Below are 51,556 nucleotides of genomic sequence, written 5' to 3' on the forward strand. Positions count from 1 at the left end.
GTTGACACTGTACGCTCCTGGAGTCATTGTTGACGCTGCACACATCGCTGCACACATTGTGCGCCGCTTCCGCGGTGCCGTCCGGCGTCCGGGGCGTCATTCCTGCCCCGGTCCGATGATCCCCCCTGTCCGCCGACGGCCCGCGCCTGCCCGCGCATCGCTGTGCCGCCCCGTCCCGGCGGCCGTTCGCACGGCTTCCGGAAGTCCGCCCCCGTGCTCCGCACGCCGACACCGAAGGGCTTTCCGCCTCATGCACAGCTACCGCGGCACCACCACGTTGGTCACCGGAGCCTCCAAGGGGATCGGCCGGGCCTACGCCCGAGAACTCGCCCGGCGCGGCTCCGACCTGGTCCTCGTCGCCCGTTCACGCCCGGCGCTGGACCAACTCGCCGCCGAGATCCGCGCGGAGCACGGCGTCGGGGCCCGGGTGATCGCGGCGGACCTCGCGGACCCGTCGGGCCCCGCCGGCGTCGTCGACGAGCTGAACGGGCAGCGGATCACCGTCGACCTCCTGCTCAACAACGCGGGCATGGGGTCCGTCGGCCCCTTCTTCGACCGCCCCTTCGAGCAGAGTCTGCAATCGGTCGAGGTCAACATCACCGGCCTGATGCGGATGACCCGGCTGATCGGGGCGGGCATGGTCGAACGCGGCTCGGGCGGCATCATCAACGTCGGTTCGACCGCCGCCTTCCAGCCCATGCCCTACCAGGCGAGCTACGCCGCGACGAAGGCGTTCGTCCTCTACTTCACGGAGGCGCTCGCGGAAGAGCTGCGGGGCACCGGGGTGCGGGTCATGGGCGCCCACCCCGGCGCGACCGACACCGGATTCTTCGACAACACCACCGCCGTCATGGACGCAAGGGTGACCGACACGCCCGAGGCGGTCGCCGCGAAGACCCTGGACGATTTCGCGCGCGGCAGGGCGGCCTCGTATCCCGGCCGGCGGCTCCAGCGGGTGGGTTCCTGGGCGCCGCGGTTCCTTCCCCGTACGGCCGTCACGCGCCTCGTCGCCGTCATCAACCGCTCGTTGGGCTACCACGAGGTCCAGGACACCGGCGCCCCGGCGAGGTGACCCCCGCCGCACGGGATCTTTCCGTGCCCCGAGCCCGTCCGGACACCGCCGGCTACGGCTCCGAGGCGGTGACGGGCCTGCCGCCCGCCCGCAGCGCCGCGACCGCGGACACCGGGTCGTCCGCGTAGAAGCGGAAGGCGCGGGCCTCGGCTGGTCTGCCGAGGACGCGTACGTACCGGACCGGCTCGGTGAGTTCGACGGTGACCGTCGTCAGTCCGGCCACCGCCACGTCGGCCACGCCACTCGCATCCGCCGCGGCCAGCCTGCCGTCCGGGAACTTCCGGTCCACACGGACGGAGGCCATGCGGTCGGCCGGGATGCGGATGTCCAGCAGCGCGCCGTAGCGCAGCCGCAGCGAGCCATCGGCCCCGATCACATGCGGGCGCACCACGCAGGAGGCGTGCAGAGCGAGGAGGAACCAGCAGCCCCACAGGTCGAGGACGAGCGCGACGGCGTGCACCACCGGCCAGGGGATCACAAAGGCGAGGGCGACGGTCTCGACGACGCAGACGAACAGCAGGCCGTACATCGTCGCCGTCTGCGCCGGCGCGTACGCGACGGGACGGTCACCGCCGCGCACTCCGTGCGGCCCGCGGCGGGTCACCCAGCGCACGAGGCTGGTGGCGAGGGCGATCTCGTGGCCGACCAGCCTGCGCACGGACGCCGGGACGCCGTCGGCGAGCGCGGCCAGGAACGCGGGGCGACGGCGCAGACCCGTGTGGCGGTGCCGCCGGTAGTCGAAGAGGAGCAGTGCGGTCGCCGTCGCCATGAGGGCGAGCACCGCCGCCTCCGCCACCGGCCAGGCCGCCGAGGGCACCCGCACCCCGCCGACCGCACACAGCACGAACACGGCCTCGCAGGGCGCGAGCGTGGCGAAGCCCCAGCGCACGGCCCTTCGCAGCGCCTTCACCCGGCACGCTCCCTGAGCAGGTCGATGGCGCGGCGCACGGCCGCAGCCTGGGCAGGGGCGAACTCGGCGAAGAGGGCAGCCGCGAAACCGTCCTCCTCCCCCGATCCCTCCTTGCCGTCCACGGCCATCAGCGCGCGGGCCACCTCGTCCGGGACGCTCTCGGCGATGGCCCGTGCGGTCTCGTCCACCCGTGGGTCGTCCTCGGCCGCCTCGGCCAGCGCATCCATCCGGGCGTATGCCGCGTAGGTGCGCCCTACGGCATCCGCGTCGGCACTCAGACTCCGCCCCATGGCGTGGAGCCAGCCGCGGTCGCCGCCCGGCGAGCCGGTCTCCAGCAGGGCCAGCAGCTCCCGCTCCCTGGCCGCCATCGCCGGTTCCGGTCCGGGCAGCCGCGCCGCCGCGCCGGCCATGGTGTCGAAGAGGGCGGCGAGTTCGGGCGAGACCGGGGCCTCGGCGGGCAACCGCCCCGTCCGCTCGGCCTGCTTGAGGAGGTGGGCCAGGCGGACGCGCCGCTCTCGGATGGCCTCCTCCTGGCGGGCCAGGTCGGCGTCCAACTCGGCGAGGATTTCTACGAAGTCCTTGCCCGCGTCGTCCGCCAGCACGTCCTTCACCTCGTCCAGGCTCAGGCCCAGCTCGGTCAGCCGGCGGACGCGGGCCAGTTCGACGGCGTCGCGCAGCGTGTACTCGCGGTATCCGTTGGGCTGCCGCGGCGGCTCGGGCAGCAGCCCGATGCGGTGGTAGTGCCGCACGGCGCGGGTGGTGACGCCGACGACGCCGGCGAGTTCTCCGATGCGCATGGCACCAGTAGAAACGTTGTCGCTACGACAAGGTCAAGCGGTGCCGTGCACGGCGGACGACGCGGAAGAGGCGGACGGCCTTCGCTGTACGAGGCGAGGTAGAGGGACGGATCGCCTGGTGGCCGGGGCGGGGAGGAGAGGGCGGCTCGCCAGGTGGCCGTACGAGACGGCGTCAGGCGTCCGCCGGTGTTACGGGCGTGGGGCGGGTGCGGCCCCAGGCCGCCAGGGGTTGCAGGGCCTCGTTGAGGCGGGTGCCGTCGTCGGTCAGTGAGTACTCGACGCGGGGCGGGACCTCGTCGTAGGAGACGCGGCGCACGATGCCGTCCGTTTCCAGCTCGCGCAGGTGCGAGGCCAGCACCTTCTCGCTGACCCCGGGAAGCAGCCGGCGCAGTTCGCCGAAGCGGCGGCGGGGGTGCTCGTGGAGCGCCCAGAGGATCAGCACCTTCCACTTGCCGCCGATCACCTCCATCGCGGCGTCGATCCCGCAGACATGTCCGTCCGGTGCGCCCGGCCGGTTCAGCGTGGTCATGCCCCACCCTTCCGACGTGCTCGCTCACCCCAGGGTAACCACCCACTCCGAAGTGCGTACTTGATCGGCTGCGGGCCTGTGACCAGCCTGTTCGCCATGACTCCGAACACTGTTGAGAAGACCCCCGTCACGCTGCTCGGCCTCGGCGCGATGGGCACCGCGCTGGCCCGTGCCTGGCTCGCCGCCGGGCACCCGCTCACCGTCTGGAACCGCACCCCGGCCCGCGCGGCGGCGCTCGCCGCCGAGGGCGCGACGGTCGCGGACAGCGCCGCAGCGGCGGTCGCGGCGAACAACCTGGTCGTGCTCTGTCTGCTGGACGACGCCTCGGTCGGCGAGGCGCTGGCCGGCACGGACCTGACCGGCCGGGACCTGGTCAACCTCACCACCGGCACCCCGGCGCAGGCCCGCGCCCGCGCCGCGTGGGCCGACGAGCGCGGCGCCCGTTACCTGGACGGCGGGATCATGGCCGTCCCTCCGATGGTCGGTGTCCCGCAGGCCGGCGGCTACGTCTTCTACAGCGGCTCCCGGGAACTGTTCGAGCGGCACCGGCAGACGCTGGGCGTCCCCGTCGGCACCACGTACGTCGGTCAGGACGCGGGCTACGCGGCGCTGCACGACGTCGCCCTGCTCAGTGCCATGTACGGGATGTTCGCCGGGGCCGCGCACGCCTTCGCCCTGATCCGCAAGGAGGACATCGACCCCACGTCGCTCGCGCAGCTGCTCGCCGACTGGCTCGTCGCGATGGCGCCGGCCGTGCACCGGACCGCGGAGCAGCTGCGCAGCGGTGACTACACCGAGGGCGTCGTCTCCCGTCTCGCCATGCAGGTGGCCGGCACGCCCACCTTTCTGAGCACCGCGGAGCAGCAGGGTGTCAGCCCGGAACTGCTCAGTCCCTACTTCGCGTTGATGCGCCGGCGCCTGGCCGAGGGCGGCGGCGACGAGGATCTGTCGGGCGTGGTCGACCTGCTGGTCCGCTGACCGGTCTGCTGGGTCCCGGCCCTTGTCGTCCCCGCGCGGGCCGGGTCAGTCGGGCAGGCCCAGGTCCTCGCGCATGATGCGGCGCATGGCGGTGAGCCGGGGTTCCGCCTCCTTCAGGTCCAGGAGCGCCTGTTCGGCGCTTTCCCCGGCACGCGTCAGGCCGCGGTCGATGCGCTTGGCGGTGGCGTCGGCCGCGGCCAGGACGACGTTCACCTCGCGGGACGCCCTGAGCACCGTCTCGGGGACGATCATCTGGGCCTCGGCGTAGCGGTCGCGGTAGTCGCGGCGGGCCTCCTCGACCTGGACGCGGTCGTCGTCGGTGTAGACCCCGTCCCGCAGCCGGTGCAGGGCGTCCTTCAGCATGGTGTGGAAGTGGCGGGAGGCCCGGTTCATCGCCGTGTAGGCGGAGCGGCGCTCCTCGAAGCGCCGTCTGTTCTCCTCGGTCTGGCGCTCCTCGGCCCGTTGGCGCTTGGCCGCCCAGGTCGTGACCAGAGGCGCGAAGAGCGTACCGAGGACCCCGACGACGGCAGTGACCATGGCGGCTATGGCGGCACCCATGCGGCGACCCTAGCCGCACCCCACCGCGCACCGTCCGGTGGTGTGCGGCGGCGGGGTGTGTGGGGCGGGTTTGGCGTACTCGGGCGTGTGGTGGTGTGGGGGAGTGGGGTTCGTGGGCGGGCGTGGTGGGTGCGATCGGCTGGTGGCGTGTGGGAGTGGGGTGTGTGGGGCGGGTTTGGCGGAGCCGGGCGTGGTGGTGTGTGGGAGCGGGGTCGTGGGGCGGCCCTCGGTGGACCCCACCGGCCGGTGGTGCGCGGCGGCGGGGTGCGTGGGGTCGGCTTGGTGGACCCTGGCGGCCGTGCGGTGTGCGGCAGTTGAGACTGTGGCGCATGGAATTCTTCTGCTACCACCGTGACCGCCCGGGCTCCCTGGCGCTGCGCACGGAACTCGGAGAGCAGCACTGGTCCTACATGGACCGGTACGCCGACCGACTGATCGCCCGCGGTCCGACCTTCGCGGCCGACGGCGACACCCCCACCGGCAGTGTGCACATCGTCGACCTGCCCGGCCCCGCCGCCGCCCGGGCGTTCGCCTTCGACGAGCCCAACTACCAGGCCGGCGTCTACCGGGACGTCCTGCTGCGCCGGTGGCGCAATCTGCTGGGGCGCACGATGTGGGAGTTCCCCGGTGGCCGCGACGGAGGCAACCGGTATCTGGTGCTCGGCCTCGGCTCGGGCCCGGGCGTCGACCTCTCCGTGCCGAGCGCCACCGACGGCACCGACGGGCTGATCGCGTACGGGCCGCTGCTCTCCGACGACGGTGGCACCTGGCTGGGTACGGCGGCGCTGGTGCGGGCGCAGGACCGGGACACGGCCCGCGCCGTGCTGACCCCGGACGGGTACGCCGGAATCGAGGTCCACGACTGGGAGTTCGGCGGACGCCGGTAGGCAACCGGGACGCTCCCCGGCCGAGGCAGAGGTCAGCCGGCGGGTCGATGAGGGGAAGGGCGTTGTCAGTGGGTGGGTCTAGTGTCGGGGGTGATGGCACAGGCGTGGAAGTGCGCGGGGCTGCGGTGGGCCGTGGACGGCCCCGTGCTGGCGTGGGACGGGGGGCGTAGGAGCGCGCTGCCCCGGGGGAAACGGGTGGCCTTCGGGGTCCTGGAGGGAGGCGTACGGACATGTGTGGGAGCGCGCGGGCATCCCTGCCCGGTGCGGGCGGCCGTGCCGGGGCGGAGCACGGGGGCGCGGTGCGAGGAGTGCGCGCGGCTGGAGCGGGCGCACTCCGTGGCCGCCGACACCGTCGCGGACGACCCCCGGCCGTACCACGTGTATCTGGCGTGGTTCGGCCCGGGCCTGGTCAAGGTCGGGATCACCGCCGAAGAACGGGGCTCGGCGCGCCTCCTCGAACAGGGCGCCGTCTGCTTCAGCTGGCTGGCCCGCGGCCCGCTGATGGCCGCGCGGCGCTCTGAAGAGCTGCTGCGGGCCGCCCTGCGGGTGCCCGACCGGATTCCGTACGGCGTCAAACGGGCGGTGCGCTCGTCGCTGCCCGACACGCCGGCCGAGCGTGCGGCCGAGATCGAGGCGCTGCACGCGCGCGCCGTGGCGCTCGACGCCTGGCCCGAGGCGCTGGACAGGGAGCCGTTCCGGCCCGTCGACCATGCCGGGGTGTTCGGGCTGACGGCCGGCCTCGCGACGGCGTACGGGGAGGTCAGGGAGCTGGTCGCGGGCGGGGGCGTGAGCGGTGCGCTGGTCGCCGTGGCCGGACCCGATCTGCACCTCGCCACCGAGCGCGGGACGGTCGTCCTGGACACCCGGCTGATGACCGGATGGGAACTGGTCCCGGCCCTGCCCGGGGCCGCAAAGGACGGCGGGATCGGTGGGGTGACGGTGCCCGTACGGAGGTTCAGGGAGGAGACGGGAGTTCAGGACGAGCTTTTCTGAGCGGTTCCCACGGCGGGCGTGGACAGCCCGGGTGCCGTCGGCGATCGTGGGGGACATGAACGATCACCGCTGGGGAGCGCGCGCGTGACGGGTACGGAGGCGGCGCCCGCCGTCGAGGCCGCCGAGGTCAGACGGTTCTGGGGGCGGCTCGGGCTGCCGGGCCTCGTGGACGTGCACACGCACTTCATGCCCGAGCGGGTGCTGCACAAGGTCTGGGCGTACTTCGACGGGCTCGGCCCGCTCACCGGCGGCCTCACATGGCCGATCACCTACCGCACCGAGGAGCACGAACGGACCGCGCTGCTACGGGAGTTCGGCGTACGGGCCTTCACGGCGATGCTGTATCCGCACAAGCCCGGCATGGCCCGCTGGCTCAACGGTTGGGCCGCCGACTTCGCCGGCCGCACACCGGACTGCCTGCACACCGCGACCCTCTTCCCCGAGGAGGACGCCCCGGACTACGTCCGCCGGGCGCTCGACGAGGGCGCCCGGGTCTTCAAGGCGCATGTGCAGGTGGGGGCGTACGACCCGGCCGACCGACTCCTCGATCCCGTCTGGGGGTTGCTCGCCGAGGCCGGGGTCCCGGTGGTGATCCACTGCGTTTCGGGGCCCGCGCCCGGCAAGCACACCGGGCCCGAGCCGATCGCGCGGGTGCTGGCCCGGCATCCGCGGCTGCCGCTGGTCGTCGCGCACCTCGGCATGCCCGAGTACGAGGACTTCCTCGCGCTGGCCGAGCGGTACCCGCGGGTGCGGCTCGACACGACGATGGCGTTCACGGACTTCAGCGAGGGGCACTCGCCCTTCCCGCGGCGCGCCCTGCCCCGCCTGGCCGACCTCGGCGACCGCGTCCTGCTCGGCTCCGACTTCCCCAACATCCCCTACCCGTACGTCCATCAGCTGCGCGCCCTGGAACGGCTCGGCCTCGGCGACGCGTGGCTGCGGGCGGTGTGCCACGACAACGGGGCGCGGCTGTTCCGGCTGTGAGCCGGACCGCCGGCACCGGGGCAGGGCGGGCCGTTCCCAGGAGTTCCCTGAGCGGCGCCTGTGGGTTTCTCAGGGAAATCACAGACATCTGAAAGCGCGCTCTCAGAGCGCCTGGCGAGGGTGTCCACCATGACCACGACCTCGCCCCAGGGGCGCACCGAACTGCTGAGGCCGGACGGGAGCCCCGTCCGCGTGCTTGTGGTGGACGACGAGCTGTCGATCACCGAACTGCTGAGCATGGCTCTGCGGTACGAGGGCTGGCAGATCCGCAGCGCGGGTGACGGGCAGGGCGCCGTGCAGAGCGCCCGTGAGTTCCGGCCCGACGCCGTCGTCCTGGACATGATGCTGCCCGACATGGACGGGCTGACCGTGCTGGGCCGGCTGCGCCGCGAGCTGCCGGACGTACCGGTCCTGTTCCTGACCGCGAAGGACGCGGTGGAGGACCGGATCGCCGGACTCACCGCGGGCGGCGACGACTATGTCACCAAGCCGTTCAGCCTGGAGGAGGTCGTCGCCCGGCTGCGCGGACTGATCCGGCGGTCCGGCGCCGCCGACCGGCGCTCCGACTCCGTACTGGTCGTCGGTGACCTCACCCTCGACGAGGACAGCCACGAGGTCGCGCGGGCCGGTGAGAACATCCACCTCACCGCGACCGAGTTCGAGCTGCTGCGCTTCCTCATGCGCAATCCGCGCCGCGTGCTGAGCAAGGCGCAGATACTCGACCGCGTGTGGTCCTACGACTTCGGCGGCCAGGCCAACGTGGTCGAGCTGTACATCTCCTATCTGCGCCGGAAGATCGACGCCGGGCGCGAGCCGATGATCCACACCCGGCGCGGCGCCGGTTATCTGATCAAGCCCGCCGTGTCGTGAGCGGGCGCCGACGGCCGCGTACGCAGCGACGTGGGGGTCCGCCCGCTCAAGCGAAGCGGAGAGTGGGGAAGGGGCAGCCGCGCACCCTGCGGACGCGGCTCGTCGTCGCGTCCGTCGTGCTGATCGCCGTGGTCTGCTCGGTGATCGGCACCGTGACCACCCTGGCGCTGCGCTCGCACCTGTACCAGCAGCTCGACGGCCAGCTCGCCGAGGTCGGGGCGCGCGCCTCCGGCCTGTTCGCCCCGCCCGTGCAGGGCAAGGACATCCCCGTCCCGGACGACGACCAGCAGGGCACGCCGCTCAACCTGTCCGACTTCGTCACCCGGGGCCCGCAGCCGCAGTACACGGTCGCGGCCCAGGTCGAGGACGGCGTCGTCACCAAGGGCAAGGTCGGCCACAAGTCCGACACGCTGGACCTGAGCCCCAAGGCGCTGACCGAGGCCCAGCTCGCGGCCCTCGGCACCGTCACCCGGGACGGCGGCATGCACACCGTGGGCATCCCCGGCCTCGGCAGCTACCGCGCCCAGTACGTCACCGGACCCAAGGGCAGCTACTACGTCGCCGTACCGACCAAGGACACCGACGACAACATCAACACGCTGATCCTCGTCGAGGTCAGCGTCACCGCCGCCGGTCTGGTCGCCGCCGGGATCGCCGGCCATGTCCTGGTCGGTGTCGCCACCCGCCCGCTGCGCAAGGTCGCCGCCACCGCCACCCGGGTGTCCGAACTGCCCCTGCACACCGGCGAGGTGAACCTCAGCGAGCGGGTCCCGGAGTCCGAGTGCGATCCGCACTCCGAGGTCGGCCGGGTCGGCGTCGCGCTCAACCGGATGCTCGACCATGTGCACGGCGCCCTGCACGCACGCCAGCAGAGCGAGACGCGGGTGCGGCAGTTCGTCGCGGACGCCAGCCACGAACTGCGCACACCGCTGGCCTCCATCCGCGGCTACGCCGAACTGACCCGGCGCGGGCGGGAACAGGTCGGCCCCGACACCCGGCACGCGCTTGGCCGCATCGAGTCCGAGGCGGGCCGGATGACGCTGCTCGTGGAGGATCTGCTGCTGCTCGCCCGGCTTGACGCGGGCCGGCCCCTGCAGTTCGAACAGACCGACCTCGTTCCGCTCGTCGTGGACACCGTCAGCGATGCCCGCGCGGCCGGCCGGGACCACACCTGGCGGCTCGATCTGCCCGACGAACCGGCCCTCGTGACGGCGGACGCGGCCCGGCTGCAACAGGTCCTGGTCAATCTGCTGGGCAACGCCCGCACCCACACCCCGCCCGGCACCACGGTCACCGCCCGTGTGCAGCGGCGCGGACCGTGGCTGTGCGTGGACGTCGAGGACGACGGCCAGGGCATCCCGGCGCAGGTGCTGCCGCACGTGTTCGAACGGTTCGCGCGGGGCGACTCCGCGCGGTCGAGAGCCACCGGTTCGACCGGTCTGGGCCTGGCCATCGTGCAGGCCGTCGCGACCGCGCACGGCGGTGCCGTCACCGTGGACAGCGTTCCCGGGCGCACGGTGTTCACCGTCCACCTGCCCGCGCCGCACCCCGCGCCGTCCCGGCCGGCCGCCGAAACGCGGCGGTCATCGCACTCACAGGCGCAGCACAGTGCCGGCACATGGGCGGAACAGGGCGCCTGACGACAGTCGGGGACATGCGAACCGACTCTTCTCCCGGCACCCTGCCGGCGCGGGAGCACCTCCCGGCCGGCGACGCCGGTACGCCTGTCCTGGACGTAGTGATCCCCGTCTACAACGAGGAGAAGGACCTCGGGCCCTGTGTACGCAGACTGCACGAGCACCTGACGCGCACCTTCCCGTACGCGTTCCGCATCACGATCGCGGACAACGCGTCCACCGACACCACCCCCGAGGTCGCGGCCCGCCTCGCGGCCCGGATCCCCGAGGTCGTCGACGTCCGGCTTGAGCAGAAGGGACGCGGGCGTGCCCTGCGGGCCGTGTGGTCCGCCTCTAACGCCCCGGTCCTCGCCTACATGGACGTCGACCTGTCCACCGACCTCAACGCGCTGCTGCCGCTGGTGGCCCCGCTGATCTCGGGCCACTCCGACCTCGCGATCGGCTCCCGGCTCAGCCGCTCGTCGCGGGTGGTCAGGGGCGCCAAACGGGAGTTCATCAGCCGCTCCTACAACCTGATCCTGCGGGGCTCGTTGCAGGCCCGCTTCTCCGACGCGCAGTGCGGCTTCAAGGCGATCCGGCGTGAGGTCGCCCAGGTGCTGCTGCCGCTGGTGGAGGACACCGGCTGGTTCTTCGACACCGAGATGCTGGTGCTCGCCGAGCGAGCCGGGCTGCGCATCCACGAGGTGCCGGTCGACTGGGTCGACGACCCGGACTCGACGGTGCACATCGTGCGGACGGCGACCGACGACCTCAAGGGCGTGTGGCGGGTGGGCAAGGCCCTGGCCACCGGTTCGCTGCCGCTGGACCGGCTCACCCGGCCGTTCGGGGACGACCCGCGCGACCGCGAGATCGGGGACGTACCGAAGGGGCTGGCCCGGCAGCTCGTCGGGTTCTGCGTGGTAGGCGGCCTGTCGACGCTCTTCTACCTGCTCCTCTACAGCGGCTTCCGGCAGTTCGCCGGCTCCCAGGTGGCCAACGCGCTGGCCCTGCTGGTCTCGGCCGTCGCCAACACGGCGGCCAACCGGCGGCTGACCTTCGGGGTGCGCGGTCGCGGCGGCGCGGTGCGGCACCAGGCGCAGGGTCTGGTGGTCTTCGGCATCGGCCTCGCCCTGACCAGCGGTTCGCTCGCCGCCCTCGACGCGGCCACCAGTGCCCCCGGGCACTCGACCGAACTGGCGGTGCTGATCGCCGCCAACCTGGCGGCGACGGTACTGCGCTTCCTCCTGTTCCGCGCCTGGGTATTCCCCGACCACCCCACCCCCGGCACCGCGTTCCCCGCCGACCCCACCGCCGAGCGCTCCGCCGACGCCGCCCACCTTCCCCCGGGGCCCCGCCAGCCCCGGCCGAGCGCACCGCTGCCGCGCCGCCCGGCGCCGCGCCCGCAACAAGCACAGCAACCGCAGCAGCCCCAGCACTCGCCGCAGGCACCAGCCGAGGGCCACCAGCAGGCCCAGCAGGCCCAGCAGGCCCAGCAGGCCCAGCAGGCCCAGCAGGCCCAGCAGGCCCAGCAGGCCCAGCAGGCCCCGCACCACAGCACCCAGTTCCGCGCCGGCGACGGCGTGGGCGGCAACTGGAGGGACGTCACCGTGCGACTGCGCCCGGTGGGCCCTCATGACACCGACCCGGGGGATGCCCGATGACCACCCACTACGACCAGTCGACCGGCCGGACCGGACCGGGTTCATGGGGCCCGCCCCCCACCGCTCCACCGCCGCAGGGCCCGGCCCGGGCCCCCGGCGCGGGCGAGCCGCGGCAGCCCCTCGCCCGCAGACTGTGGCGCGGACGTCCGGGTGACCCGCGCTGGGCGCGCCCGGCCTTCCTCGGCCTGCTGCTCGCCACCGCGCTGCTGTACCTGTACAACCTGAGCGCGTCCGGTTACGCCAACTCCTTCTACTCGGCGGCCGTCCAGGCGGGCAGCACGTCCTGGAAGGCGTTCTTCTTCGGCTCGCTGGACGCGGGCAACGCCATCACCGTCGACAAGCCCTCGGCGTTCCTGTGGCCGATGGAGCTGTCGGTGCGGGTCTTCGGCCTGAACTCGTGGGTGATCCTCACCCCGCAGGTGCTGATGGGCGTCGGCACCGTCGCCGTCGTGCACGCCGCGGTGCGGCGCCGGTCCGGCCCGGTGCCCGGTCTGATCGCGGGCGCCGTGCTCGCGCTCACCCCGGTCGCGGCGCTGATGTTCCGGTTCAACAACCCGGACGCGATGCTGGCCCTGCTGATGGCGCTGGCCTGCTACTTCGTGACGCGTGCCGTGGAGGACGGGCGCACCAGGTGGCTGGTGTGGGCGGGCGTCGCGGTCGGCTTCGCCTTCCTCGCCAAGACCTTGCAGGCATTTGTGATCCTGCCGCCGCTGGCGGTCGTGTACGCGGTCTGCGCCCCGGTGCGGCTGCGCCGGCGGTTCGGCCAACTGGCCCTCGCCACGGCGGCGATGGTTGTCGCGGGCGGCTGGTGGGTGGCGGTCGTGGAGTGGTGGCCCGCCTCGTCCCGCCCGTACATCGGCGGCTCGCAGAACAACTCCTTCCTTGAGCTGACCTTCGGCTACAACGGTCTGGGGCGGCTGAACGGCGAGGAGACGGGCAGCGTCGGCGGCGGTGCAGGACCGGGCGGCACCGGTCAATGGGGCGAGACCGGCTGGGACCGGATGTTCAACGCGGAGATCGGCGGCCAGGTCTCGTGGCTGATCCCGGCCGCGCTGATCCTGCTGGTGGCCGGCCTGTGGGCGACCCGGCGGGCCCGGCGTGCCTCGGTGACCCGGGCCGGATTCCTGGTCTGGGGCGGCTCGCTGCTGATGACCATGGTCGTCTTCAGTTACATGGCGGGCATCTTCCACCAGTACTACACGGTCGCCCTCGCCCCCTACCTCGCGGCCGTGATCGGCATGGGCGCCGGTCTGCTGTGGGAGCGGCGGGCCGAGACCTGGGCGTCGATCGCCCTCGCGGCCTCCGTGGTGGCGTCCGCCGCCTGGGGTTACGTCCTGCTCAACCGCACCCCGGACTATCTGCCCTGGCTGCGCTGGCTGGTCCTGGTCGGCGGCCTGGCCGCCGCGCTCGGCCTGGTCTTCGCGGGCCGGATGCCGCGCCGGACGGCCCTCGGGGCGGCGGCCGTGGGTCTCGTCGCCGCGCTGGCCGGGCCGACCGCGTACACCCTGAGCACGGTCGGCTCGGCGCACACCGGCTCCATTCCGACGGCCGGTCCGGCGGGTGCGAGCGCGATGGGCTTCGGCGGCGGCCGTCCCGGCGGCGGCATGCGGGGCGGCTTCGGCGGCGGCATGCCGGGCCAGAACCAGCAGAACGGCGACGGGGGCACGCAGAACGGCAACGGCTTCCCCGGTGGCGCCGGCGGCTTCCCGGGCGGCGGCCTGCCCGGTCAGAACCAGCAGAACGGCAACGGTGGCACGCAGAACGGCAACGGTCTCCCGGGCGCCGGCGAGGGCGGCGGGCCGGGCGGCGGAACGGGCGGCGGTGGCCTGCTCGACGGTGCCACGGTCGGCGCCGAGGCCAGGAAGCTGCTGGAGGCGGACGCCGGGACGTACACCTGGGTCGCCGCGTCCATCGGCTCCCAGAACGCCGCGAGCTACCAACTGGCCACCGGTGAGCCGGTGATGGCGATCGGCGGCTTCAACGGCACCGACCCGTCCCCGACGCCGGCGCAGTTCAAGCAGTACGTGGCGGACGGAAAGATCCACTACTTCATCGCCGGCGGCATGGGTGGCGGCATGGGCGGCAGTGGCAGCGGCACCGCCTCGCAGATCACCTCGTGGGTCGAGAGCAACTTCAAGAAGGTGACGGTCGGTTCGGCCACCTTCTACGACCTCACGCAGCGGTCGAGCGACGGCTGAGGACCGGCTGGAGAGAGCGGGGCGGTGGCCGCAAGCGCGGCTGCCGCCCCGCCCCTTTTCCGTTGTACGCCGTATAGGAACTGCTTTACGGTGTACGGCATGTCGATCTCAGCGGCCCACCCCCAGCGCTGGCTGATCCTCGGCGTCATCTGTCTCGCCCAGCTCACCGTGCTGCTGGACAACACCGTCCTGAACGTGGCCATCCCCTCGCTCACCCGTGAACTGGGGGCGACCACCTCCGACATCCAGTGGATGATCAACGCGTACTCGCTGGTGCAGTCCGGACTGCTGCTCACCGCGGGCAGCGCCGCCGACCGCTACGGCCGCAAGAAGATGCTGCTCGCGGGGGTGGCCCTGTTCGGCGTGGGCTCGCTGCTGGCCGGACTCGCCGGTACCACCGGTCAGTTGATCGCCGCGCGGGCGGGCATGGGCGTGGGCGGCGCGCTGCTGCTGACCACCACCCTGGCCGTGGCGATGCAGATCTTCCCGCCCGAGGAACAGGCCAAGGCGATCGGCATCTGGAGCGCGGTCAACGCGCTCGGCTTCGCCGGCGGGCCGCTGATCGGCGGGTTCATGCTCAACCACTTCTGGTGGGGCGCGATCTTCCTGATCAACCTGCCGGTCGTGGCGCTGGCGCTGGTGGCGGTCGTGGCGCTGGTACCGGAGTCGAAGAACCCCCAGGGCGACCGGCCCGATCTGCTCGGCGCCGTGCTCTCCACCATCGGCATGGCCGGGCTGGTCTTCGCGATCATCTCCGGCCCGGCGCACGGCTGGTCGTCGGCCCGGGTGCTGGTGAGCGGCCTCGTCGCGGTGGTCGTCCTCGCGTGCTTCGCCCGCTGGGAGAGCCGCGTCCCGTATCCCATGCTCGACCCGCACTTCTTCAGGGACCGCCGGTTCACGGGCGCGGTGGCCGGGGCGGTGCTGATCACCTTCGGCATGGGCGGGGCGCTGTTCCTGCTCACCCAGCATCTGCAGTTCGTCCTCGGCTACGGCCCCCTGGAGGCCGGTCTGCGCACGGCGCCGCTCGCCCTCACCGTCGTGGCGCTGAACTTCTCGGGGCTGTCCGCGAGGTGGTCGGCCAGACTCGGCACGCCCGTCTCGATCGTGCTGGGCATGGTGCTGATGTCGGCGGGGCTGGTGTCCATCGCGCTGCTGGCCACCGGCGGTTACGCCGGAACCCTGCTCGGGCTGCTGCTGATCGGCGCCGGCTGCGCGATCGCCAACCCGGCCATGGCGCACGCCATCATGAGTTCGATCCCGCCGGCCAAGGCGGGCGTCGGGGCCGGGATCAACGGGACGCTCGCGGAGTTCGGCAACGGGCTCGGGGTCGCGGTGCTCGGCGCGGTGCTCAGCTCCCGGGCCGCGGCCGGCGGGCTGGCCTCGGGCCTGGAGGCGGGGCAACTCGTGGGTGCGGTCGCCGTGTTGGCCGGCGGACTGGTGGCCGGTGGGCTGCTGCGGCGGGCACAGAACGCGCTCGCCTGACGGTCAGGACCGCGCCCCAGGACGCGGGCGCGGGATGATCGCGGGGGGTCACCGGGGCCGTCGCGGGCCTAGCATCGTGATGAAGTGGTCGGAGATCCAGGAAGGTGCGTCGATGGCGGAGGCGGCCGGGCGGGCGGCGCGTACCAGTGTCTGGCTGGAGGGGAAGACCCGCCGTGGCGGGCGCGGCGGCGGGCAGCCGTCCGGCCTGGACCGGGAGCGGATCACCGAGGCGACCGTGCGGCTGCTGGACGCGGAGGGGCTTGCCCGGTTCTCCATGCGGCGGCTGGCCGCCGAACTGAGCGTCACCGCCATGTCCGTGTACTGGTACGTCGACACCAAGGACGACCTGCTCGAACTCGCCCTGGACGCGGCCTTCGGCGAGCTGCGGCTGCCCGGGCCCGAGGAGGCGGGCGAGGACTGGCGGGGCCAACTGCGTGCGCTGGCCGGGGAGTACCGCGCGCTGCTGGTGCGGCACCCGTGGCTGTCCCCGCTGGCCGGACGCTACCTCAACATCGGCCCGAACGCGCTCGGCTTCTCGGGCCGGGTGCAGCAGATCATGCGCCGCTCCGGGCTGCCCGCGCACGGCATCACGGGCGCCATCGCGGCCGTCTTCCAGTTCGTGTACGGCTTCGGCACGATCGAGGGTCACTTCGCGGCCCGGGTCGCCGCGACCGGTATGACCCCGGACGAGTACCACCGCACCGCCATGACCGCGGTGACCGCGGCCCCGCAGGCCGCCGAGGTCATGAAGGAGTCCCGGGACATCATGCAGGCCCGCGGCGGCGACACGGTCGAGGAGATGCTGGAACGGGACTTCACCTTCGCCCTGGACCTCCTGATCGCGGGCATCGAGCAGATGACCCGGAGAACCACCCCCGACGGCGGGGTCAGTCCTGGTTGACCAGGCGGGACGGGAAGCCGCCGGTGGCCACCGGGCCCCAGCGGGTGGGGGTGACGCGGATGATCGACTTGCCCTGCTTCAGCATCGCCGCGCGGTACTCGTCCCAGTCCGGGTGCTCACCGGCGATGTTGCGGTAGTACTCGACCAGCGGCTCCACGGAGTCAGGGCTGTCGATGACCTCCGCCGTCCCGTCGACCTGGACCCACGGCCCGTTCCAGTCGTCGCTGAGCACGATCAGGCTGACCCGCTCGTCCCGCTTGGCGTTGCGGGTCTTGGCGCGCTCCGGGTAGGTGGAGACCACGATCCGGCCGGAGTCGTCGACCCCGCAGGTCAGCGGCGATGCCTGGGGGCCGCCGTCGGTCCGCCGGGTGAGCAGGACGGCCCGGTGCCGGGGCCGTACGAAGTCCAGCAGTTCATCGAGGGAGACGGTGGTGTTCGTCGCGATGTTCGGTGCCATGCGGGCAGCCTAGGGCCAGCGGCCCCCGTTCTGGCTGACCCTGCCGTTCCTACGCCTGTGGCAGCGTTTCGCCCTGCACCGCCTGGACGTCCAGCTCGACCTTCAGGGTCGTGCCGATGGCCGCGATGCCCGCCTGGACGACCTGGTTGTAGTTCATGGCGAAGTCCTCGCGGCGCAGTTCCGTCGTCGCGCGGAAGGCGGCCCGGGTGCCGCCCCACGGGTCGGCGCCGGTGCCGAGGTAGGCCAGGTCCAGATCCACCGGGCGTACGACACCGCGCATGGCCAGCTCGCCGTGGACCGTCCAGCGGTCCTGGCCGGCCTCCGACAGCCCCGTCGAACGGTAGGTGATCTCGGGGTACCGCTCGACGTTCAGGAAGTCCGCGGACCGCAGATGGGTGTCGCGCATGCCGTTGCCGGTGTCGATGGAGGACGCCCGGATCACCGCCTGTACACGGGACTTGCCGACGTCGTCGGGCGCGATCTCGATCGCGCCGGCGAAGTCGGTGAACCGGCCGCGCACGCTGGAGATGCCCAGGTGCTGGGCGACGGCGGCCACCGTCGAGTGCGCCGGGTCGATGGTCCACGGACCCGGCGGTGGCAGCTCGGTGCCGCCCTGCCGGGCCAGCGTCACCGTGCCGACCTCGGCCCGTCCGCTCGCGGTGACGATCGCGCTGGCCGCGGCGGGCGCGTACCCGACGGCCGTGACGATCACCGTGTACGCCCCGGGCGCGAGCGCGGTCGCATCCCGCACGGCGCCCTCGGCGTCGGCCTCGGCGCGCAGCACCTGCGTGCCCGTCATGTCGGTCACCGTGACGACCGCGTGCGACACGGCCCATCCGTCCCGGGTGTGGATCCTCGCGGTCAGTCCCATCCCGTTTTTCTCCCTGCGAAGCCATGGACCGAACATCCATGGCGGCCTCGAAAAGCCGTACAAATTGGTCGTAAAGCGTCCGGCCCGTGGCCGGGCGCGCCGCCGCTCGCAGCGCGCCCGCCACGGGCCGGGTGCCGGGCTACTCGCCGGGGTGGGCGAGTTCGATGTCGTGCCCGTCGGCCCCGGCGCCCTGCACCGTCAGGGCCGTCGCCACCGGCGGGTAGCCGGTCGCGATGACGGTGTAGTCGCCGGTGTTCAGATCGGTGAAGGCGTACGCACCGTCCGATCCGGTGGTGGACGTGCCGACCACGTTGCCCGCCGCGTCCACGAGGGTCACCCGGGCGTCGGCCAGCGGGCCGTGCGGGGACCTGACGACGCCCTGGAGCCGGGCGCCCGCCTCCAGATCCACCTCGATCCGGGTGACCCCGGTGGCGCCGATCTCGACGGGCAGCGCCCGCGGCCGGAACCCGGCGGCGTTCACCGCCACCGTCACCGCGCCGGGCACCAGCTCACCGAAAATGAACTGGCCCTGTTCCCCGGTGGTCCCGGTGGCCAGCAGATCGCCGCGCACATCGGTGACGATCACCATCGCGTCCTTGACCGGCAGGGCGCTGCCGGCCGCCCGGACCACACCGCTCAGCCCGCTGGTGCCGCTGAGCAGGACGTCGTAGGACACCGGGTCCTCGTGCACCACGATCGTGGACGCCTGCGGCTGGAAGCCGTCGGCGGCGGCGATCAGCACATACGAGCCGGTGCCGGGCGCGTCCAGTGTGTAGGAGCCGTCGGCCTGGGTGACCGAGCGGCCCAACTGGCGGCCGGACAGGGAGATCAGAGTGACCGCGGCCTGCGGGACCGGGGCGCTCTCGGCGCCGCGGACGAAGCCGTGGACCGGGGTGCCGCCGGAGGAGGGCTGCTCCGGGGCGGGCACGGTGGCGACGGCCGTCAGCTGCCGTGTCGCGGCCGGTTCCGTGCCGTCCGTGCTCTCGTCGGGGCCCGCCACGACCGGGGAGGCCCAGCTGGGCACCTTCTCCGCGGCCGGCACGGCGGTGGCCGCGATCGCGGCCGGGGTCTCGGCCGGTGCTTCGCTCTCGGCGGCGGCCTGCGCCAGCGCGCCCTTGGTCCGCAGCGGGACCTCCTTGATGAACAGCGTGATGAGGAAGGCGACCGCCGCCAGGCAGCCGGCGATCAGGAACACGTCGGCGATGCCGTGCCCGTAGGCGCTCTCCATGACCGTGCGCAGCGGCGCCGGCAGGGCGTTCATGTCCGGGATGGAGTCCGTGGAGCCCGAACCGGACAGCCCCTTGGCGTACTTCGGGTTCAGGTCGGCGAGGCCGTCCTTGACGTAGTCGGTGATCCGGTGGGACATCACCGCGCCGAGCGCGGAGACGCCGATCGCACCGCCGAGGGAACGGAAGAAGGTGACCGTGGAGCTGGCCGAGCCGAGGTCGCTCGGCTCCACCTGGTTCTGCGTGCACAGCACCAGGTTCTGCATCATCATGCCGATGCCGAGGCCCAGCATGGCCATGAAGACGGCCATCTTCCAGTAGTCGGTGTCGTACCGGATGGTGCCCAGCAGACCGAGCCCGGCCGTCACCAGCACGCCGCCGCTGACCAGCCAGCCCTTCCAGCGGCCGGTGCGGGTGATGAACTGGCCGGAGACCGTGGAGGAGACGAACAGGCCGCCGATCATCGGGATGGTCAGGACACCCGACATCGTCGGGGACTTGTCGCGGGCCAGCTGGAAGTACTGGCTGAAGAAGACCGTGCCGCTGAACATCGCGATGCCGACGAACAGCGAGGCGAGCGACGCAAGGGTGATGGTGCGGTTGCGGAACAGCCGCAGCGGGATGATCGGCTCGCTCGCCCTGGCCTCGATGAACACGAACAGCGCGCCGAGCACGAGGGAGCCGCCGACCATCGCGTACGTCTGCCACGACAGCCAGTCGTACTTGTCACCGGCGAAGGTCACCCAGACCAGCAGCAGCGAGACCGCGGCGGAGATGAAGAACGCGCCGCCCCAGTCGACCTTCACCTCCCGCTTCACCACGGGCAGGTGCAGGGTCCGCTGGAGCACGATCAGCGCGATGACCGCGAAGGGCACGCCGACGTAGAAGCACCAGCGCCAGCCCAGCCACGAGGTGTCGGTGATGACACCGCCGAGCAGCGGGCCGCCGACGGTGGCGACGGCGAAGGTGGCACCGAGGTAACCGGAGTAACGGCCGCGCTCGCGCGGGGAGATCATCGCCGCCATGACGATCTGCGCCAGGGCGGACAGACCGCCGACGCCGACGCCCTGCACGACGCGGCAGGCGATCAGCATGCCGGGGTTCTGCGAGAGACCGGCGACGACCGAGCCCAGGACATAGATGACCAGGGCTATCTGGACGAGTGCCTTCTTGCTGTACAGGTCTGCGAGCTTGCCCCACAGGGGAGTGGTCGCGGTCATCGACAGCAGGGCGGCCGTGACCACCCAGGTGTAGGCGGACTGGCCGCCGCCGAGGTCGCCGATGATGCGCGGCAGGGCGTTGGAGACGATCGTGGACGACAGGATCGCCACGAACATGCCGAGCAGCAGCCCGGAGAGCGCTTCCATGATCTGCCGGTGCGTCATGGGAGCCTGGTCGGAGCCTCCCCCGTGCTTGGCGTGAGCCCGCACACCGGCTGGTGTGGTCGTTGCCATGGGCTTCCTTTTCTCTACGTGCTTCTACGTGCTTATCCGGGTGTACGGGTGGTCGTCGCTTCGAGTACCGGCGCGGGCTCGGGCACGGCGGCGTGCTGCGACGGGTGGGGCCGGGCGTGTACGGTCCGGCAGTCGCCGAAGCTGTCCCTGAGCCGGGTCATGAGCCGAATCAGCTGGGCGACCTCGTCGTCGGACCAGTCGCTGAGCCGTTCGGCCAGCAGTTCGGTGCTGCGCCGCGCCAGTTCGTCCGTCATGGATCTGCCCGCGGGAGTGAGGCGCAGGATGCGCGAGCGCTTGTCGGCGGGGTCCGGGGACCGCTCGATCCAGCCCCGTTCGGCGACGTGCGCGACATGCCGGCTGGTGACGGACATGTCCACGGCCAGCAGCTCGGCGAGCTTGCTCATGCGCATGTCGCCGTGCCGCCCGAGCAGGGTCAGCACGGCGGCGGAGCCGCCCGGGCAGTCGTGCGGGAGTATCCGCGCCAGGTCCCGTTTCACGGCTCCGACGGCGCTGAGCTGACGCGCCAGCTCCTCGAACTGCGCCTGCTCAGCCATCGCACCTCCCGTTTTCGTTGCTTGAGGCAACCGTAAGGGTGCTTGGTTGCTGAAGGCAAACAAATCTGGGGGTGCGCGGCCCAAAAACTTGGCAAAGGCAAGTATTGCGACCGTAAATACGCAGGTGGGGTCGTTCGCGGAGGTGGAAGGGGGTGGCGAGGGGGTCGGGGCCGGGGGCGCACACGCGTTCCGTACGGGCTCATCAGTGCCCCCACTTGGGCGCCACCGCCCGTCTTCGCTAGGGTCTCGGGCCATGGCTAACACCCAGGGCCCCCAGGGCAACCCCGACCCCGCAGGCAGCACCCAGATGTTCCGCGCGTTCGTCGACGAGGCCCCCCAGGGGACTCGGCAGCAGGCGTCCGGCTCGACCGGCCCCCGCATCGGCGTGATCCTAGGCGTCGTCGCGGTGGTGGCGATCGTCGCAGCAGTGGCCTGGCTGGCACTGAAGTAGCCGACCCACGTCACGGGCAGCCCACCTGGGGGCGCGGGGAACTGCGCGCCAAGCCACGACGCTCGGGCACAGGAAAAATCACCCGCACCCCCACGGCCCGCCAGGACAAGGCCCGGCTTTCCAGCCGCGTCAGGGGCAGCCGACCCGGGGGCGCGGGGAACTGCGCGCCAAGCCACGACGCTCGGAGCACAGGCACAATCACCCGCACCCCCACGGCGCCCATGGCCGTCAACCCAAGGCTCTGGCATCATAAAAGCGGAACCTCGCTCCGATAGGCGGCGTGGGCGAGGACCCGCTCAGACGGCCCCGCGGGCGGAAGGGAACGGTACGGTGAGCGACGGCGGCGAGAACAAAAGGCATGCGCCCCGGTCCAAGCGGGCGGACGCCCGACGCAACGAGAAGACCCTGCTCGACGCCGCCGCCGAACTCTTCGTGGCGGCCGGTGTGGACGCCCCGGTGAGGGACATCGCGGCCCGCGCCGGCGTCGGCGTGGGCACGATCTACCGCCACTTCCCCACCCGCGCGGACCTCATCATCGCCGTCTACCGGCACCAGGTCGAAGCCTGCGCCGAGGCCGGTCCGGCCCTGCTGGAGACCGGCCCCACCCCGCACGCCGCGCTGGCCCGGTGGATCGACCTCTTCGTCGACTTCCTGGTCACCAAGCACGGGCTGGCCGGCGTGCTCCAGTCCGACAACGCGGGCTTCGAGGCGCTGCACACCTACTTCCTCGACCGCCTCGTGCCCGTGTGCACCCACCTGCTGGACGCCGCGTCCGCCGCCGGCGAGATCCGCTCCGACCTGACGGCCTACGAGCTGATGCGCGGCGTCGGGAACCTCTGCATCGGCGCGGAGAGCGACCCCCGCTACGACGCCCGCCGGCTCGTCGGACTCCTCATCGAGGGCCTGCGCCAACCGCGCTGACCGCCGCCTGGCACCGGCCGCCGCGCTGACCGCCACCCCGCACCGGCCGGCGGCCGGTCGGTCGCGTCACTTCCAGGTGACCGACACGTCCCGCGTCTCGATGTGCATCCCGAGCGGCACCCGCCAGGCGTCGACGCACACCGTCCACGTGTGCTTCTCGTCGGCGCCCGGGCGAAGCGGTACCGGGAGGTCCCGCGTGGACTCGACCGTCGCCCAGTCGATGCCGAGCGCGCCGATGATGTGCGTGCCGAACGTCACCGTTCCCGAACGGACCGCCGTGCCACCGGTGTTGTGGAAGGCGACCGTCACCTTCTCGCACCACCGCTGCTCCGTCGCCTCCCGCGAAGGGTCGTCCCAGCCGAGGGCGGCGGGGGCGGGGGCGGGGGACGGCGGTGTCGCACCGTCGGCGGGCGGCGCCGACGGAGCCGGTGACCCGGCCGCCGTACCGGTCGCCCCGGAGCCTGTGGGCGCGGCGGGTGCGGCGGGCGCGTCCGGTGCCGACCCGGCAGCGCCGGCGGACCTGTCCCCGCCGTCGCGGGCGCCCGGAGCCCGGGGTCCGGGCGCGGGCCGTGAAGTCGGCGCCCGGGCCGGCGCGTTGCCGTCCGCTTCGGGTGACCCGTCGAGCGGCACCAGCGTCACCGGATCGCTCGGCCTCAGCCCCGTACCCGTCCGCGGTGAGGCGCCCGGCGCCCCTACGGCGACGTAACCACCGCCCGCGCCGCCGCCCCCGCACGTGGCCAGCACCCCGCCCAGGACGACGACGGCCGCCGACGCGGCCACGACGGCGCCTCGGCGGCCATGAGCCAGGCCCTTCCAGGGCCTTGTGCCCGCTCCGGTCCCGGTGGCCGTTCCGGTCCCGGTGACGGTTCCGGTCTCCGTGCCCGTCCCAGTTCCCAGCATCGCGCCAGTGTGACTGACGGTCCGTCAGGAAGGAAGGGACGGGCGGGAAACAGACCCCCGGACTCAGTCCGAGATCAGGCCCTCGCGCAGCTGCGCCAGGGTCCGGGTCAGCAGGCGGGAGACATGCATCTGGGAGATGCCGACCTCCTCGCCGATCTGCGACTGCGTCATGTTCGCGAAGAAGCGGAGCATGATGATCCGGCGCTCCCGGGGCGGGAGTTTGGCCAGCAACGGCTTCAGGGACTCGCGGTACTCGACGCCCTCAAGGGCGCTGTCCTCGTAGCCGAGGCGGTCGGCCAGGGAGCCCTCGCCGCCGTCGTCCTCGGGGGCCGGGGAGTCAAGCGACGAGGCCGTGTAGGCGTTGCCCACGGCCAGGCCGTCGACCACGTCCTCCTCCGACACCCCGAGGACCGCGGCGAGTTCGGTGACCGTCGGGGAGCGGTCCAGCTTCTGGGACAGCTCGTCGCTGGCCTTCGTGAGCGCCAGGCGCAGCTCCTGGAGCCGCCGCGGGACCCGCACCGACCACGAGGTGTCGCGGAAGAAGCGCTTGATCTCGCCCACGACCGTCGGCATCGCGAACGTCGGGAACTCGACGCCGCGTTCGCAGTCGAAGCGGTCGATGGCCTTGATCAGGCCGATGGTGCCGACCTGGACGATGTCCTCCATCGGCTCGTTGCGGGAGCGGAAGCGGGCCGCCGCGTACCGCACGAGCGGGAGGTTGAGTTCGATGAGGGTGTCCCGGACGTAGGCACGCTCGGGGCTGTCCTCGTCGAGTGCGGCGAGCCGCAGGAACAGGGAGCGGGACAGGGTGCGGGTGTCGATGGGCCCCGAGTCGGCCGGGACGGCCGGGGCCGGCGCGGGCCCAAGGGCCGTGACGTCGTCGAGCACGTCGAGAGCGTCGAGTTCCTTGGTCGCTGCCTCGCTCTTCGTGGGCGTGAGCACCTTCGAGCTGCCCTGATCTGCGGACATGCCACCCCCTTTGGGTCGCGGGACGGTCGCGGTGGCGTCCTCCTGCGAGGAACGCAACCTTCACCTGAATACCGGAGCCGGAGCCACGGCAAACGCGCTTCCCGCAGAATGTCACATGTCGGCAACACGCTGTAGTGACATGTCGACATGAGAGATGTGAATCAGCCCAGGAAGGAGGGGGTCTGACGGGGCGTCGGCGGGCGGATGTCGGAATCCGCCCTGGTGGGTGATTCGCTCGGGCCGGTGATCGATCGATCCCGTATTCGGTTGTGCGCCGGAGCGGTCCGGGCGCGGTTACGCGTCGATCCGGTTCGCCGAGCGCAACCGCTGGAAGCTGCGCGCCAGCAGCCGCGAGACGTGCATCTGGGAGACGCCGAGTTCCGCGCTGATCTGCGACTGGGTGAGGTTGCTGTAGTAGCGCAGCAAAAGGATTCTCTGCTCCCGTTCCGGGAGTTGCACCAGCAGGTGCCGGACCAGGTCGCGGTGCTCGACGCCGTCCAGGGCCGGGTCCTCGTAGCCGATCCGGTCCAGCAGGCCGGGCAGCCCGTCGCCCTCCTGCGCGGCCTCCAGGGAGGTGGCGTGGTACGAGCGTCCCGCCTCGATGCAGGACAGCACCTCCTCCTCGCTGATGCGCAGCCGCTCGGCGATCTCGGCGGTCGTGGGGGAGCGCCCGAAGGCGGTGGTCAGATCCTCGGTCGCGCTGTTGACCTGGACCCACAGCTCGTGCAGCCGGCGCGGTACGTGCACGGTGCGGACGTTGTCCCGGAAGTACCGCTTGATCTCGCCGACGACCGTCGGCATCGCGAAGGTCGGGAACTGCACGCCCCGGTCCGGGTCGAACCGGTCGATGGCGTTGATCAGGCCGATGGTGCCGACCTGGACCACGTCCTCCATCGGCTCGTTGCGGGAGCGGAAGCGGGCGGCCGCGTACCGCACGAGCGGGAGGTTGGCCTCGATGAGCGCCCCGCGCACCCGGTTGTGCTCCGGCGTGCCCGGCTGGAGATCCTTGAGCTGGGCGAAGAGAACCTGGGTGAGGGCCCGGGTGTCGGCACCGCGGCGCTTCTCGGGCACCGGGTTCGGGGCCGGAGCCGGGGCTCCGTCCTGGGGCGGCGCAGTACGGGCCGACAAGGTCAACGCCACCTCTTCTATCGGTCAACTCATCCATCAAAAGCGGTCATAGCATCACAAGACATGTGCACTGTGTTCAAGCACCGCATAACCACGTGTTGAGTGATGAATTGGGGCATGGGACGCAAAAAATCCCCGCACCATTCCGGTGCGGGGCCGAGGTTTCGACCGTACGGCTCAGACCTCGTAGTCGGCGATCACCCAGGTGGCGAACTCCCGCCACAGCGCTACGCCCGCCTGGTGCGCCGGGTGCTCCAGGTAGCGCTTGAGCGCGTCGGTGTCGTCGACCGCCGAGTTGATGGCGAAGTCGTAGGCGATGGGACGGTCCGAGATGTTCCAGCCGCATTCCCAGAACCGCAGCTCCTCGATCCGGTCGCCCAAAGAACGGAACGCCTCGACGCCCGCCACGACCCGCGGGTCGTCGCGTTCGACGCCCTCGTCGAGCCGGAACAGCACCAGGTGCCGGATCATGGGCTTCCCCTCAGCTCTTTCCGCGGCTCTTTCCTCAGCTGTTTCCGCCGTTGGCGGCCCAGGTCATGAAGTCGCCGATGGCCTTGGCCGCGTCCGATATGCCCTCGAAGCCTATCTGGACGTAGTCCGCGGCTCTCTCCGGGTCCGTGATGATCACGTACAGCACGAAGACCACGAGCACGTACACGGCGATCTTCTTGGCGTTCACGGCCACCGCGCCTCCCCTGTCACTGTGTGCCCGTCGGGCCCCCTGCTGCCGGCGGCGAGTGTAACCTTCACGCGCCCCACGGGAACCAACGGCCCACCGGCCGAAGACTTTCCCCCCACCCGCACACCCCTCTTACCCCGCCCACCGAAGCCTGCCGGCGCGGACCCCGGCACGGACGCGCGGTGTCCTGCGGCGCCTTCCTCCGGATGACGGCCCCCACGTGATGAGGAGGGACGGCGGCCGGGTCGCAACCGTCGTTCTCGCGGCGCTGCTCATCACCGGTCCCGGTCGGCACGAGGCCGTCGGCACGGACGGCGAGGATCCGCGGCACGCCCCGCCTCGGGCGCGCCCGGTGCCGCCGGGTGGGTTGCGTCCTCGCCGTGATCGCCGCGGCCGCACTGTCCCTGTCCGCCCTATCGGCTGCTGCCCGCGGGCCCCTGCGGCCCGGACACACACGAAGGGCCCCGTCGTCGGACGGGGCCCTTCAGCTGCGGTAGCGGAGGGATTTGAACCCTCGGTGACTTGCGCCACACTCGCTTTCGAGGCGAGCTCCTTCGGCCGCTCGGACACGCTACCGAGGGAGACCCTACAACACCCGGGGCCATGGTCCGAAATCAGAATTCAGCGGTCCCGGAAGAACGCGGTGAGCAGCCCGGCGCACTCCTCGGCCAGGACGCCCTCGACGACCTCGGGCCGGTGGTTGAGCCGCCGGTCGCGCACGAGGTCCCACAGCGACCCGGCCGCGCCCGCCTTCTCGTCGCGGGCGCCGTAGACGACACGGTCGACGCGCGCCTGCACGAGCGCGCCCGCGCACATCGTGCAGGGCTCCAGCGTGACCACGAGCGTGCACCCGGCCAGCCGCCAGCCGCCCAGCGAGGCCGCGGCCCGCCGGAGCGCGAGGATCTCCGCGTGGGCCGTCGGGTCGCCGGTGGCCTCGCGTTCGTTGTGGCCGCTCGCGAGCACCGTCGTGCCGTCCGGGGACAGCACGACGGCACCGACCGGGACGTCCCCGCCCCGGACGGCCCGCTCGGCCTCGGCCAGGGCGCCGCGCATCGCGGTCCGCCAGCGGTCGCGTACCGGGTCCGGGGTCCGCCCGGTGGGTGAGGTGGTCAGCGGACGGTCTCCAGCACCTCCGAGGCGCCCAGGGCGTCGGCGATCGCGCCCAGCGCGTCCTCCGCGTCCAGGGAGCGCAGCTCCTTCTCGCTGACGCCGAGGTCGTCCAGGATCTCGCTGTCGCCCACCGGACCGTGGGTCACCCCTTCGGCGGCCGGGCCGTCCTCGTCGTCATCGTCTTCCTCGGACTCGCCTTCCTCGGTGCCGTCGAGGTTCAGGGAGTCCAGGTCGGGGCCGTCCGAGCCGGGTTCGCGGCCGAGCAGTTCGTCGGTGAGCAGGAGTTCGCCGTAGGCGCTGCGGGCAGCGGCGGCGGCATCGGAGACGTAGATGCGAGGGTCGTCCTCGCCGTCCACGCGGACGACGCCGAACCACGCGTCCTCCTGCTCGATCAGAACGAGCACCGTGTCCTCTTCGGGAGAGGCTTCCCGGGCCAGGTCGGCCAGATCCGACAGGGTTTCCACATCGTCGAGCTCTGTGTCGCTCGCTTCCCACCCGTCTTCGGTGCGCGCGAGCAGTGCGGCGAAGTACACCGTGACTCTCCCACTGGTCTTAGGCGTGCCGGTTGGGGGTCCCCCCGGCGGAGGTTCTGGGCGGAGAGAGCTGGGCTCCGAGCCCCACCCACTCGGAATCGTGGCAGAAACAAAGCGCTCAGGGGACGTCTTCGGCTCCCTGTGTCTGGCAGTTTTGATCGCACGTGTGCAAAGTCGCATCCGGACGTCGGTCAAGGAATCACCAGCGCACTCGTTGCCGCCACCTGCGGATCGTACGCGGCTTTTGGGGACGCTCACGCACGCCCTACCCGCAACGCACTCGCGACGGCCGGTCTTCCCTACCAGCGGAAGGTGCGCATGCGCATCGCGTGCCGGAGTCTGGCCGCCTTGGCGCGTCGTGGCTGGACGCGGTCGCGCAACTCGCGCGCCTCGGCCAGCTCGCGCAGGAACCGTGCCCGGCGGCGCCGGCGCTCGGCGTCGCCGTCCGGCTCGGGCATGCCCGAGCCGGACGTGTCACCGGTCGTTCCGTCGGTCGCGTCGGAGGTGTCGGGCGTGCCGAAGCCGCCGGACGGGTCCGTTGTGCGCTCGGGCTGCTCAGGCATCGGTTCACCACCCCGGTCAGTCCCACCCACTTTCCCCCGGACGGGCGGTTTGATGCCAGCGCGAGCTGCGCGGTTACTGTTATGGGCATGCGTCTCCACGTCGTCGACCACCCCTTGGTCGCCCACAAGCTCACCACGCTGCGCGACCGGCGCACCGACTCCGCGACCTTCCGGCGGCTCGCCGACGAACTGGTCACCCTGCTCGCCTACGAGGCCACGCGGGACGTGCGCACCGAACAGGTGGACATCACGACGCCGGTGGCCGCGACCACCGGCGTCAAACTGTCCCACCCGCGCCCGCTGGTGGTGCCGATCCTGCGCGCCGGGCTCGGCATGCTGGACGGCATGGTCCGGCTGCTGCCGACCGCCGAGGTGGGCTTCCTCGGCATGATCCGCAACGAGGAGACGCTGCTGGCCTCCACGTACGCCACCCGTATGCCGGAGGACCTGTCCGGCCGGCAGGTGTACGTCCTGGACCCGATGCTCGCCACCGGCGGCACCCTGGTCGCGGCGATCCGGGAGCTGATCAAGCGCGGCGCCGACGATGTGACCGCCGTGGTGCTGCTCGCCGCGCCGGAGGGCGTCGAGGTCATGGAGCGCGAACTCGCGGGCACCCCGGTCACGGTCGTCACGGCCGCGGTCGACGACCACCTCAACGGGCAGGGCTATATCGTCCCCGGCCTCGGAGACGCGGGGGACCGGCTGTACGGGGCGGCCGAGTAGGCCGGTGGCCGCCGGTGGCCTCGCCGACGGCGACGGCCTGCTGGTCGCAGGCCGCACCCGGCACGCCGTACAGAACCGGCAGAACGCAATCAACATCAGTGCCGCGTCCCCGAGACCGATGGTCCCGGTGCGTCGGCGCGGCCCGGTGTACGGCCGTCGTAGCCCCCTTCTTCGACCCGGGCCGGCGTCGCGGCTGTAGCTGGCCCTTCTTCGGCGCGGGCCGGGGTGTGGCTGGCGGCGGTCGTTCTTCGGCGGGGATCGGCGTGCGGCTTTCGGCGGTCCCACTTGGACCCGGCCCGGCGCACGACCGTCGGCAACGGTCTGGCCTTGGAGTGGCCCGGCGTACGGCCGTCGGCAACGGTCCGTCCGTGGAGTAGGCCTGTGTGCGGCGGCCCTGGCTTGGGTCGGCGTACGGCTCAGCAGTCGTTCTTCGACGTGGTGGACGTCTGCTTGGGCGCGGTGAGCGCGGCCAGCGCCTTGTCGGCGTCCGCCTGCTTGGCCAGGCCCTGGAAGCCGGTGCCGAGGACGAGGTCGAGGGCGGCGCCCTTGCGGCCGGCGTCGGTGCGGCGTTCGGCGCTGCCGAGCTGGGTGGCGAGGACGGGCAGCGTGGTGTTCAGCGCCGAGCCGGGGCCGATCAGCATCCCGGTGCCCTTGATCTTCTGGTCGAACCGGGCCGGTGCGTTGCCGACCTCGCCGATCTTGAAGCCGCGCTTCTCCAGCTCGTCAGCGGTGGCCTTGGCGAGGCCGGTGCGGGGCGTGGCGTTGTAGACGTTGACGGTGATCGTGCCGGGCCGGGGCGGTGCCGCGGCCGGGCTCGGGGAGGCGTCGGCCCCTGTGGGGCAGTCCGAGGCGGAGCCGGCCGCCGAGGCCTTCTTGCCGCCGGTGAAGACGTCGATGAGCTGCAGGGTCCCCCAGCCGATCAGACCGAGCACGGCGACCGAGGCCACCAGCCCGAACACGAGCCTGCCGCGCCGCCGGGGAGGGCGCATCCTCGGGTACTTGTCCCCCGTGATCCGGTACTTGCCGCCCATGCCGGGGGGAGTCAGCATGCTCATGAGCGCAGCGTAGTGCGCCAGGGCGGCCGTGCCTACTAGATGATCATTCGATGCCGGTCAGGAGAACCCGAAAGGGTCAACGGGTGACCGGCATATGGCCGGTCGGTGTCCGCCGGATGTCCCGGATGTCCGCCGATCCCGGTGAATCCGGCACCGCGTGCGATGCGTGCGGCCGATGGGGTGACCGACGGGGCGCGGGCGTGGTCGCCGACGCGTTCCGCGGGACCCGTCGCCTTCCGCGCGGGGCCGCCTGCGCGCGTCAGTCCAGTTCGAGCACGCGCGCGTGCAGCACCTGGCGCTGCTGCAGGGCCGCGCGGACCGCGCGGTGCAGGCCGTCCTCCAGATAGAGATCGCCCTGCCACTTCACGACGTGCGCGAAGAGGTCGCCGTAGAACGTCGAGTCCTCGGCGAGGAGGGTTTCCAGGTCGAGCTGGCCCTTGGTCGTCACGAGCTGATCGAGGCGGACCGGGCGCGGCGCGACGTCCGCCCACTGCCGGGTGCTCTCCCGGCCGTGGTCGGGGTACGGCCGGCCGTTTCCGATGCGCTTGAAGATCACACGGAAAGCCTACCGGTCAACATGTTCCGGGCGCAGCCGTGGAGGCGGAGTGCGACGCTGGAAAAGACGCCGTGAATCAGGGCATATCGGGAACAGGGGGCTGAGATGAGTGACAGCGAGACGGTGCGGCCGGCCGCCGCCCCCGAGACCCCCGGGAGCGTTCCCGCCCTGCCGCGGGAGGCTCTGGAGATCGCCGCCGGATACGCCTTCGCCGGCCCGGCGCTGGACCTGGGCGCCCTGCTGTGGGACGGGCGGTGCCTGCCCGACGCGCAGATCCGGGTCCCCCTGCCGATGCTCACCCGGCACGGACTGGTCGCGGGTGCCACCGGCACCGGCAAGACCAAGACCCTGCAGCTGATCGCCGAGCAGCTGTCGGCGCAGGGCGTGCCGGTGTTCCTGGCCGACGTCAAGGGCGATCTGTCCGGTGTCTCGGCGCCGGGCACCGGGGACGACCGGGTGCGCGGCCGGGCGGCGGAGGTGCGCCAGCCGTGGAGCCCCGCGGGCTTCCCCGTCGAGTTCTTCGCGCTCGGCGGCCTGGGGCACGGCATCCCCGTCCGGGCCACGATCACCAGCTTCGGCCCGGTGCTGTTGTCCAAGGTGCTCGGGCTCAACCAGACCCAGGAGCAGTCGCTCGGCCTGATCTTCCACTACGCCGACACCAAGGGCCTTGAGCTGTTCGACCTGAAGGACCTCAGGGCGGTCGTCGCGTTCCTGACCTCCGACGAGGGCAGGGCGGAGCTGAAGCGGATCGGCGGGCTGTCGACGGCCACGGCCGGGGTGATCCTTCGTTCGCTCACCGCCTTCGAGGCGCAGGGCATGGCCGGCTTCTTCGGGGAACCGGAGTTCGCGACCGGTGACTTCCTGCGGACCGCGGCCGACGGCCGCGGCATCGTCTCCGTCCTCGAACTGCCCGCCGTGCAGGACCGGCCGCGGCTGTTCTCGACCTTCCTGATGTGGCTGCTCGCCGATCTCTTCCACGACCTCCCGGAGGTCGGTGACGTCGACAGACCGAAGCTGGTCTTCTTCTTCGACGAGGCGCATCTGCTGTTCGACGGCGCCTCCAAGGCGTTCCTGGACTCGATCACCCAGACCGTGCGTCTCATTCGCTCGAAAGGGGTCGGCGTCTTCTTCGTCACCCAGAGCCCGAAGGACGTGCCGTCAGATGTCCTCGGGCAGCTCGGCAACCGGGTGCAGCACGCGCTGCGGGCCTTCACCCCGGACGACCAGAAGGCCCTGAAGGCCACGGTGAGGACCTTCCCGGACTCGGCGTACGACCTCGAAGAGCTGCTCACCACCCTCGGCACCGGCGAGGCCGTGGTCACCGTGCTCAGCGAGAAGGGCGCCCCGACCCCGGTCGCCGCCACCCGGCTGCGCGCGCCCCGGTCCCTGATGGGCCCGGTGGACGACGCCGCCGTGGACCGGGCCGTACAGGGGTCCTCGCTGTACGGCCGTTATGCACAGGCTGTGGACCGGGAGTCCGCGTACGAGAAGCTGACGGCGGCGCAGGAGCGGCCCCGAAAGACGCGGGCCCCGGCGGAGCGGGGCGGGGCGGCCGAGCGGGAGCCGACCCTGGTCGAGCAGGTCGTCGGCAGCGGCATGTTCAAGTCCCTCGCGCGGTCGGTGGGCACACAGCTCGGGCGGGAGATCACCCGTTCGCTGTTCGGCACGGCCCGCAGGAGGCGCTGAGCCGGGCACCGGCCCACGCGGCTGACCCGCGGGCCGGCGCCCGGCCCGCGGGTCAGCCGCGTTCCCGCTTCACGGGTTGCTGCTGCGGCTTCGGCTTGTCCGTCTCCGTCTTCGGTGCGCCGCGCAGGGCCTCCGCGCGCAGCAGGGCGCGCAGGACCGCGTAGGGGTCTGAAGGCATGGCTGTGTTCCTCGTGTTCCGGTTGGTGGTTCTCGTGTGTGGTGCCGACGTGCCTTGGGGAGGCGGGGTCGGTCAGCAGCGCAGCACCACGGAACACAGGGCGCGCAGCGCATACGGCGACCGGGGCGCCGGCGCGGGCAGCGGGCGGCCGTGCGGGAGGACGTCCGCCGGGAGGGCGAGCGGCGCGGGGCGCACGGGTACGAGGAGCTGGGGGGCCGCCCGCGCGGGTGGCCGCAGGGCCGTGTCCAGGTCGTCGTGCTGCACGACGTCGCCGGCGGACACCGGCGTCGCGTGCGCCTCGGCGTGGGCGCCGGGCACCAGCAGGGCGAGCAGCAGCACGAGCACCCGTAGCCAGGCCCGGCTGTGCGGGAGGGTGCGTGCGCCGCTCATCGAAGGTGCTCTGCCCGCGGCGCGTACGGCATCCGTCGCGGCGGCCCCGAGATCCGCTCGTACGGCGTACGCGGGGGCGTCACACGGCGCGGGGCACCTGGCGGGCATGGCCGTGGATCCGGACGGACGTGAAGATCTCGACGATGCCGACCGCGACCAGCCAGATGCCGCCGACCAGGGTGAGCACGGCGATCGACGCGAACGGCGAGACGATCAGCACGATCCCGGCGACGAAGGTGACGAGGCCGAGGAAGATCTGCCAGCCGCGCGCGGGCATGGCGCCGTCGGAGGCGGCGGCCAGGGTCTGGGTGATGCCGCGGATCAGCCAGCCGATGCCGATCCACAGGGCGAGCAGCAGGATCGACTGCATGGGGCCGCGGAAGCAGAACAGGCCCAGCAGGATCGACAGGGCGCCGCTGATGAAGGCGAGGACCCGCAGCGAGGTCGCCTTGTGGGTGCCGAACGCTGCGATCAGCTGGAAGACGCCGCTGACCAGCAGGTAGATGCCGAAGAGCACGCCGGCGGCGAGCAGTGAGGCGCCCGGCCAGACCAGCACGAGGACGCCCAGGATCAGGGAGGCGACTCCGGTGAGCAGGACCACCTGCCAGGCGGCGCGTGACAGCGCGTGCAGCGGCCCCTCGAAGGGGGGTTCGGGCTCGTGGCGCCCGGCCGCCGGATGGGTGGCGTGGACCTTGCGGTCGTCGTACTCGGGGCCCCAGGCGGAGCCGCTGCTCGGTGGCTCGGTCATGCTCCATGCTTGGACCGGCCCCGAGCCCCCCGCCACCCGACACGGGCCACCCGGCTGACGCTGCTGCCCCGAAGGGGCGCGGGGAACTGCGCGAGCGACCACAAGGCCGCCGCGGACGTACGACGGCCTATGACGGCCCACCCGGCGGAGCGCGTTGTGGCGGTGCACGGCCGGTTTCTCACCCGGGCCCCGAAGGGGCGCGGGGAACTGCGCGAGCGACCACAAGGCCGCCGCAGACGAACGACGGCCCGTGACGGCTCACCCGGCTGACGCTACCTCCCGGCGGCCTCGCGCCGGCAGATCTGTGTCTTCGCGCCCCTGTGCCATGGCTCTTCCGTGTCTCGCGTACGATTCCCCACGCTGCCGGACGCACTTAGGTAAGGCTAACCTAAAATGGAATGGGGTTGCAGGGTGACCACCGAGATCTACCGCGACGCCTTCGGCATCCCGCACCTGCGGGCCGGCAGCGCCCGCGAACTCGCCCGCGCACAGGGATGGGTCACCGCCCACGACCGCGCCTGGCAACTGGAGGTCGAACGGCACCGCTCGTGCGGGACCTCGGCGTCCTTCCTCGGCGCCGAGGCCCTGTCCTGGGACGTGTTCGCCCGCCGCGCCCGCCTCGACGACACCGCCAGACGCTGCTTCGCGGCCCTGGAGAGACGGGATGCCGAAACGGCGGACTGGGTGCGGGCCTACGTCGCCGGGGTCAACGAAGGGCTGGAGCAAGGCGCCCGCCGCGCACCCGAGTTCGCGCAGACCGGGCTCGCGCCGGGCCGCTGGCGGCCGTGGACCCCGCTGGGCGTCTGGCTCGGCACGCACATCCTGTTCGCCGGCTTCCCCGCCAAACTCTGGCGGGAGACGGCCGTACGGCACCTGGGGCCCGCGGCCGTCGGGCTGTTCGCCACGGACGGGCCGGGCACCGCGGGCAGCAACGGCTGGCTCGTCAGCGGCGCGCGCACCGCCACCGGGCGGGCGGTGCTCGCCGGCGACCCGCACCGGTTCATCGAGGACCCCGGCGTCTACCAGCAGATCCGGCTCGCCTGCCCCGAGTTCGACGTCGTCGGCCTCGCCGTGCCGGGCGTCCCCGGCATCCCCCACTTCGGCCACACCGGCACCGTCGCCTGGGCCATCACCAACGCCATGGCCGACTACCAGGACCTGTACCGCGAACGGCTGCGCCGCACCGGCGCCGGAGTGCAGGCACTCGGACCCGACGGCACCTGGCGGCGCGCCCACCGGCACACCGAGACCGCGCGGGTCGCCGGGGAGGACCCGGTCGAGATCGAGGTCATCGAGACGGCCCGCGGCCCGCTGATCGCCGGCGGCCCGGAGGGCCTGGACGGCGGCGTCGCGGCACCGGACGGACCGCCGGCCCTCGCCCTGCGCCATCCACCCCGGGTCACCGAGGAGTTGGGGTTCGGCGCGCTGCTTGCGCTGCTGCGGGCCCGGCGGGCCGACGACATCGACCGGGCCCTCGACGCCTGGGTGGAGCCGGTGAACGTCGTGCTGGCCGCCGACACCGAGGGCGGGGTGCTGCACCGGGTCGCGGGCTGGGTGCCGCAACGGTCCGAGGCCAATCTGCTCGGGCCGGTGCCCGCGTGGCGGCCGGGGCACGACTGGCGCGGACGGCACCCCATGCCCCGCGCCCAATTGACCGACGGCGTCGCCGTGATGGCGAACCAGCGCGGACCCGCCTCCCCCCTCGGCGTCGAGTTCGCCCCGCCGCACCGCGCCGACCGCATCCGCGCCCTCCTCGACGAGCGCCGCACCTGGTCGGCCGGCGACATGCCCGCCATCCACACCGACACCCACCTCGCCTCCGCGGGCCCCCTGATCGACCGGCTGGCCGCCCTCGACGGCCTCACCCCGCGGGCCGCCCGGCTCCGGGACCGCCTCCTGGCCTGGAACCGCCGGATGGACGCGGACAGCGCCGACGCCGCGGTGTACGCGGCGGTGCGCGGCGCCGTCGTGCGCTCTCTCGCCGCGCACCCGGCGTTCGCCCCGCTCACCGAGCCGCCCGCCTACCCGGACGTGCTGCTGCCCTGGCTCGGCCTCGTCCCACGGATCGGCTACGCCCTCGAACACCTGCTGAAGGCCGAGGAGTTGTACGGCATCGACCGCCCCGCCACGGTCCGTGCCGCCGTCGAGGAGGTGGCCGCGGCGCCGCCCGCCGGCACCTGGGCCGACACCCACCGCCTCGCGCCGTGGCGGGCACGGCCGGGCACGCCGTACGAACCGGCCGCCGAACCCGGTCTCGCGGGCGACCACGACTGCGTGCTGTGCACCTCCGCCGTGCCCGGCCTCACCGACCTCGCCGCCCGCGCCCCGGCCGCCCGCTACGTCTGGGACCTGGCCCGCCGCGAGGACAGCGGCTGGGTGGTGCCGTTCGGCGCCGACGGCGTCCCGGGCGCGCCCCACCACCGCGACCAACTCCCCCTGTGGACAAGGGGAGAACTCGTCCCGGTCGTCACCGACTGGGCCCGTCTGACGAAGGAGACCGCGATGCCCGCCCCGTACGCCGCCGCCCGCGAGGCCGTGCACGAGCAGCAGGTCGACGGCTTCGGCACCGTCCGCATCCTGCCGCTGGACCCGCACGCCGACGCCGCGGTGATCCACGCCTGGGTCAGCGAGGAACGCGCCGTCTTCTGGGGCATGAACGGCCTCACCCAGGACGAAGTGGCCGACGTCTACGCCCACTTGGCGGGACTCGACACCCACCACGCCTTCCTCGTGGTCAAGGACGGGGAACCGGCCGCCCTGCTGCAGACCTACGAGCCGGAGGCCGACCGGGTCGGCGAGTGCTACGAGGTACGCCCCGGCGACATCGGCGTCCATCTGCTGCTCGCCCCGGCCGGGCCGGACGGCGCCCGTTCCGGCTGGTCGTCGGCGCTGCTGTCGGCGGTCGTGGAGTACGTCCTGCGGGGCCTGGACCGGCGCCGGATCGTCGTCGATCCGGACGTGCGCAACGTCAAGGCCGTCGCCCGCTTCAGGAAACAGGGCTTCGAGCCGGGCCCGGCCGTCGTCCTGCCGGAAGTGGACCTGCCGGACGTCCAGTTGCCCGAGAAGCACGCCCGACTGGCCTTCCTGCCCAGAACGACGGCCTTCCCCGGCGACGCCTGACGGACCGCACGGCGCCACCGGCACCGTGCCGCTTCGGGGCGCACGCCGCAACCCGCCCGGCGTGCGCGAGCATGGCCTGCGGTGGTGAGCACGGCGGGCTGCTCGTCCGTACGTATCCCGGAGCACGTGATCCCGAACACGGAGCGGTGACGTGGGCGAGCAGCGCGGCGAGGACCGGCCGGTAACCCGGCGACTGCACAGGCTGATGGTGCTGGGCGCCGTGCTGGGCCTGCTGCTGCTCGGCGGGGCGGCCCCCGCCTCGGCGCACGCCGCCCTGCGCGGCACCGACCCGGACGACGGCGGCGTCGTCGCGTCCGCCCCCCGGCACATCACCCTGACCTTCACCGAGTCCGTCGGGCTGCTCGACGACTCCCTGCGCGTGTACGACCCGGGCAACCGGCGGGTCGCCACCGGCGAGGCCCGGCATGCGCCCGGCCGCTCCGACACGGCCCGGGTGAGCCTGCCGGACGGGCTCGGCACCGGCACCTTCACCGTGGCCTGGCGGGTCGTCTCGGCCGACAGCCACCCGATCGCCGGCGCCTTCACCTTCTCCGTCGGCGCACCCTCCCCGACCACGGTGGCCGTGCCCGAAGGACCCGACGGGGACCCCGTCACCGGCGGCCTGTACGGCACCGCCCGCTACGCCGCCTACCTCGGCTTCGCCCTGCTCGTCGGCGCCCTGACGTTCCTCGCCCGCTGCCGGCCCCCGCATCCCGGACGGCTGTGGCGCCTGGTCGCGGCGGGCTGGTGGACCCTGGTCGCCGCAACGGCGGTGCTGCTCGTGCTGCGCGCCCCGTACGAGGCGGGCACCGGCCCGGCCGCGGCCCTCGACCCCTCGGCGCTGACCCGTACCGCCACGAGCCGTCCGGGGCTCGCCCTGCTGGCCCGGCTCGCGCTGCTGCTCATCGCCGGAGCGCTGCTCACGCGGCTGCGGCGGCGCTCACGCGCGGCGCTCGCGGCGGGCACCGTGCTCGCCGTCGCGCTGGCGCTGACCTGGGCGGCGGCCGAACACGCCTCCGCCGGCATCCAGGTGCCCCTGGCGATGGCCTCGTCCGTGCTGCACCTGCTGGCCACGGGGGTCTGGCTGGGCGGCCTCGCGGCCCTGCTCAGCACGGTGTACCGGGCCCCGGACGGCGTACCGGCGGCCGTGGTCGTCCGGTTCTCGCGGCTGGCCTTCGCCGCCGTGACCGTCCTGGTCGGCACCGGCGTCTACCAGTCCTGGCGCGGCCTCGGCTCCTGGGATGCGCTCGGCGGCACCTCGTACGGCCGGATCCTGGTCGCCAAGCTGGCGGCGGTGGCACTGCTGCTGGCCGTGGCCGGCCGGTCCCGGCGGTGGACGGCGCGGCTGGTGTCGGCGGGGGCCGAGGCCCGGCCGGGGCGGGTGCCGGAGTCGGTGCCCGAGCCGGTGCCGGTGCCCGAGCCGGTGCCGGTGGCCGAGCCGGTGCCGGTGCCGGTCGGTGGTCCGGCGGCCCGGTCGCGGGCGTCCCGGGCGGAGTCCCGGGCGGACGGTCCGCCCGGGACGCCGGCCGGGCGCGTCCCGGGCGGCCCGGAGCCGGACGGCCGTGCGCTGCGCCGGTCCGTGCTCGCCGAAGTGGCCGTCGGGGCCGTGGTGCTGGGGCTCACCACCGTGCTGACCGGCACCCTGCCGGGCCGGGCGGCGGCCGAGGCCGCGGCGGCGGCACCGGCGACCGACATACCGGCCGCGTCCGTCACCACGGTGCCCTTCACCATCGGCAGCGCGCGTGGCCGGGTGCAGGTCACGCTGGATCCCGGTCGGGTGGGCCGGACCTCCGTGCAGGCCGTCGTGTTCGGACCCGACGGCGGGCTGTCCACCGTCCCCGAACTGCGGCTCTCCTTCACCCTGCCCGCGCAGCGGATCGGGCCGATCGACGCCAAGGTCTCCGACATGGGCGGCTATTGGGGCACCGGCTCGCTGAATCTGCCCATTCCCGGGACCTGGACGATGAAGGTGACGGTTCGTGTGTCGGATCTGGACCAGGTGACGGTGACGCGCCCGATCCGGGTCACTCCGTGACGGTTTGTTGTGACCGGGTGGGGTGGGGGCGGGGTGCGTTGCCGGTTGGCTGCGGCGTCGTTATGGCTGGTCGCGCCCACGCGGCGGAGCCGCACATCGACGCAGCCCCGCGCCCCTTTCTGGGCGTGGTGTCGTCAGTCGTGTGCGGGCGCGTTGTGGTTGTTCGCGCCCACGCGGCGGAGCCGCACATCGACACAGCCCCGCGCCCCTTCGGGGCGCAGCCCCATGTGCCCGACCCTTGGCTTTGCCTGTTCTTTACAACCCAAGGGTGGGGGGTGTCGTCTCTTCGGCTGATCCGTGACCGCCCGTCGACCACCGGGCGGCGAGACGAAAGAGAGCGATCCGATGCGCCGAATTGTCCTGAGTGTCATGGCACTCGCGGCCACCGCCGTGCTGGCGGGCACCGCGCCCGCGTTCGCCGACGGGACGGCACCCTCCCCGGTCCCGAGCAGGGCCGCCACCCCCGCGCCCAGCGACAAGCTGTCCCCGAGCCCGGTGCCCTCCCGGGTGTCGAGCACCGAACCGACCCGGGCGCCGGGCCGGGGGCAGGTCTCCGTGGTGCCCAAGGGCGCGCCCGACACCGGCGTGACGGAGCCGTCCGCCGGGTCCGGCTCCCAGAACGGGCTGATCGGGGGCGGCGCCGCCGCGGCCCTCGTCGCGGCCGGCGGTGCCGTCTTCGTCGTACGCCGTCGGCGGGCGGCCGGGACCACCGGGGCATGACCCCGCCGTCCCGGCGTGCGGTCGCCGCCGCGGCGCTGGCGACGCTGCTCGCCGGCTGCGGCGGCCGGGCGGAGGACCGGGCCACGCCCGCGGCCCGGGGGAGCGAGCGGGGCGGGACACCGGCCTCGACGGGTGCGGGAGCCGCGCCGCGACCGCTCGCCCGTTCGGTCCCGGTCCGGCTGCTGATCCCGGCCATCGGCGTGGACACCCCACTGCTGCAACTGGGGCTCGCTGCCGACCGCAGCGTGCAGGTGCCGCCGGTCACCGCGCACGACCGGGCGGGCTGGTACCGGCACTCGCCGACACCGGGCCAGGTCGGGCCGTCGATCGTGCTCGGCCATGTCACGGTCGGCGCCTACGGCGACGGGGTCTTCCGGCACCTGGCGCGGCTGCGCCCCGGCGAGACGATCACGGCACGCCTGGCGAACGGCGCGCGGCCCGAGTTCGCCGTCACCCGGGTACGGACCGTCGCCAAGGCGAAGTTCCCGGCCGACGAGGTCTACGGCGACGTGGACCGGCCCGAGCTGCGCCTGATCACCTGCGGCGGCCCGCACACCGGCGACGGCTACCAGGACAACGTGATCGTCTTCGCCGCGCTGACCGGCACCGCCCCCTGAACCGGCGGGAGGCGGGCCCGGGTCCGCGGAACGCGCACCGCGGGCCCGGCATCTTCCCCACGGGTGCCGCCGCGCCCGGCACCATGTGCCCCCACCCGCCCAGCACCATCTGCCCCCGCCCGCCCAGCGCTTTTTCCCCCCGCCCGCCCAGCCCTGCATGCCCCCCACCCGCGCCCCGAGGCGTGACGAACCTGGAGAGCGTTGAAACGGTCCCGCGACAAGGCAGCGTCCGAACTGTTCGCCGCGCTGTACCCGCGTCTCGCCGGCTGGTGCCGCCGTCTCGTCGACGACGACGAGACGGCCCACGAGATCGCCTCCGAGGCGTTCACCCGGCTCTGGGCCCGCTGGACGTCCGTGGACGAGCCCCGCGGCTTCCTCTACGTCACCGCGGCCAACCTCGTCCGCGACCACTGGCGCCGGCTGGAACGCGAGCGCAGGGCCGTGCGCCGGGTGACCACGGAGGCCGCGGTCCGCCCGCACGCCGAGGCGCCGGACCCGTCGGTGCGGCTCCTGGTGCAGTCCCTGCCGGAACGGTTGCGCGTCCCGATCCTCCTCCACTACTACGCTGACATGCCGATCCGGGAGGTGTCCGTGCTGACCGGGCGCAAGGAAGGAACCGTCAAGGCCGACCTGCACGCGGCCCGCGAACTGCTCCGCGTCCACCTGAGGAGAAGCCTTGACCACACGCTTTGACGGCGACCCGGAGTTCGCGCCCGACGACCCGCTCCTGGTGGTCCTGCGTCCCCCGGCCGACCACCTCGGCCCGCCCCCCGGCCGCTACGAGGCGATCCGCCGGGCCGCGGCCCGCCGCAAGCTGCTGCGCGCCGCGGCCGGCGCCGGACTGACCTGTGCGGTGGCCGCCCTCGTCGCGCTGCCCCTGCACCTGTCGGCACCGGCCGCCCCCGCCCGGCCGGCGGTCCCGCTCGCGCCGCCGCCCCCGACCGCGCCGCCCGCGTCCCCGACTTCGCCGCCCGCGTCCCCGATGCCGACGCCGTCGGGGGTCCGGGAGTCCACGACTCCGGGCCCCGGCCGCGTCACCCGGGGTCCCGTCGGCGCGCCGGGCAGCGCGCCGACCACCGCTGGCCCGTCGTCGTCGCAGACGGACGTCTCGCGCATCGCGCCCTCGTCGCGTGCGAGCAGAGGCGCCCCCAGCCCCTCGGACGCCACACCGTCCGCTCTGCGCCGCCAATTTGGCTGATCTGCGCCGTTGGACCGGCGCCGGGAAAGCGGAGCCGGTTCTCTTATCGGCCAGCCGGGCCGTGACCGATTGTCGTCGGACAACTCCTCCCGCCCGCCAGGCAATTGCCTGGTGGGCTGGCCTGCATCCAGATCAGGTAACCCCTGTTCACGCTCGGTTGGTGTCTCTCCGTAGTGTGGGGGGCCGGGAGCGGGTGGTCTCCCGTATCGCACCCATGAGACGGAGCGCAAGATGCCGTATTTCGGTCAACATCCCTGGTTGATCTTGGCTGAGATGGATCGATAAGTAGACAATTCCTTGGGCGGTCAGCCTGGGGCGAGGAACCACTGCCTACGAACGACCTCCGGATCCAGCCGGACACGGAGGCAGCGTGTTGGAGGGGTTGTGGAACGCTATTTCACCAGCGGATGGCATGAGGATCTACGGCGTCGCGTGCGGGAGTTCGCCGAGCGGGAGGTACGCCCGCGGATTCCCGAGATGGAGGCTTCCAGGACGGTCTCGCACGAGCTGTCCAGGCTCATAGCCCGGCAGGGCTGGATCGGCGTGACCATCGGCAGGGAGTACGGCGGGATGGGGGCCGGGCACCTGGCCAAGACCATCATCATCGAGGAACTGGCCCGCGTCTGCGGGGCCATGGGAGCCATGGCGCAGGCATCCCAGCTCGGCGTCGCCAAGATCATCCACTTCGGCAACGCGCTGCAGCGGCGGACCTGGCTGCCGCGCATCGCGGCCGGCGAGTGCCTGCCGACGATCGCGGTCACCGAACCGGAGTCGGGCGGCCACGTCCTCGGCATGGGCAGCACCGCAGTCCGCGACGGCGACGACTACATCCTCAACGGCCGCAAGGTCTTCGTCGGCAACAGCCACGTCGGCGATGTGCACGGAGTGGTCGTCCGCACCGGTGAGGGCTCGAAGGGGCTGTCCGCCTTCCTCGTCGAGTCCGACCGCCCGGGCTTCTCGCTCGCCCCGCACCGGCCCGCCATGGGCCTGCACGGATTCAGCTTCGGCGAACTCGTCTTCGACAACTGCCGGGTGCCGGCGGCCAATCTGCTCGGCGGCGAGGGCCAGGGTCTGGCCGTCGCCTACTCGTCGAGCGTGCTGTACGGGCGGCCCAACCTCACTGCGGTCTCGCTCGGCATCCACCAGGCGGCCTTCGAGGAGACCACCGCGCTGTGCAGCAAGCGCGAGCGGTACGGTGCACCGCTCGCCCAACTGAACAGCATCAAGCTCAGGCTGGGCAGGATGAAGTCACGGCTGATGACGGCGAGGCTGGCCGCCTACCACGCCGTGCACCTGCTCGACCAGGGGCTGCCGTGCGACGCCGAGCTGATGAACGCCAAGTTCCTCAATCACGAGTCGGCCGTCGAATCGGCCCGCGACGCCATGGAGATCCACGCGGCGAGCGGCCTGTTCACCGACCGCCCCATCGAGCGCTATCTGCGGGACGCGCACCACATCTACGCCCCCGCGGGCACCTCGGACATCCAGCTGCTGCGGCTCGGCGAGGTCGCCCTGGGCACGGCCAGGGGCCAGTGGTCGGAGCGGCTGTCCGGTCTCGTCCGCACCGTCGAGCCGCGCCGCCGGCTGGGACAGCTGGAGACGGCGGGCCTGGGCTGAACGACCGGGAGCCACGGACACAGCGTCGTGCCCGCGGCTCCCGCGCATCGGCCCAGGGCCCCCACCGCACGCGGGGCGTGCGCCCCGCGGCGGCTCAGATCCCGCCCCGGCTCTCCAACTCGTGAATCCGGTCGACCAGTTGCTGGGCCATCGACTTGATGGTGGCCAGGCCGTCCCGCCCCCACGGGTGGGTGTCCGTGTCCACGACGCAGATCGTGCCCAGGGCCATCCCGGTCTTCCAGTCGATGAGCGGCGCGCCCATGTACGAGCGGATGCCGATCTCGTCCACGACGCGGTTCCCGGCGAACCGCGGATAGTCGCAGACGTCCTCCAGCACCAGCGCCTTCTTGCGCACCACGACATGCGGGCAGTAGCCCTGGTCGCGGGTCATCGTCCGGCCGACCTGGTGCTGCTGCTGCGGCGCCGCCTCCAGCTGCACGCCCGGCCGGCCGGCGGCGTACAGACCGGCGAAGTACTGCCGGTTCTCGTCGATGAAGTTGACCATCGAGAACGGCGCGCCGGTGACATGCGCCAGATTGCGCGCGAACTCGTCGAACTCCGGCACGGGGGTGTCCCCGATGCCGAGTTCGCGCAGCCGGGCCACCCGGGCGGGCGCGTCCCGGTCCTCCGGGGTCAGCAGCAGATGGCCGGTCGGGTCGAACGGGGTGTTGTAGGGAACCGGGGCTGACATGCAGGCTCCATTCGGTCGCGGTGAGCTGTCCTCAGCGCGACGGGTTAAGCTCCGCGGGCGAGATGCCGGGAGTCGAGGCGAGCAGGTGCTGGACGAGGGCGATCAACACGCGGGTTCCGGAGTTGCACTGCCGCGCGTCGCACATCACGACGGGGACGTCGGGCTTGAGATCGAGGGCCGCGCGCACCTCTTCGGCGTCGTAGCGGTAGGCGCCGTCGAACTCGTTGACGGCCACGATGAACCCGATGCCGCGCCGCTCGAAGAAGTCGACGGCGGCGAAACAGTGGTCGAGTCGCCGGGTGTCCGCGAGCACCACGGCGCCCAGCGCCCCGTTGGACAGCTCGTCCCACATGAACCAGAAGCGTTCCTGCCCGGGCGTGCCGAACAGATACAGGACGTTGTCCGGACTCAGCGTGATGCGGCCGAAGTCCATCGCCACGGTCGTGGTCGACTTGTCCTCGATGCCCACCAGGCTGTCCGTGCGGGCGCTGACACTCGTCAGCAACTCCTCGGTGCTCAGCGGCTCGATCTCGCTGACCGCTCCGACGAAGGTGGTCTTGCCGACCCCGAAGCCCCCGGCGATGAGGATCTTCAGGGCGGTCGGAAAGGGGTCAGAGCCGCTTGCGAAGGCCATGCAGCACCGCCTCCAGGAGGTTTCGATCGGTCGGGGAGGCCGCCTCTACGACGCGGGGCGCCCGCGTGGTGAGCGCCCTGTGCGTCACGAGGTCGGAGAGCAGAACTTTGGTGATGACGGCCGGCAGCCGCAGATGGGCGGCCACCTCGGCCACCGACATGGGGGCGTCGCACAGCGCGAGGACCTGGTCGTAGTCCGGGCCGAGATACGTCTGCGGCCGGGTGCCGGTGGCCATCACCATGGTCAGCAGGTCGAAGTGGGCCGAGGGACGGGTGCGCCCGTTGCTGACGGTGTACGGCCGTACTAACCGCCCGGCCTCGTCATCGAGCCACGACCCGTCCTCCGCGTCCGTCATGCTCAGCGCCCCGGATCCATCGACGCGCCGGCCGCCTGTTGGCGGGCGGGCGTGGACAGGTACGGGCGGACGCTCTTGACCAGCATGGCCATCTCGTAGCCGAGCACCGCCGCGTCGGCCTCCCGGTCGGCGAGGACGGCCAGGCAGGCGCCGGAGCCCGCAGCGCACACGAACAGCAGCACGGTGTCCAGCTCCACCACCACCTGCCGTACGTCGGCCCCCTGCGCGAACTGCATGCCCGCGCTGCGGGCCAGCGAGTGCAGGCCGGACGCCAGGGCGGCCAGGTGTTCTGCTTCGGCAACTGTGTCGAGCCCGTCGAAGGCCTTCGCCAGTCCGTCGGAAGACAGCAAAAGGGCACTGCGGGTGTAGGGGACCCGCTGGACGAGGCCGGCCAGGAGCCAGTCCAGGTTCTTCGACTGGCCGGCATGCATGTCGCTCACGGTGGCGTTCTTCTCCTCGTTACAAGTACGGAGCCTGCGGTCAGCGAGAGCTGTCGGTGGGAGGCTCATCGGGTTCATGATCAGCGAGGCTGACTCCGCGCTGGAAGCTGGCCATCAGTCCAGGATCGTGCTCCACCTCCTGCTCGTCGTTCCGGCGGGGGGCGGGACCGTTGCGCAGTTCCGGTACCAGGTGCTCCTGTGCGCGGCGCTGCGGCAGCCGCGGCCGGTCGTTCTGGACGTTCCCGCCGTGCGGGGAAGCGTGGTCGTGGTGTGCCGCCGGCGCGCCCGCGCCCCGCGAGTACGGCTGTGCGGGTGCGGGTGCGGGTGCCGGTGCGGGTGCCGGTGCGGGCGCCGCGGTCCGGGCCTGCGGCATCGGCTGCCGCAGGGCGGGCTGCCGGCCGGGTGCCGCCTGCACGGCCTGGTACGGCGCGGGCGGCACCTGGGCCGGGTGACCCTGGGGCGCGGCCATGTGCGCGGGGGGCACCTGCGCCGCGGGGACCCGGGCCTGCGGCAGCTGGGCCTGCGGGGCCTGGTGGGCCTGGGCCTGCGGGGCCTGGTGGGCCTGGGCCTGTGGCAGTTGGGCCTGCGGTATCTGGGCCTGCTGCATCTGGGCCGGCGGTACGTGCGCCTGCGCGGGCACCTCGGCGGGGGCCTGCGCGGGGGCCTCGATCTCCTCGTCGCCGAGCAGCCCGCGCGGGATCACCAGGATGGCCTGGACACCGCCGTAGATGTTGCTCTGCAGCCGGACCGCGATGCCGTGCCGGCGGGCCAGCGCGGACACCACGTACAGGCCGATACGGCCGTCGGCGAGCAGCTTGCTGAGGTCGATCCGGTCCGGCTCGGCGAGCAGCGTGTTGATCCGCGTCTGCTCCTGCAGGGGCATGCCCAGACCGCGGTCCTCGACCTCGACGGCCAGCCCCGCGGTCACCCGCTGGGCACGCAGCAGGACTTGGGCGTGCGGCTCGGAGAACATCGTGGCGTTCTCGACGAGTTCGGCCAGCAGGTGGATGACGTCGGCGACGGCGTGGCCGCGCAGCGTGCCCTCGATCGGCGGCACCAGCTTGACCCGCGAGTAGTGCTCGACCTCGGCGATGGACGACCGCAGCACCTCGGTCAGGGTCACCGGGCGGGTCCACTGCCGGCGGGACACCGAGCCGCCGAGCACGGCGACGTTCTCCGCGTGCCGGCGGATGCGGGTGGCCAGGTGGTCGACGTGGAAGAGACCCTTGAGCAGCTCCGGGTCCTCGACCTCGTTCTCCAGCTGGTCGAGCATGTTGATCGCGCGGTGCACGAGCGACTGCAGGCGCCGGGCGAGGTTGACGAAGACCTCGACCTTCTCCTCGCTGTCCGGCGAGGAGGCGCGGGAGAACTGCGCCGTGCGGGCGACCGCCGTCCTGGCCTGCCACATGCTGACGTTGATCTCGTACGCGAGCCGCCCGAGCCCGTCGCTTCGCGCCGGGGCCTGGTGGGTGAACGGCTGCTGCTCCACCTGCTCGCCCTGCTCCAGCCGGCGCAGCACGTCCTGAAGATCGGCCTGGCCCGCGGCGACCGCGCGGCGCAGCGACTCGTACTGCCGCGACACCGACCGGCTCTCGGCGCGCCCCGCGTACCCGGCGCCGGCCAGGACGCCGCAGCCGAGAACGGCGGCGCCGGTGAGCACGCCCCAGGTGGCCGCGTCGGCGGTGCCCTCCTGGCTGCGCAGTACGAAGAGCACGACGACGGCGGCCAGCAGTGCCATCAGCGCCGCCGGCACCACCGCGAGCCGGACCACGGGCGAGCGGTGGGAACGAATGGCCGAATCTGTCGGCGCGTCCTGTGTCGGCGGCCGGGCATGTCTGTTCCGCGCCGAGGGCGGCGCCGTCACCCGGCCGGGCTCCGAACTCACTGCGTAGGGCGGGGTTTCGGGCATCGGAGTCCTCTCGGTCATGCAGTTGGGGACACGCGGCGCACAGCGCGGACCAACTGTCAACTCCGGTATGGAATCAGACAGTTAATAGGACAGCTACCCTACGCCAATCTCGTTCTTGTGACGTAATTCCCGCATCACGGATACGGCACTGTGACCGGCCAAAACAAGGCGCGGCTCCTCTCTGGCACAGCGGAAACGCGCGTCCGTGAAAGGTTCGTGAATCTCCGGTTCCGGGGCCCTGTTCCGGGCCGTCGGACCGGCGCCGGAACACGGCGGAGGCTCCGGCCTGTTCCGGCCGGAGCCTCCGCTTCCCTTCTCGCTGCTGTGTCGGTGCCTGCGGCACCCTCGCCGTCAGCGGGTCACCGTACGACGATCACCACGGGAGAGTTGCCGTAGCCGTACCCGTAGCCGTAGGGGCTGAAGCCGTACGGACTGAACCCGTAGCCGCCGAACCCGCCGTACCCGCCGAACCCGCAGAATCGGTTGAAGCCGCGGTTGAAGCCACCGAAGCCGCATCCGCCGCCGGTCACCAGGCTGGTGTGCGACAGCGACGCGACGCCGTGCGTAGGGACCGCTGCCGAGGCCGGACTGGCGGCCACTCCCGTTCCGACGATCGCACCGCCTGCGAGGAGAGCGGCGGCCAAGGTTCGCATGACCGGTTTCCTGCGCATATTTCGGCCTCCTTTGCCCCGGTGAGTCCTCACTCATACCGGTGTATCCCCTCGCTCCAGGTAACACCGGATCGGCTGAACGGACCACCCGAGCACCCCGCACCCCGGAGACACCGGGCCCGCGTATCAGCCACCCCCAAGCGGCCGTTCACCGCCCGGAAAGCGGCGATCAGCGCAATCCCGCCCGGAAAGGCCGACCCCCGCCCCCTTCACCCGTTGAGGTGAAGCCCACCACAGACCGTGACACCACAAACCGATGAGCCCCCGAAGGGGCGCGGGGAACTGCGCGCCCAGCCACAACGCACCCGCACATGTCCGACGACACCACGCCCCCTGAAGGGGCGCGGGGAACTGCGCGAACAGCCACAACGCACCCGCAGCCAACCAACAAACCTTGCTTGACGCTGTGGTCGGCCCCGGTGCGGAGCAGGCCGCTGGACCGATCGCAGGGGCGTGACGGAGTCTGGTCCCGTGTCCGAGGACCCCGCTAGCCTTCCGTCGCCGTCCTGGTTCGTGCGGCCCGCGGCCCGTGCCTGGCGCTGCGCGCCCGCGCCCACCGCGGCCAGGGCCTTCCACGCCGCCCTGCCCGACTACGCGCCCACGCCCCTGACCCCGCTCCCCGGCCTGGCGGCTGAGCTGGGCGTGGGCCAGGTCTTCGCCAAGGACGAGTCCTGCCGTCTGGGCCTGCCCGCGTTCAAGGCGCTCGGCGCGTCCTGGGCGATCCACCGCGCCCTCGCCGAACGGGCCGCGAGCGGCGCGGAGCCCGGCCCGGTCACCCTGGTCACCGCCACCGACGGCAACCACGGCCGGGCGGTGGCCCGCACGGCCCGCAGGCTCGGACACCGCGCCCACGTCTTCGTCCCGCAGGACGTGCACCCGCAGGCCGTGGCGGCCATCGCCGCCGAGCAGGCGCAGGTCACCGGGGTTCCGGGGCCGTACGACGAGGCGGTCCGGCTGGCGGCGGACGCGGCGGCGGCGCCGCGCGCCCTCCTGATCCAGGACACCGCCTGGCCGGGCTACGAACGGATCCCGGGCTGGATCGTCGAGGGCTACGCCACCCTCTGCGCCGAGACGGATGAGCAGCTGAGGGCCGCTGGGGTGACCGGCGGCCCCGACCTCGTAGCCGTACCGGTGGGAGTGGGCTCCCTGGCCCAGGCCGTCGTCACCCACTACCGCAGCCGCCCCTCGGGCCGGGCGCCCGCACTGCTGTCGGTGGAGCCGCAGTCCGCCGCCTGTGTCCTGGCGAGCCTGACCCGCGGCGCCCCCGTCACCGTCACCACCGGCGAGACCGCCATGGCCGGGCTGAACTGCGGCACCCCCTCCAGCATCGCCTGGCCCCACCTGCGCCACGGGCTGGACGCCGCGGTCGCCGTCTCCGACGCGGACACCGCCCGCGCGGCCGCCCGCCTGGCCGCCCTCGGCTTCGCGGCGGGCCCCTGCGGGGCGGCCGCGCTGGCCGGCGTCCGTACGATGCTCACCGGCGCGGGCGCCGCCGAACGCCGTACCGCGCTGGCGCTCGACGCGACGTCCGTGCTCGTGCTGCTGAGCACCGAGGGCCCGGCGGCGAACCCGCACGCGCCCACGGCCCCCGGCGCCGTACCCCCGGCATCCTGACCCGCCTCACGACGGGCCTCACGACCGGGCGGCCCGCGAGGACCGTCAACTGCCGGTCGACGCCTCTTGTGGACGCCTCTTTACGCCTCGGAAGGCGGGCCGGAGCGCTCGATCAGACCGTGGATCGCCCGATCGCCGTGCGCGTCCATGGGCGTGGAGTAGTCACCGACGGCCCAGACGCCGCCGGTGCCGCCGGCCGATGCCAGGTCGTAGAAGGTGTAGGACGGCCACGTGGTGTCGCCGTCGGGCGCGAGCGCTCCGGCCTCCTTCGTCCACGCGGTGCCGTCGAAGTGCCAGAAGACCGGCTCCGCACGCGCCGGCTCGGTCTGGTCGTTGCCGGTGACCCACAGCCCGCCGCGGCCGTCGGAAACGATCGCGTGCAGGTAGAGGTCGGCGAGCGCTCCCGTGATGTCCTTCCACGTGGTGCCGTCCCAGTGGGCGACGCTCGGCACCGGCGGATCGGCATCGGGCCCGTCGGCCCACCCGGCGACGTACACGCTGTCCGGTGCCACGGCGGCGATCTTGGCGGTGTCCGTACCGGTCCGTACGGGAGGCTCCTCCATCAGCGTCCAGGTGGTGCCGTCCCAGTGGTACGTCACCGGGTGGCCCCCGTCCACCGGGTACTGCATGCCGGTGGCGTAGGCGTCGTCCGCCGAGAGGGCGTCGATGTCCCGGATGTCGACCCGGTCCGGCAGCGCGAAGGTCTGCCATGTGCCGTCGGAGTAGGTGTAGAGCGCGTTGCCGCCCTTGAAGAGGCGTCCGGGTACGGCATCGATCGGCACCTCCGGCCAGGAGTCGTCGGCGGGCCCGGCCGTGGGCACGCTGGTCCAGCGCCGCCCGTCGTAGTGCACGAGCGCCTGGTCCCGCTGCACCGTGCCGTAGGCCCAGACGTCGTCCGCGGCCACGGCGCTGACCGACGACCACTGCCAGACCGCGGGGAGCCCCGGAGCGGTGTCCTTGCTCCACTTCGCGCCGTCCCAGCGCATGATGACGCCCTGGCCGCCCGTCCTGCCGACCGCCCACGCGAGATCGTCGGTGACGGAGGAGACGGACATCAAGGACTCGGCGGGGCTGGTGCCGGACAGGGAGACCTCCCAGCCGGACTGCGTCGCCGCGCCGGCTCCGCCTGCCGTGAGCACGACGGAGGCGAGGGCCAGGGAGGTGACCGCGGTGCGCGTGAGGTGCCGTATGAGCATCAGTGAGCGTTCCTTTGCGGTGGAGGGAAGGCTGCCGTCAGCCGAATGCGGGGTGTGGCCGCTCGGCTACGGAACCAGACCACCGGTGCACCCGGATGGTTGTAGCCCCCGGCCCACCGGAAGAGCCCTCGACGCAGGCCAGCCCCATGCGGAGTTCTCCGGAGCGGTGTTCCCGGGGCGGGTGTTCCCGGGAGCGGGGCTCCTTGATCCGGACCGGCCCGGCGTCACCGGTCCCGGACACCGAGGAATGCCGAGAAGCCGAGTCGCCATCGCGGCTCGGCTTCTCGTTCTCGTGAGGCACCGGAGACGGCCAGGGACCGGCTGCCGGAGCCACCGCACTCGTGACCTAGGCTGCCCGGGACCGCGCGGCACGCGGCCCCGGGGCGGGCTCCGGTACCTCCTGGAGCACGAAGGTCTCGTCTTCCCCGAAGTCCGGGGCTCGGAAAGGGTTCGTCGTCGGGCGCGGCGATGCCGGCGCCGTACGGCGGGGCTGCCCTTCCATGGCGGAGAACAGCGACGTCAGTTCGATGAGAGGTCTCGCTTTCGTTGCAGGTCCCCGAAGGGGCCTGGCGTGCCGGACCGGGCACAGCGGTCCTACAGCTTGGTCATCTTGGCGTACGGGCTCAAGATCCGCATCTGCGCCGAGCCGAAATCCACGAGCGCCGCGATTCCGTCCTCGATGCCGATGACCCGGCCGAGGCCGTACATGTCGTGTGTGACCTGGTCGCCCACGGCGAAGTGCTTGGGAGCCGGTGCGACCGGGGGTTTGAAGGGGCTGGTGGGCAGATGACGCTTCGGTGCAGCAGGCTTTGTCATTGCCCCCAGTATGCGCCTATGCACCGCGCCGGTGGCCGACTCCGAGGGGTTGAGGTGGCCGATCGCACTCCGCTCCGGCGACAGCCGAGCCCGCCGACCGGTCGGCGGACGGGCGGGGTCGGGCGGTTCGGCATCCTGGAAGGCCGGACCGCCCGTACTCTTCGTGGTATCTACGGCGTCACATAGCGGGCGCCGAACACTGGAGGCAATACCTCGTGCTGATCGCTCAGCGTCCCTCACTGACCGAAGAGGTCGTCGACGAGTTCCGTTCCCGGTTCGTGATCGAGCCGCTGGAGCCGGGCTTCGGCTACACCCTCGGCAACTCGCTCCGTCGT

53 protein-coding genes, 1 tRNA gene and 1 pseudogene (1 of these 55 only partly in view) are annotated in these 51,556 nt (G+C 72.6%); 24 read left to right on the forward strand and 31 right to left on the reverse strand.

What is annotated here, in order from left to right:
* Positions 1-8, reverse strand: partial view of a TetR/AcrR family transcriptional regulator gene (locus tag ACIRFL_RS04690; protein ID WP_404023826.1) — the 5' portion only. 631 nt of this gene lie to the left of the window's left edge; 8 of the gene's 639 nt are visible here — the first part of the coding sequence; it begins with the start codon at positions 6-8; its stop codon lies off the left edge, out of view.
* Positions 9-250: 242 nt separating this feature from the next.
* On the opposite strand from ACIRFL_RS04690, the gene ACIRFL_RS04695 reads away from it, so the two are divergent.
* Positions 251-1,072, forward strand: a complete 822-nt coding sequence (locus tag ACIRFL_RS04695; RefSeq protein ID WP_404023828.1) for an SDR family NAD(P)-dependent oxidoreductase — start codon at positions 251-253, stop codon at positions 1,070-1,072.
* Positions 1,073-1,124: 52 nt separating this feature from the next.
* Here the strand turns inward: ACIRFL_RS04695 and ACIRFL_RS04700 are convergent, their stop codons facing one another.
* The 3 genes from ACIRFL_RS04700 to ACIRFL_RS04710 all read right to left on the reverse strand — a co-directional run bounded on the left by ACIRFL_RS04700 (position 1,125) and on the right by ACIRFL_RS04710 (position 3,308).
* Positions 1,125-1,982 (reverse strand): hypothetical protein, encoded by an 858-nt coding sequence (locus ACIRFL_RS04700; protein WP_404023830.1) that lies wholly within the window; start codon positions 1,980-1,982, stop codon positions 1,125-1,127.
* Positions 1,979-2,779, reverse strand: a complete 801-nt coding sequence (locus ACIRFL_RS04705) for a MerR family transcriptional regulator (RefSeq protein ID WP_404023831.1) — start codon at positions 2,777-2,779, stop codon at positions 1,979-1,981. Before ACIRFL_RS04705 ends, ACIRFL_RS04700 begins: the two co-directional genes overlap by 4 nt.
* 172 nt (positions 2,780-2,951) lie before the next feature.
* A complete protein-coding gene (locus ACIRFL_RS04710) occupies positions 2,952-3,308 on the reverse strand; it encodes a winged helix-turn-helix transcriptional regulator (RefSeq protein WP_404023833.1) in 357 nt (118 codons plus the stop codon).
* Positions 3,309-3,404: 96 nt separating this feature from the next.
* Here ACIRFL_RS04710 and ACIRFL_RS04715 point away from each other — a divergent pair, with 96 nt between their 5' ends.
* Entirely contained in the window at positions 3,405-4,286 is an 882-nt protein-coding gene (locus ACIRFL_RS04715) for an NAD(P)-dependent oxidoreductase (RefSeq protein WP_404023834.1), read from the forward strand.
* Between the two features lie 45 nt (positions 4,287-4,331).
* Here the strand turns inward: ACIRFL_RS04715 and ACIRFL_RS04720 are convergent, their stop codons facing one another.
* Entirely contained in the window at positions 4,332-4,844 is a 513-nt protein-coding gene (locus ACIRFL_RS04720; protein ID WP_404023835.1) for a hypothetical protein, read from the reverse strand.
* A 329-nt stretch (positions 4,845-5,173) separates the two neighbouring features.
* Here ACIRFL_RS04720 and ACIRFL_RS04725 point away from each other — a divergent pair, with 329 nt between their 5' ends.
* The 9 genes from ACIRFL_RS04725 (at position 5,174) to ACIRFL_RS04765 (ending at position 16,436) form a co-directional block, all read left to right on the forward strand.
* On the forward strand, positions 5,174-5,731 hold the full coding sequence (locus ACIRFL_RS04725) for a YciI family protein (RefSeq protein WP_404023837.1): 558 nt from the start codon (positions 5,174-5,176) through the stop codon (positions 5,729-5,731).
* A gap of 93 nt (positions 5,732-5,824) precedes the next feature.
* The gene (locus ACIRFL_RS04730) at positions 5,825-6,724 is read left to right on the forward strand and encodes a DUF2797 domain-containing protein (protein WP_404023838.1); all 900 of its coding nucleotides are present in this window, start codon (positions 5,825-5,827) and stop codon (positions 6,722-6,724) included.
* A gap of 84 nt (positions 6,725-6,808) precedes the next feature.
* Positions 6,809-7,708 carry an amidohydrolase family protein gene (locus tag ACIRFL_RS04735; protein ID WP_404023839.1) on the forward strand — a complete coding sequence of 300 codons (900 nt, stop codon included), beginning with the start codon at positions 6,809-6,811 and terminating at the stop codon, positions 7,706-7,708.
* A gap of 129 nt (positions 7,709-7,837) precedes the next feature.
* A complete protein-coding gene (locus ACIRFL_RS04740) occupies positions 7,838-8,578 on the forward strand; it encodes a response regulator transcription factor (protein WP_388705715.1) in 741 nt (246 codons plus the stop codon).
* On the forward strand, positions 8,575-10,218 hold the full coding sequence (locus ACIRFL_RS04745) for an ATP-binding protein (protein WP_404023842.1): 1,644 nt from the start codon (positions 8,575-8,577) through the stop codon (positions 10,216-10,218). Before ACIRFL_RS04740 ends, ACIRFL_RS04745 begins: the two co-directional genes overlap by 4 nt.
* A gap of 14 nt (positions 10,219-10,232) precedes the next feature.
* Positions 10,233-11,855, forward strand: a complete 1,623-nt coding sequence (locus ACIRFL_RS04750; protein WP_404023844.1) for a glycosyltransferase — start codon at positions 10,233-10,235, stop codon at positions 11,853-11,855.
* Positions 11,852-14,053 carry a glycosyltransferase family 39 protein gene (locus ACIRFL_RS04755; protein WP_404023845.1) on the forward strand — a complete coding sequence of 734 codons (2,202 nt, stop codon included), beginning with the start codon at positions 11,852-11,854 and terminating at the stop codon, positions 14,051-14,053. The genes ACIRFL_RS04750 and ACIRFL_RS04755 overlap by 4 nt, the downstream gene beginning before the upstream one ends.
* A gap of 99 nt (positions 14,054-14,152) precedes the next feature.
* Positions 14,153-15,535, forward strand: coding sequence for an MFS transporter (locus tag ACIRFL_RS04760; RefSeq protein WP_404023847.1), 1,383 nt, complete (start codon positions 14,153-14,155; stop codon positions 15,533-15,535).
* Positions 15,536-15,647: 112 nt separating this feature from the next.
* Positions 15,648-16,436, forward strand: a complete 789-nt coding sequence (locus ACIRFL_RS04765; RefSeq protein ID WP_404023848.1) for a TetR/AcrR family transcriptional regulator — start codon at positions 15,648-15,650, stop codon at positions 16,434-16,436.
* Here the strand turns inward: ACIRFL_RS04765 and ACIRFL_RS04770 are convergent.
* The 4 genes from ACIRFL_RS04770 to ACIRFL_RS04785 form a co-directional block, all read right to left on the reverse strand.
* Entirely contained in the window at positions 16,423-16,893 is a 471-nt protein-coding gene (locus ACIRFL_RS04770; RefSeq protein WP_404023849.1) for a PPOX class F420-dependent oxidoreductase, read from the reverse strand. The two genes, ACIRFL_RS04765 and ACIRFL_RS04770, sit on opposite strands and share 14 nt — an antisense overlap.
* A gap of 49 nt (positions 16,894-16,942) precedes the next feature.
* Positions 16,943-17,764, reverse strand: a complete 822-nt coding sequence (locus ACIRFL_RS04775) for a YceI family protein (protein WP_404023850.1) — start codon at positions 17,762-17,764, stop codon at positions 16,943-16,945.
* A gap of 139 nt (positions 17,765-17,903) precedes the next feature.
* Positions 17,904-20,444 (reverse strand): MFS transporter, encoded by a 2,541-nt coding sequence (locus ACIRFL_RS04780; RefSeq protein ID WP_404023852.1) that lies wholly within the window; start codon positions 20,442-20,444, stop codon positions 17,904-17,906.
* A 32-nt stretch (positions 20,445-20,476) separates the two neighbouring features.
* Positions 20,477-20,998, reverse strand: a complete 522-nt coding sequence (locus tag ACIRFL_RS04785) for a MarR family winged helix-turn-helix transcriptional regulator (protein WP_404023853.1) — start codon at positions 20,996-20,998, stop codon at positions 20,477-20,479.
* A 253-nt stretch (positions 20,999-21,251) separates the two neighbouring features.
* On the opposite strand from ACIRFL_RS04785, the gene ACIRFL_RS04790 reads away from it, so the two are divergent.
* Both ACIRFL_RS04790 and ACIRFL_RS04795 read left to right on the forward strand, forming a co-directional pair.
* Positions 21,252-21,449 (forward strand): hypothetical protein, encoded by a 198-nt coding sequence (locus ACIRFL_RS04790; protein ID WP_404023854.1) that lies wholly within the window; start codon positions 21,252-21,254, stop codon positions 21,447-21,449.
* 330 nt (positions 21,450-21,779) lie between these two features.
* Positions 21,780-22,370, forward strand: coding sequence for a TetR/AcrR family transcriptional regulator (locus ACIRFL_RS04795; RefSeq protein WP_404023855.1), 591 nt, complete (start codon positions 21,780-21,782; stop codon positions 22,368-22,370).
* Between the two features lie 66 nt (positions 22,371-22,436).
* Here ACIRFL_RS04795 and ACIRFL_RS04800 read toward each other — a convergent pair whose 3' ends face one another.
* The 9 genes from ACIRFL_RS04800 to ACIRFL_RS04840 all read right to left on the reverse strand — a co-directional run bounded on the left by ACIRFL_RS04800 (position 22,437) and on the right by ACIRFL_RS04840 (position 28,252).
* Positions 22,437-23,270, reverse strand: a complete 834-nt coding sequence (locus ACIRFL_RS04800) for a hypothetical protein (RefSeq protein ID WP_404023857.1) — start codon at positions 23,268-23,270, stop codon at positions 22,437-22,439.
* A 63-nt stretch (positions 23,271-23,333) separates the two neighbouring features.
* A complete protein-coding gene (locus ACIRFL_RS04805; protein WP_404023858.1) occupies positions 23,334-24,239 on the reverse strand; it encodes an RNA polymerase sigma factor SigF in 906 nt (301 codons plus the stop codon).
* 294 nt (positions 24,240-24,533) lie between these two features.
* Positions 24,534-25,373, reverse strand: coding sequence for an RNA polymerase sigma factor SigF (locus ACIRFL_RS04810; protein WP_404023920.1), 840 nt, complete (start codon positions 25,371-25,373; stop codon positions 24,534-24,536).
* A gap of 171 nt (positions 25,374-25,544) precedes the next feature.
* A complete protein-coding gene (locus ACIRFL_RS04815) occupies positions 25,545-25,838 on the reverse strand; it encodes a Dabb family protein (RefSeq protein WP_404023859.1) in 294 nt (97 codons plus the stop codon).
* Between the two features lie 34 nt (positions 25,839-25,872).
* Positions 25,873-26,052: a hypothetical protein gene (locus tag ACIRFL_RS04820; RefSeq protein WP_404023860.1), complete on the reverse strand. Its 180-nt coding sequence runs from the start codon at positions 26,050-26,052 to the stop codon at positions 25,873-25,875.
* 485 nt (positions 26,053-26,537) lie between these two features.
* Positions 26,538-26,622, reverse strand: a tRNA-Ser gene (locus ACIRFL_RS04825).
* A gap of 45 nt (positions 26,623-26,667) precedes the next feature.
* The gene (gene tadA / locus ACIRFL_RS04830; RefSeq protein ID WP_351738555.1) at positions 26,668-27,099 is read right to left on the reverse strand and encodes a tRNA adenosine(34) deaminase TadA; all 432 of its coding nucleotides are present in this window, start codon (positions 27,097-27,099) and stop codon (positions 26,668-26,670) included.
* Positions 27,100-27,155: 56 nt separating this feature from the next.
* A complete protein-coding gene (locus ACIRFL_RS04835) occupies positions 27,156-27,689 on the reverse strand; it encodes a hypothetical protein (protein ID WP_404023862.1) in 534 nt (177 codons plus the stop codon).
* 299 nt (positions 27,690-27,988) lie between these two features.
* Positions 27,989-28,252 (reverse strand): hypothetical protein, encoded by a 264-nt coding sequence (locus ACIRFL_RS04840; RefSeq protein WP_404023864.1) that lies wholly within the window; start codon positions 28,250-28,252, stop codon positions 27,989-27,991.
* A gap of 87 nt (positions 28,253-28,339) precedes the next feature.
* On the opposite strand from ACIRFL_RS04840, the gene upp reads away from it, so the two are divergent.
* A complete protein-coding gene (upp, locus tag ACIRFL_RS04845) occupies positions 28,340-28,975 on the forward strand; it encodes a uracil phosphoribosyltransferase (protein ID WP_404023865.1) in 636 nt (211 codons plus the stop codon).
* A 416-nt stretch (positions 28,976-29,391) separates the two neighbouring features.
* Here upp and ACIRFL_RS04850 read toward each other — a convergent pair whose 3' ends face one another.
* Both ACIRFL_RS04850 and ACIRFL_RS04855 read right to left on the reverse strand, forming a co-directional pair.
* Positions 29,392-30,030 carry a LytR C-terminal domain-containing protein gene (locus tag ACIRFL_RS04850; protein WP_404023867.1) on the reverse strand — a complete coding sequence of 213 codons (639 nt, stop codon included), beginning with the start codon at positions 30,028-30,030 and terminating at the stop codon, positions 29,392-29,394.
* Positions 30,031-30,289: 259 nt separating this feature from the next.
* A complete protein-coding gene (locus ACIRFL_RS04855) occupies positions 30,290-30,586 on the reverse strand; it encodes a type II toxin-antitoxin system VapB family antitoxin (RefSeq protein ID WP_003999914.1) in 297 nt (98 codons plus the stop codon).
* Between the two features lie 105 nt (positions 30,587-30,691).
* Here ACIRFL_RS04855 and ACIRFL_RS04860 point away from each other — a divergent pair, with 105 nt between their 5' ends.
* Positions 30,692-32,272, forward strand: a complete 1,581-nt coding sequence (locus ACIRFL_RS04860; RefSeq protein ID WP_404023868.1) for a helicase HerA-like domain-containing protein — start codon at positions 30,692-30,694, stop codon at positions 32,270-32,272.
* 52 nt (positions 32,273-32,324) lie between these two features.
* Here the strand turns inward: ACIRFL_RS04860 and ACIRFL_RS04865 are convergent, their stop codons facing one another.
* The 3 genes from ACIRFL_RS04865 to ACIRFL_RS04875 form a co-directional block, all read right to left on the reverse strand.
* Entirely contained in the window at positions 32,325-32,450 is a 126-nt protein-coding gene (locus ACIRFL_RS04865; protein WP_404023870.1) for a hypothetical protein, read from the reverse strand.
* A 72-nt stretch (positions 32,451-32,522) separates the two neighbouring features.
* Positions 32,523-32,840, reverse strand: a complete 318-nt coding sequence (locus ACIRFL_RS04870; RefSeq protein ID WP_404023871.1) for a hypothetical protein — start codon at positions 32,838-32,840, stop codon at positions 32,523-32,525.
* A 79-nt stretch (positions 32,841-32,919) separates the two neighbouring features.
* Complete coding sequence (locus ACIRFL_RS04875; RefSeq protein WP_404023873.1) at positions 32,920-33,588, reverse strand: HdeD family acid-resistance protein; 669 nt, start codon at positions 33,586-33,588, stop codon at positions 32,920-32,922.
* A 411-nt stretch (positions 33,589-33,999) separates the two neighbouring features.
* Between ACIRFL_RS04875 and ACIRFL_RS04880 the strand changes: the two genes are divergently transcribed.
* The 7 genes from ACIRFL_RS04880 to ACIRFL_RS04910 all read left to right on the forward strand — a co-directional run bounded on the left by ACIRFL_RS04880 (position 34,000) and on the right by ACIRFL_RS04910 (position 42,895).
* Positions 34,000-36,708: a GNAT family N-acetyltransferase gene (locus ACIRFL_RS04880; protein WP_404023874.1), complete on the forward strand. Its 2,709-nt coding sequence runs from the start codon at positions 34,000-34,002 to the stop codon at positions 36,706-36,708.
* A 205-nt stretch (positions 36,709-36,913) separates the two neighbouring features.
* On the forward strand, positions 36,914-38,743 hold the full coding sequence (locus ACIRFL_RS04885; protein WP_404023921.1) for a copper resistance CopC/CopD family protein: 1,830 nt from the start codon (positions 36,914-36,916) through the stop codon (positions 38,741-38,743).
* A gap of 345 nt (positions 38,744-39,088) precedes the next feature.
* Positions 39,089-39,463, forward strand: coding sequence for an LPXTG cell wall anchor domain-containing protein (locus tag ACIRFL_RS04890; RefSeq protein ID WP_404023876.1), 375 nt, complete (start codon positions 39,089-39,091; stop codon positions 39,461-39,463).
* Positions 39,460-40,080 carry a class F sortase gene (locus ACIRFL_RS04895; RefSeq protein WP_404023877.1) on the forward strand — a complete coding sequence of 207 codons (621 nt, stop codon included), beginning with the start codon at positions 39,460-39,462 and terminating at the stop codon, positions 40,078-40,080. Before ACIRFL_RS04890 ends, ACIRFL_RS04895 begins: the two co-directional genes overlap by 4 nt.
* A gap of 201 nt (positions 40,081-40,281) precedes the next feature.
* Positions 40,282-40,773, forward strand: coding sequence for an RNA polymerase sigma factor (locus ACIRFL_RS04900; protein WP_404023878.1), 492 nt, complete (start codon positions 40,282-40,284; stop codon positions 40,771-40,773).
* Positions 40,757-41,278 (forward strand): hypothetical protein, encoded by a 522-nt coding sequence (locus ACIRFL_RS04905; protein ID WP_404023880.1) that lies wholly within the window; start codon positions 40,757-40,759, stop codon positions 41,276-41,278. The genes ACIRFL_RS04900 and ACIRFL_RS04905 overlap by 17 nt, the downstream gene beginning before the upstream one ends.
* Before the next feature lie 384 nt (positions 41,279-41,662).
* Positions 41,663-42,895 (forward strand): acyl-CoA dehydrogenase family protein, encoded by a 1,233-nt coding sequence (locus ACIRFL_RS04910; RefSeq protein WP_404023882.1) that lies wholly within the window; start codon positions 41,663-41,665, stop codon positions 42,893-42,895.
* A 94-nt stretch (positions 42,896-42,989) separates the two neighbouring features.
* Here the strand turns inward: ACIRFL_RS04910 and ACIRFL_RS04915 are convergent, their stop codons facing one another.
* From ACIRFL_RS04915 to ACIRFL_RS04940, 6 genes are all read right to left on the reverse strand, one after another.
* Positions 42,990-43,586: a GAF domain-containing protein gene (locus ACIRFL_RS04915; RefSeq protein WP_404023884.1), complete on the reverse strand. Its 597-nt coding sequence runs from the start codon at positions 43,584-43,586 to the stop codon at positions 42,990-42,992.
* A 31-nt stretch (positions 43,587-43,617) separates the two neighbouring features.
* Positions 43,618-44,220 carry a GTP-binding protein gene (locus ACIRFL_RS04920; protein WP_404023885.1) on the reverse strand — a complete coding sequence of 201 codons (603 nt, stop codon included), beginning with the start codon at positions 44,218-44,220 and terminating at the stop codon, positions 43,618-43,620.
* Positions 44,198-44,575 (reverse strand): DUF742 domain-containing protein, encoded by a 378-nt coding sequence (locus ACIRFL_RS04925; protein ID WP_404023888.1) that lies wholly within the window; start codon positions 44,573-44,575, stop codon positions 44,198-44,200. Before ACIRFL_RS04925 ends, ACIRFL_RS04920 begins: the two co-directional genes overlap by 23 nt.
* Before the next feature lie 2 nt (positions 44,576-44,577).
* Entirely contained in the window at positions 44,578-45,006 is a 429-nt protein-coding gene (locus tag ACIRFL_RS04930; RefSeq protein WP_404023924.1) for a roadblock/LC7 domain-containing protein, read from the reverse strand.
* A gap of 49 nt (positions 45,007-45,055) precedes the next feature.
* Complete coding sequence (locus ACIRFL_RS04935) at positions 45,056-46,786, reverse strand: ATP-binding protein (protein ID WP_404023890.1); 1,731 nt, start codon at positions 46,784-46,786, stop codon at positions 45,056-45,058.
* 497 nt (positions 46,787-47,283) lie between these two features.
* On the reverse strand, positions 47,284-47,577 hold the full coding sequence (locus ACIRFL_RS04940; RefSeq protein ID WP_404023893.1) for a hypothetical protein: 294 nt from the start codon (positions 47,575-47,577) through the stop codon (positions 47,284-47,286).
* 489 nt (positions 47,578-48,066) lie between these two features.
* On the opposite strand from ACIRFL_RS04940, the gene ACIRFL_RS04945 reads away from it, so the two are divergent.
* Positions 48,067-49,209, forward strand: a complete 1,143-nt coding sequence (locus ACIRFL_RS04945; RefSeq protein ID WP_404023894.1) for a diaminopropionate ammonia-lyase — start codon at positions 48,067-48,069, stop codon at positions 49,207-49,209.
* Positions 49,210-49,289: 80 nt separating this feature from the next.
* On the opposite strand, the gene ACIRFL_RS04950 is transcribed toward ACIRFL_RS04945, so the two are convergent.
* Together ACIRFL_RS04950 and ACIRFL_RS04955 are read right to left on the reverse strand one after the other, a co-directional pair.
* Complete coding sequence (locus tag ACIRFL_RS04950) at positions 49,290-50,405, reverse strand: hypothetical protein (protein ID WP_404023896.1); 1,116 nt, start codon at positions 50,403-50,405, stop codon at positions 49,290-49,292.
* A gap of 594 nt (positions 50,406-50,999) precedes the next feature.
* The gene (locus tag ACIRFL_RS04955) at positions 51,000-51,221 is read right to left on the reverse strand and encodes a hypothetical protein (RefSeq protein WP_404023897.1); all 222 of its coding nucleotides are present in this window, start codon (positions 51,219-51,221) and stop codon (positions 51,000-51,002) included.
* Positions 51,222-51,436: 215 nt separating this feature from the next.
* Here ACIRFL_RS04955 and ACIRFL_RS04960 point away from each other — a divergent pair.
* A pseudogene (locus ACIRFL_RS04960) lies at positions 51,437-51,556 on the forward strand (DNA-directed RNA polymerase subunit alpha); the annotation flags it as partial.

Source organism: Streptomyces sp. NPDC102462 (assembly GCF_044765425.1).
Classification (GTDB): domain Bacteria; phylum Actinomycetota; class Actinomycetes; order Streptomycetales; family Streptomycetaceae; genus Streptomyces.

What these genes read in the sequence shown, in the direction of transcription:
- ACIRFL_RS04695 (WP_404023828.1), top strand. Translation starts at nt 251, where the DNA reads ATGCACAGCTACCGCGGCACCACCACGTTGGTCACCGGAGCCTCCAAG.
- ACIRFL_RS04705 (WP_404023831.1), bottom strand. Translation starts at nt 2,779, where the DNA reads ATGCGCATCGGAGAACTCGCCGGCGTCGTCGGCGTCACCACCCGCGCC.
- ACIRFL_RS04710 (WP_404023833.1), bottom strand. Translation starts at nt 3,308, where the DNA reads ATGACCACGCTGAACCGGCCGGGCGCACCGGACGGACATGTCTGCGGG.
- ACIRFL_RS04715 (WP_404023834.1), top strand. Translation starts at nt 3,405, where the DNA reads ATGACTCCGAACACTGTTGAGAAGACCCCCGTCACGCTGCTCGGCCTC.
- ACIRFL_RS04720 (WP_404023835.1), bottom strand. Translation starts at nt 4,844, where the DNA reads ATGGGTGCCGCCATAGCCGCCATGGTCACTGCCGTCGTCGGGGTCCTC.
- ACIRFL_RS04725 (WP_404023837.1), top strand. Translation starts at nt 5,174, where the DNA reads ATGGAATTCTTCTGCTACCACCGTGACCGCCCGGGCTCCCTGGCGCTG.
- ACIRFL_RS04730 (WP_404023838.1), top strand. Translation starts at nt 5,825, where the DNA reads ATGGCACAGGCGTGGAAGTGCGCGGGGCTGCGGTGGGCCGTGGACGGC.
- ACIRFL_RS04740 (WP_388705715.1), top strand. Translation starts at nt 7,838, where the DNA reads ATGACCACGACCTCGCCCCAGGGGCGCACCGAACTGCTGAGGCCGGAC.
- ACIRFL_RS04750 (WP_404023844.1), top strand. Translation starts at nt 10,233, where the DNA reads ATGCGAACCGACTCTTCTCCCGGCACCCTGCCGGCGCGGGAGCACCTC.
- ACIRFL_RS04755 (WP_404023845.1), top strand. Translation starts at nt 11,852, where the DNA reads ATGACCACCCACTACGACCAGTCGACCGGCCGGACCGGACCGGGTTCA.
- ACIRFL_RS04760 (WP_404023847.1), top strand. Translation starts at nt 14,153, where the DNA reads ATGTCGATCTCAGCGGCCCACCCCCAGCGCTGGCTGATCCTCGGCGTC.
- ACIRFL_RS04765 (WP_404023848.1), top strand. Translation starts at nt 15,648, where the DNA reads ATGGCGGAGGCGGCCGGGCGGGCGGCGCGTACCAGTGTCTGGCTGGAG.
- ACIRFL_RS04770 (WP_404023849.1), bottom strand. Translation starts at nt 16,893, where the DNA reads ATGGCACCGAACATCGCGACGAACACCACCGTCTCCCTCGATGAACTG.
- ACIRFL_RS04775 (WP_404023850.1), bottom strand. Translation starts at nt 17,764, where the DNA reads ATGGGACTGACCGCGAGGATCCACACCCGGGACGGATGGGCCGTGTCG.
- ACIRFL_RS04780 (WP_404023852.1), bottom strand. Translation starts at nt 20,444, where the DNA reads ATGGCAACGACCACACCAGCCGGTGTGCGGGCTCACGCCAAGCACGGG.
- ACIRFL_RS04785 (WP_404023853.1), bottom strand. Translation starts at nt 20,998, where the DNA reads ATGGCTGAGCAGGCGCAGTTCGAGGAGCTGGCGCGTCAGCTCAGCGCC.
- ACIRFL_RS04790 (WP_404023854.1), top strand. Translation starts at nt 21,252, where the DNA reads ATGGCTAACACCCAGGGCCCCCAGGGCAACCCCGACCCCGCAGGCAGC.
- ACIRFL_RS04800 (WP_404023857.1), bottom strand. Translation starts at nt 23,270, where the DNA reads ATGCTGGGAACTGGGACGGGCACGGAGACCGGAACCGTCACCGGGACC.
- ACIRFL_RS04805 (WP_404023858.1), bottom strand. Translation starts at nt 24,239, where the DNA reads ATGTCCGCAGATCAGGGCAGCTCGAAGGTGCTCACGCCCACGAAGAGC.
- ACIRFL_RS04815 (WP_404023859.1), bottom strand. Translation starts at nt 25,838, where the DNA reads ATGATCCGGCACCTGGTGCTGTTCCGGCTCGACGAGGGCGTCGAACGC.
- tadA (WP_351738555.1), bottom strand. Translation starts at nt 27,099, where the DNA reads ATGCGCGGCGCCCTGGCCGAGGCCGAGCGGGCCGTCCGGGGCGGGGAC.
- ACIRFL_RS04840 (WP_404023864.1), bottom strand. Translation starts at nt 28,252, where the DNA reads ATGCCTGAGCAGCCCGAGCGCACAACGGACCCGTCCGGCGGCTTCGGC.
- upp (WP_404023865.1), top strand. Translation starts at nt 28,340, where the DNA reads ATGCGTCTCCACGTCGTCGACCACCCCTTGGTCGCCCACAAGCTCACC.
- ACIRFL_RS04850 (WP_404023867.1), bottom strand. Translation starts at nt 30,030, where the DNA reads ATGAGCATGCTGACTCCCCCCGGCATGGGCGGCAAGTACCGGATCACG.
- ACIRFL_RS04860 (WP_404023868.1), top strand. Translation starts at nt 30,692, where the DNA reads ATGAGTGACAGCGAGACGGTGCGGCCGGCCGCCGCCCCCGAGACCCCC.
- ACIRFL_RS04865 (WP_404023870.1), bottom strand. Translation starts at nt 32,450, where the DNA reads ATGCCTTCAGACCCCTACGCGGTCCTGCGCGCCCTGCTGCGCGCGGAG.
- ACIRFL_RS04870 (WP_404023871.1), bottom strand. Translation starts at nt 32,840, where the DNA reads ATGAGCGGCGCACGCACCCTCCCGCACAGCCGGGCCTGGCTACGGGTG.
- ACIRFL_RS04875 (WP_404023873.1), bottom strand. Translation starts at nt 33,588, where the DNA reads ATGACCGAGCCACCGAGCAGCGGCTCCGCCTGGGGCCCCGAGTACGAC.
- ACIRFL_RS04885 (WP_404023921.1), top strand. Translation starts at nt 36,914, where the DNA reads ATGGTGCTGGGCGCCGTGCTGGGCCTGCTGCTGCTCGGCGGGGCGGCC.
- ACIRFL_RS04890 (WP_404023876.1), top strand. Translation starts at nt 39,089, where the DNA reads ATGCGCCGAATTGTCCTGAGTGTCATGGCACTCGCGGCCACCGCCGTG.
- ACIRFL_RS04895 (WP_404023877.1), top strand. Translation starts at nt 39,460, where the DNA reads ATGACCCCGCCGTCCCGGCGTGCGGTCGCCGCCGCGGCGCTGGCGACG.
- ACIRFL_RS04915 (WP_404023884.1), bottom strand. Translation starts at nt 43,586, where the DNA reads ATGTCAGCCCCGGTTCCCTACAACACCCCGTTCGACCCGACCGGCCAT.
- ACIRFL_RS04920 (WP_404023885.1), bottom strand. Translation starts at nt 44,220, where the DNA reads ATGGCCTTCGCAAGCGGCTCTGACCCCTTTCCGACCGCCCTGAAGATC.
- ACIRFL_RS04925 (WP_404023888.1), bottom strand. Translation starts at nt 44,575, where the DNA reads ATGACGGACGCGGAGGACGGGTCGTGGCTCGATGACGAGGCCGGGCGG.
- ACIRFL_RS04930 (WP_404023924.1), bottom strand. Translation starts at nt 45,006, where the DNA reads ATGCATGCCGGCCAGTCGAAGAACCTGGACTGGCTCCTGGCCGGCCTC.
- ACIRFL_RS04940 (WP_404023893.1), bottom strand. Translation starts at nt 47,577, where the DNA reads ATGCGAACCTTGGCCGCCGCTCTCCTCGCAGGCGGTGCGATCGTCGGA.
- ACIRFL_RS04950 (WP_404023896.1), bottom strand. Translation starts at nt 50,405, where the DNA reads ATGCTCATACGGCACCTCACGCGCACCGCGGTCACCTCCCTGGCCCTC.
- ACIRFL_RS04955 (WP_404023897.1), bottom strand. Translation starts at nt 51,221, where the DNA reads ATGACAAAGCCTGCTGCACCGAAGCGTCATCTGCCCACCAGCCCCTTC.